Source organism: Streptomyces sp. NPDC006463, assembly GCF_042870715.1.
Classification (GTDB): domain Bacteria; phylum Actinomycetota; class Actinomycetes; order Streptomycetales; family Streptomycetaceae; genus Streptomyces.
Genome location: NZ_JBIAHP010000011.1, coordinates 168,283 through 225,693, shown reverse-complemented (window position 1 = coordinate 225,693; position 57,411 = coordinate 168,283). Strand labels below are relative to the sequence as shown.

The window sequence follows — 57,411 nt, the reverse complement described above, 5'->3', positions numbered from 1 at the left end:
CCACGGGGCTGCCCTTGAAGGTGATGCTCACCGTCTTCGGGCGCAGGATGGTGCCGACGTTCGCGTCCTGGCCGCCGCCGGGTGCCTTCGCGTCCTTCTCCGCCTTGCCGTCGCGCAGTCGCAGCACCGGCCAGTAGTAGCTGGACAGGTCGCCGTTGCTGCAGGTGGTGCCCGACTTGGCGAGGCTGTCGTTGGTGGAGAAGGCGTCGGTGGACTTGTTGCCCACGTAGTCGTGCATGTGGTGGGCGCCGTTGGAGACGCCGGGGGCGACGATCACGTTGTCGGGGTTGGAGTGGCCGTTCTCGTTGCGTCCGCAGCTCGAACTGAAGGAACCGGTCGAGGCCCCGGCCGCCGCACCGGGCGCGCGCACGTTCGGCCGGACCTTGGTGATGTCGGTGAAGTCGCTCCGCGCCGGGCCGCCCTTCCCGCCGATGCTCCGGGCTGCGGCGGCGCCCGCGTCCGTGGAGGCGGCGGCCGCCTCGCCGGCCGGGTCCTCCTGGGCGGAGGCCTGCTTCATCTGGCACTCGCTCATGGACTTGAGCTCCGCCGGCGGGGCCGCGGAGCGGGCTATCGCGTCGGACACGCGGGTGATGGTCCCCTCGCGCTGCTTCTTCAGTTCGCCGAGGAGGGCGTTGCCCTGCGCCTCTCCGGCGGCGAGGCGCCGGTAGGCGTCGGCCACCTGGACGTCCAGCTGGGCGAGGTTCTCGTCGACCTCGGGCCGGGCCTGCTCGGGTACGGCGGTGAGTTTGTCACCCACGTCGGGGCAGTCGATGGTGGCGACCACCTGCGCCGCGCGGTCGGCGTTCCGGTTCCCGTCCTGGCCGGCGTTGGCGTTGCCGGCCACCACGGCGACTCCGCCGCCGCCCAGGACCAGGGCGGAGACCACGGCGAGGAGCTTGTTCGAAATCCGGGGGCGTTTATGGCCCTTTTCACTCATGCGATCACTTCACTTCACTTCGTCGGTCGGACATCGGACGGAGCAGGGGTTTTGCTGTCGGTGACGTTCAGGGCGTCGAAATCGACCAGTCCGCTGTCCTCGAGGACCGTGATGTGGTCCAGGACCGTGGTGTTGGCGGACGTGGCGAGGGCACGGACCTTGGAGTTCTTGGTCTGCGCCCGGATCTGGGCGAGGAGCGCGAACACCTTTCCGTGCGCACGGCGCAGCAGCTGTACGAACAGTCGTTCGTACTCGTCACCCTGAGCGCGGGTCAGCTGGTCCAGCCACCCCCGCTGCTGCTCGGAGGGCTGGTTGGGCAGGTCGATCCCGAGGGCCTGACCGACCTGGATGACCTGCCGGTCCAGGTCGGTGTGGCCCATCACCAGGTGCTCGCCGGCGGTCCGTATCGCCGGCCGAGTTCCGCGCTGCTGGGCCTGTCGCCCGGCGGGCAGCTCCCACAGGCCGGCGAGCCGTACCTTGCGTACGAAGTCCCGGTCCGCGGGGGTCAGCGGCCCGTACGCCGTACTCAGGATCCCCAGGCCGTCGTCGTCACCGGCGGGCGCGCCCGACGCGGCCGCGGCCCGGCCGCCGAACTTGTCGACGGGGATGAGCAGCGCGACCAGCGTGAGGACGAGAGCGGTGATGACGAAGCCGGTTCCGACCGTGTATTTCGTGGCCGCCGACAAGCTGCTGTGGGGTCGCCGTCGGAATGACAGCACAGTGCCTCCTTGGTCCTAGGGCCGGGAGGGGTAGCGGGGCCGGAGGGTCCGCACGTTCCGTGCGGTGCACACCCGCATTCCCGGGGTGTCACGGGACGCTAGTGCCACGTGTGGTGCTCCGGCGGGAGGACCATCACTATTGGATAAACATCCGGGCAAGCCCCCGGAGGGCTGATATCTTGCCGCGTTCGCACGTGTCGTCACGCATTACCCTGCGCACCCGGGCTGACGGGCCGTCTGCGCCGAAATCGCTGAAAACGGCGCCCGGTTGAGTGGTCCCTGACAGGATCGGCGCACCGATCCAGGGGGGGTCCCATGCGTATCCGTGTGCTCTTGCACGCCGGTGTCACCGTTACCGCCGTCATCGCCGTGCTGCTCACCGGCTGCGGCTCGACCCCGGCCGAGGAACTGGAGGACTGGTACTCCTCCGGGGGCGAAGCCCAGATCAGAACGCTCGCCGACGACTCTGCCAGGGTCAACCAAGTGAGCATGCGCACGATCGACGTCCAAGGGACGGCGTGCCAGGAGCTCCTGACCCATGTGGCCAAGGCCGAAAAGCTCGACCCCGTGCCGGACGAGGTCGCCCGGAGTTCCTGGAAGAAGGCCCTCGCGGCCTTCAGGCACGGGTCCTCCGAATGCACCGTCGGAGCCGGCAAGCAGGACGGGATCCAGGTCGGCCGGGGCATCCGGGAGGTCCAGACCGATGGCATCCCCAGCCTCGCGGACACCGTCTCGCGGATCAAGGCCGCCCTCAAGGCCAAGTAGTACCGGAATCACCGCCGATGCCCCCGGATCGCCCTCCGGGGGCAAGCGTTCCCCAGAGCGTTCCTGTGAGTGAGCTGTACAGTTCCGCTGACCTGACGGCGGTAACCGGCCAGCCGTCCAGATGAGGGGCGGTCGAGGGATGAGCGCGCGCAGTTCCGACGGCGGGCCGCAGTTGAGCGGCCGGAGCCCCGGCGGCGATACCGGCGGACGACTGGCGGCCCTCGACGGCGTTCGGATCCTTGCCGCGCTCGCCGTGGTCTTCTACCACTACGTGGTGCTCGAAAGCGCCTGGGGCCGGCCGACCGAGGGCGTCTTCCCCGTCGCCCGGCCGCTCGCCGTCTACGGCTGGCTGGGCGTCGAAATCTTCTTCCTGTCAGTGGCTTCGTCATATGTATGAGCGCCTGGGGACGCACCGTGGGGGACTTCGCGGTGTCCCGCGTCTCCCGGCTGTTCCCGGCCTACTGGACGGGCATCGCCTTCACCACGCTCGTCCTGTTCACCTGGCCCGAGGTGAGACCGGCCCAAGCCCTCACCGACGTCGTGGTGAACCTCTCGATGCTCCAGGGCGGCGTCGGGGTCCCCCACGTCGACGAGGCGTACTGGACCCTCTTCGCGGAGCTCAAGTTCTACGTGCTCTTCTCGGCCGTCGTCATCCGCGGCGTGACCTACCGCAACTGCGTGCTCTTCTGCGGGCTCTGGACCGTGGCCGCCGTCGTGGCCCCCACCGTCGACAACGGTGTGCTGAACTTCTTCGCGATCACGAGCTGCTCCCCGTACTTCATCGCCGGGATCGCCTTCTACCTGATGCGCCGCTTCCGGCCGAGTGCCGTCACCTGGGGGATCGTCGGCGTCCAGTTCGTGCTCGCCCAGCACTACGTAAACGCGCGCATGCTGTCCAGCCTCGGCCGGGGCGTCACCGAGCGGACACCCGCCTGGCCCGCCCACCTGATCATCACGCTGGGCTTCCTCGTCATGGCGGCCATGGCGCTGGGCCTCCTCGACGGCGTCCGGTGGCGCTGGCTGCCCCACGCGGGAGCGGTCACCTATCCGTTCTACCTGATCCACATGATGGCCGGGCTGACGATCATCCATCACTTCCGGGACCGGCTGGCGCCCGTCCCGCTGGCCCTCGGCGTGACCGCCTTCATGCTGACGCTCGCGTGGATCATCCACCGGCTGGTCGAACGCCCGCTGAGCCGCGTGCTGCGCGACAGCCTGCGCCGCGGACTCCAGGACATCCGGCGGTCGGACACCCCGGTCCGGCCGGCCCTCTCCCGGCTCCCCGCGCAGCCCTCCGCGCCCGAAGCGGAACGCATCCCCTCCCTCCGGTAGCCCCGGTCCGCACCCGCGGGAGGGGCTCGGCCGCCCCTCCCGCGTGCACCGCACGGAGATCAGCCGACCGACGCCATCAGGGACGTACGGGCGCGGGCCACGCGCGAGCGGACGGTGCCGATCGGGCAGCCGATGGCCGTGGCCGCCTCGGCGTACGGAAGGCCGAGGAGCTGGGTGAGGACGAAGGCCTCCCGGCGTTCGGACGGAATGGCCTCCAGCAGCTCCGCCAGGGCGATGCCGTCCTCGAAGCCGGGGACGCCGTACGGCTGGGCCTGCTCGGCGGCCGTCTGCCAGTCGTGCCGGTCCGAGAGTCTGGGCCGGGCGGCGGCGTGGCGCAGGCTGTCCACGACGGTGCGCCGGGCGATGGACAGGAGCCAGGTGCGTGCCGAAGAACGGCCTTCGAACCGGTGGAGGCCGGCGAGCGCGCGGAGGAACACGTCCTGAGTGAGGTCGTCGGCGGCCTGGGTGTCGGCGCTGAGGTAGGCCACGTACCGCCAGACGTCGCGGTGGAGCGCGCGGACGAAGCGGTCGGCCTTCGCGGGGTCGCCGTCGCGGGCGGCGAGTGCCAGTCGGGTCACCGCCGCGTCCGAGCCGGGAGTGTGCCGGGACGGCCTTTCGCCGACGGGACGGTTCTGGGTGGTCAGGGCAGGAGTCATCGCCAAAGGTCCTTACGGGCAAGGGATGTCCGGCGCCGCCCGAAGCGGCGCCGATGAGGGGGATACGGCCTGCCGGAGGGCATGGCCGATGCCCGAGGCGCGAGGTGCGTGCGAGAGCGCAACCGCCGACGCGTGCTCGGGGAACCGGCTGTCAGAGGACAGCGGTTCCCGTCGGCGGACCTCGTGAGGTGATGGCGTGTACGAGGAACAGCCGCCGCGGCGCCAGGCGTCGGCGCGGGCGGCGTACCCGGACGCGCGGCCGGAGCGCAGCCGCGGGCGGGCACAGGAGCAGGCGCAGCGGAGTCCAGAGCCATCCGGCGACGGCGCGCACGACGCGGAAGACGGCCCGCTCTCCGTACGCGAGCCACAGACCGCACAGCACGGCGGCCAGCAGGTGGGCGGTCAGCATGCCGCCGGTCGACATGCCGGCCGCCCCGTGACCGACGTCCGCCAGAGGTCCGGCAGTTGGAACGTCCGGGACGGTGTGCGCCATCTCGTGCGCGGCGTGGTGTACGTGGGCAGCCGCCTTTGGTACGGCGGAAACGGGGGGCGGGGACGGAAGAGACGGCTGGACGACGGACTGGGCCAGGGAGAACCCGGCGTGCAGCGCGGCCTGGACGGCGACGGCCGCAGCGGTGACGGCGAGCAGGCCCCGCTCCCGGCCGGACAGCGCCCAGGCCGTCGCCGCCGTGGCGGCGAACGCGGCGGACAGCGCCCACCAGGGCACCGGCGTACCCGACATGAGGACGTGACCGGTGGCCGTGAGCAGCACGCACACGGCTGCGAACATCGCAGCCCGTAGGGCTCGGAACAGGTGGCCTGGCGTCATTGCGGGCTCATCCTCGCACCAGCTTTCCGAGCCGCGCACCAGGGTGCGCACTTCCGGACAACTTCCCGTGTGGTGCAGGGCACAACGGAGCCGGGGAACCGATCCGCGGCGTCTCCCGACTGCCTACCCGGCCCGTCGAAGGGTTCAACGTCCGGGGAACGGAGACTTCTGTGGCGGTGGAGAGGACGGCGACCGAGTCGCCTGCGGGGAGAGCTGACGGCGAGGCGGGCCGCCCGCTGACGGCGCTGCTCACCTGCGCCATGGCGTTCTCGATGCTGCAGTTGTTCCTGCTCGGCGCGCTGGGGCCGCGCCTGGTCGACGAATCGGTGGTGTCGCCCGCGGTGCTGGGGCTGACGACCACGGTCGGTTTCGGGACCGCCGCAGTACTGTCCCCGGCGGGCGGCCGGATCGTGGACCGCATCGGTCCGCGCCGCTCCCTGGCCGTCCTGCTGCTGGTCTCCGCCGCGGCGCTCGCCCTCATCGGCGCTGCGCCGGGCGCCGGTGTGCTGCTGGCCGCCGTCGCGCTGGGCGGCGTACCGCAGGCGTTGGCGAACCCCGCCACGAACAAGGCCGTCCTGCGCGCGGTCGCGCCCTCGCGGCGCGGCGCGGTGACGGGACTCAAGCAGTCCGGTGTCCAACTCGGCGCCTTCGCCGCAGGATTGCCGCTGGCCGCGCTCGCGGGCGGGATCGGCTGGCGGGGCGCCGTGTGGACGGGAGCCGGTGCGGCCGTGCTGGCCGGGCTGTGGGCGCTGCGCGCGCTGCCGGCCGACCCTCCGCCGCCCGCCGCGGGCCCCCGTACGTCGCTCGTGCCGCGGGGCATGGTGGCCTGGCTCGCGGTCTTCTCGCTGTTCCTCGGTGCCGGGATCGCCTCCGTCAACACCTACCTCGCCCTGTTCGGCGCGCAGCGCCTCGGTATGGGTCCGACAGCGGCGGGTGCTCTGGTCGCCGTACTGGGGGTGGCGGGGATCGCGGGCCGGGTGGGGTGGTCGAGGGCGGCCCGGCCCGGGCGCGCCGAGTGGCTGCCGGGATGGCTCGCGTGCGGCGCGCTGGGTGCGGTGGCCCTGCTGGGAGGTGCTCTCGTCGCGGGTCCGCTGGTGTGGGCCGGCGCGGTCGCGGTCGGCGTGTTCGCCGTGTCCGGCAACGCCGTCTCGATGGTGCTCGTCATGCAGCGGGCCGTGCCCGGCCGGGCCGGACAGGACTCGGCGCTGGTCGCGGCCGGTTTCTTCGCCGGATTCGCGGTGGGGCCGCCCCTGTTCGGCCTGCTGGCGCAGAGCGGACGGTACGGGCCGGGCTGGCTGCTGGTGGCGGCGGAGTTCGCGGCGGCGGGAACGGTCGCGTTCGTCTGGGCCGTACGGGACGGGCGAGATGCAGGGGACGCGCGAGATGTACGGGACGGGCGCGGTCGGCGGGAGAAGGAGTGAGCGCCACGAGGTCCGAGGACTGGGCCGGCCGCGCGCTGGCCGCCGTGATCGAGCGGGTCGCGGTGACCGCGGCGGAAGTGGGCACGCGCTTCCCCCTGTACGCCGCGCCCGCCGACGGGCGGTGGACGACCACTGGCCGTGGTTCGTGGACCGGCGGGTTCTGGGCCGGTCTGCTGTGGCTGCGCGCTCGGTACACCGGTGAAGCCGCCGACCGGCGCGCCGCCGCCGCGTGCACGGCCCGGCTCGGGCCGTGGGCGGACGCCGACACCGCCACCCGCGGGCTGATCCTCTGGTACGGGACCGCCCCCGCCGGGGACGACGCCGAAGCCGCCGCCCTGCGTGAGCGAGCGGCCCGGGCCTGCCTGTCGGCCTACGACCCCGGACTCGGACTGCTGCCCTGGGGGAACGCGCTGGGCGGGCCGCGCCTGCTGGCCCGCGTGGACGGCGTGCCCGGTACGGTGCCCCTCCTGGCCGGCGCCGGGCCGCACGGCGCGGCTGCGGCAGCTGCCCATCTCCACCGGCACCTGGAGCTGTGCCTCGGCGCGGGCGGGACGCGCCGGCCGTGGCTGCGGCCCGCCTGGCGCTTCGACGAGGGCGCGGGCTGGCAGCCCTGCGAGGATCCGCCGCCGGGCTGGAGCCGCGGGGCGGCCTGGCTGCTCCTCGCGGTCGCCGACGCCCTGCTGCTCCCGGACGTGGCGAGGACCGGTTCCGCCCGGCTCGACGGGGCGGCCCGGCAACTCCTCTCGCGCGGAGGGGGCCTGGCCGGACCGCTCGTCCCTCCCGCCGACGCGTCCCGGCCGGACGGACCCCTCGACACCTCGGCCGCCGCGATCACCGCGGTCGCCCTGCTGAAGCTCGCGCGGGTGCCCGGCCCGAGGTCGGCGGCGTACTCGGACCGGGCCGAGGCGATCCTGCGCCGCCTCGCGCGGGGCCATCTCACTGGGCCGGACCCCGGCCCCGGCTCCGGGCGCCCGGCCGGGATGCTGCTGGACGGCTGCTACGACGCCGGGAAGGAGCCGGCCGTCCGGCACGAACTCGTCTGGGGCGACTTCTTCCTGGCGCTCGGGCTGGCCGCGCTGGTCGGAGTCGTCGACATCACCCGCGTGTAGGACCTGGCCCGGACGGTTCCGGCCTTGCGTATCCGCGCAGGACGCGCTGGGCCACGGAAGTGATGTGGAGCTCGTCCGGGCCGTCGAGGATGCGGGCCGCCCGGCCGGTACGCAGGAGCGCCGGCAGCGGGGTGTCCGGACCGAGCCCGGCGGCGCCGTGCACCTGGATGGCGCAGTCCGCGACCTGCTGGAGCATGCGGGCGGCGGCGACCTTGGCCAGCCCCACCTCCGTGCGGGCGTCCTGCCCCGAGCCGACCAGGGCCACCGCCTCGTGGACCAGCGGCCGGGTGGTCCGCAGCGCGAGCAGGGCGTCGAAGACGTGCTGCTGGACCAGCTGGTGGTCGGCGAGCGGTCCCCGAGATCCGCGGCGGGTGGCGGCCCGTTCACACATGAGGTCGAAGGCGCGCTGGGCCTGGCCGAGCCAGCGCAGACACCGCAGCGTACGGCCGAGCTGGAGCCGCTCGCCCGCGATGGTGAGGGCGCTGCCGGGCTCGCCGAGCAGGTGGTCCGCGGGCACCGGTACCCGGTCGAGCGCGATCTCGTACTGGCCCGCCGCGCCGAACACGGGAAGCTCGCGGACCACCCGGAAGCCGGGGGAGCGGGTTGGCACGAGCAGCAGGGACAGCCCCCCGCGGTCTCCGACGGCCCCCTCCGTACGGGCCATGACGGTCACCAGGTCGGCGCCCGCGGCGCCCGAGGTGAACCATTTGCGGCCGCTGACGACCCAGCTGCCGTCCGGCCGGCGCTCTGCCCGGGTACCCGTCAGAAAGGGGTCGGTGCCCGGCACGTCCGGCTCGGTCATCGCGTAGCAGGTACGCAACTCCCCCGCGACCAGGGGCTTCAGGTACTCCTCGCGCACCCGCGTCCCCCCGTGCCGCGCCAGCATCGTCACATCGAGCAGGGGCGCGGACCCCAGCGCGGCGGGCCCGTGATCACTGGCGCCCTCGGCTTCGGCCAGCTCGGCGTACGCCTCGAAGGACAGCCCGCCACCGCCCAGTTCCACGGGGAGCGGCAGCGCCCAGAGCCCCTCTTCCCGGGCGTGGCGGCGCAGTCCGGCCAGCGCCGCGGCCGCCCCGGGGCCGCCCGCGTCCAGTACGGACTCCAGCGGGATCACCCGGGTACGGACGAACCGGTCGATCCTCGCTCTCAACTCGATTGCCCCGACGGCGCGTTGTGCGCAGGGGGAGTGCTGGGCCGGGTCCGGTGCTGTCACTGCTCTCTCCTCGTTCCCGCTCATTCCCGGGAACTCATGGGAACGGCTGTCCGACTGTCTGTCCGTGGAACTGGTCGGGTGCGGACGCTCCCGGGTTCCCCGCGTTCCGTAAGACCCGGGCGACGGCCACCGCCGCGCCAGGAGAGGAGAGGCATGGCGTCACCAGCAACCACGCAGACGGTCCGGCCGCTCGACACACTGCGCTTCGACACCTCGGGGCCGCCGCAGATCACGAGCGTCGCCGCCGACCACCTGCGCATGCTCGGCGCGCGAACGGACCATCCCGGCGGGGGAGACGGCGCCGCCGGCATCACGCTCACCGGCGGGGACTTCGCGCCGGCTCACGCGCTCGCCACCTGGGCACGTCCCGCGAGCGGACTCGCCGACGAGGCCATGGTGCAGGCCGCCACCGGCATCATGGCCGTGCACGGCCGCAAGGACGGCGGCCCGCGCGGCCTGGCCGTCGACTTCGCCGCCACGGCCACCGCCGTCCTGGCGGTGCAGGGGCTGCTCGCGGGCCTGGTGGGCCAGGCCCGGGGCGGCGCGGCCGCCCAGGTGACCACCAGCGCGGACCGGGCCGGGCTGCTCACGGTGTCCCAGTACCTCGCCGCCGCCGGAGCCGACGAAGGGGAAGCCTGCGAACTCGGGCCGGGAGGACCGCCGTTCACCTCCGCCGAGGGCCTTCTCTTCGAGCTGGAGACCCTCGACCCCGGTGCCTGGGCCGCGTTCTGGCGGGCCTTGAAGGCACCCGCCGATGCGATGCGGGCGGGCTGGCGGCCCTTCCAGTTCCGCTACGCCACCGCCTGCGCCCCCTTCCCGCAGGCCCTGCACGCGGTGACGCGGGCCCACGGCTGGGCACGCATCCGCCAGGCCGCAGCCCTCTCCGGTGCGGAGGTGTGCGTCCTCGGCACCCTCGCGGAACGGGCCGCCGAGCACGACGGCGCCGCCCCCTGGTCCCTGGCCCCGCTCGGTTCCGGGCCCCTGATCAGCAGACCGGGCCCGTTGTCCCCCGCCCGGCCGCTGGCCGGGCTCACCGTGCTGGAGGCCGGCCGCCGCATCCAGGCACCGCTCGCCGCCCACCTGCTCGGACTGCTCGGCGCCGAAGTGATCCGGATCGAGCCGCCGGGTGGGGATCCGCTGCGCGGCATGCCCCCGGCCTGCTCCGGAACCTCGGCCCGCTGGCTCGCCCTCAACCGCGGCAAGCAGGCCGTCGAGATCGACATCAAGGCGGAGGCGGACCGGGACCGGCTGCGGGAGCTCGCGGCGACGGCCGATGTGTTCCTGCACAACTGGGCGCCGGGCAAGGCCGCCGAACTCGGCCTCGACGCCGACGACCTCGCACGGGTCAATCCGGCGCTCGTGTACGCGTACACCAGTGGCTGGGCCGGCCGGCTCCAGGACGCCCCGATGGGCACCGACTTCATGGTCCAGGCCCGCACCGGCGTCGGCGAAGCCGTCCGCCCCCAGGGCGAGCCCGCGGCCCCTTCACTGATGACCCTGCTCGACGTACTCGGCGGGCTGCACGGTGCCGAGGCCGTACTCGCCGGGCTCCTGCTGCGCGAGCGCACCGGCCGCGGCGTACGGGTGGACTCCTCCCTGCTCGGCGCCGCCGACACGCTGACCGCCCCCGCCCTGCGCCGGGCGGCCCGGGGCGAGAACCCCCGTGGCCCGGCCGGATTCCGGCGGCCGCTGCCGACGGCTGACGGCTGGATAGCCCCCGCCGACGTCTGCGCCCCCGCGGCCGCCGCGTACGACCTGCGCGCGCTGGCGACCGACGAAGCCCTGCGGCAGCTGCGCGACCACGGACTGACGGCGACCGCCGTCACCACCGACCTGTCCGATCTGCACCACGACCCGCGTTTCGCCGGCTCGATCAGCCGCGACGCGCACGGTGCCCCCGCAGTTCCCGACCCCTGGAGCTTCGCGTGACTGTCGCACTGCACGACCTGTTGCCCGCCGCACTGCGCCGGTCCTGGGCGGTCGACGGCACCTGCCCGGACCTCGATCTCTACAGCCTCTTCCGGGCCCGCCAGATCGCCGACCTGCACCGGACCGCCGTCCTCGATGCCAAGGGCGCACTTTGCTACACCGCTCTGGACCGCAAGGTGCGATGTCTGGCCGCCGGCCTCGAAGACCTCGGCATCGGCCCGGGCGACGTGGTCGGCGTACAGCTCCCCAACGACCGCAGCGCCGTCATCGCCGATCTGGCGCTGGCCGCCCTCGGGGCGATCGCGCTCCCGTTCCCCGTCGGCCGCGGTGCCCTGGAGGCCGAGTGCCTGCTGCGCCGGGCCGAGGCGGTCGCCGTCATCGCCGCGACCGAGCACCGTGGGTCCCGGCACGCGGCGCAGCTGGCGGCCCTCGCGGGAGCACTGCCGGCGCTCCGCCACGTCATTGCCGCGGGCCCTGGCACCGCACCTGAAGGAACGATTCCGTTGGCGAGGCTGATGCGCTGCGACCCCAGCGGTTTCGTTCCCGCCCGGCCGGACCCCGACAGCGCGGCACGGATCCTCGTCTCGTCCGGCTCGGAGGCCGAGCCCAAGATGATCGCGTACTCGCACAATGCGCTGGCCGGCGGGCGGGGGAACTTCCTCGCCTCCCTCATCCCCGACCGGATCCCGCCGCGCTGCCTCTTCCTCGTACCGCTGGCCTCCGCCTTCGGTTCCAACGGCACCGCCGTCACGCTAGCCCGGCACGGCGGGACCCTCGTCCTGCTCGACCACTTCAGCGCGCAGGCGGCGATCGAGGCGGTGCGCGAACACGAGCCGACCCACGTCCTGGGCGTTCCCACCATGGTCCGCATGATGCTCGAACGCCTCGACGAGACGGGCGAGAAGCTGCCCGCGCCCACCGCGCTGATCCTCGGCGGGGCTCCGCTCGACGAGACCACTGCCGTCGCCGCGGCGCAGGCGTTCGGCTGTCCGGTCGTGAACCTCTACGGTTCCGCCGACGGGGTCAACTGCCATACGGGGCTCGGCCACATGGTCCCGCCCACGGACGGCTCGGGCGTGGTCGCGGGCCACCCCGACCCCCGGGTCGCCACGATCCGCATCGCCGACCCCGACACCCACGAGCCGCTGCCCGACGGAGACATCGGGGAGATCATCTCGCGCGGCCCGATGACCCCGCTCTGCTACGTGGGCGCCCCCGACCTGGACGCCCGGTACCGGACGCCCGACGGCTGGGTCCGTACCGGCGACCTCGGCTATCTCGACGCGGACAGCGTCCTGCACGTCGTCGGCCGGCTCAAGGACATCGTCATCCGCGGCGGCGCCAACATCAGCCCCGCCGAGGTGGAGCGCGGGCTCACCGCGCACCCCCAGGTCCGGGACGTGGTCTGCGTCGGCGTCCCCGACCCGCTGATGGGGGAGCGGCTGGCGGCCTGCGTGGTGGCGCGCGGCGGGAGGCCCCCCACCCTCGCCTCGCTCGGCGACCACCTGACGGGGCGCGGGCTGGAGCGGCGCAAACACCCCGAGCGGCTCCTCGTACTCGAAGAGCTGCCGCTGACGGCGGCAGGCAAACCGGACCGGGCGGCGCTGCGCGAGCGCCTGGCGGAGCGCCTGATCGAGGTCCCGCCCGAGCGCCTGACCGGGAGTCTGCCGCAGCCTCGGAAGGGCGCGGGCGCCGCGACCCCGCTCGCACAGGCGGGATGACAGCGGGGCCCGGCGGCTCCGTGCCGCCGGGCCCCTTCCCGCCCTGCCGTCCGCTCAGGAGCCGGCCATGGCCTTCTTCAGCTCGGCCGCCGCGTTGCGGTAGACCGGCAGCAGGTCGAGGTCCTCACCCGGATAGTTGACGATCTTCACCTGCCTGGCGCCCGCATCGGGCAGGACCGTGCCGGTGGACATGTGCGCGTTGTCCAGTACGAGCGTCGGCTTCTTCGCGGAGAGCTCGGCGAGCTGCGCCGGGGTCACGGCCTCGGGCCCGTACGTGCCCACCACGGTGGCGCCCGACAGCTTCGCCGACCACGCGGTGAAGACCTGGGCCACCACGGAGGGGCTCTTGCCGCCGGGCCAGGCGGCCTGGAGTTCCTGGTTCAGCTTCGCGTACTCGGCGTCGAAGCCCGACTTCCACGTGGCGGCCGCGCTCTCGGTGCCGAACAGCTTGCCCAGTTTGTCAACCTCGGCGTTCACCTTGCCGGGGTCGTTGTCGAGGTTCACCTCGACCAGCTTCGCCTTGGAACCGGCCGCCTCCTTGATCTTCGCGGCGTACGGCTCGAAGGGCGCGTACAGCACGAAGTCGGCCTCGGCCACGGCGGCGAGGTCGGAGGGCTTCGGGTCGTAGTCCGGCGCGTGATGCACGGACTGCGGCACGATGACCTTGATGTCCTCGGCGCCGGCCGCCTTCGCGAGGGCGCCCTCCCAGGTGGTGGTGACGACCACGACCGGCTTCCCGTCGTGCTGGTGCTTGCCGTTCCCGGACGAGGCGTCACTCCCGCAGCCGGCGGTCAGGAAGAGCGCCGCGCTCAGTGCGAGGAGGGAAGGGATACGGACGCGGGTGCGCGCCATGAGCTGATTCTCCGTTCGGGTATGAGATGGACGGCGAGGACCACTGCCCCCGCCGTCAGGACGAGGACGGGACCCGGCGGCCAGTCCAGCCACAGGGCCAGGAGGAACCCCGTCAGGTTCACCGCGACACCGATGCAGACCGCCCACAGGGTGATCGACCTCAGCGAGCTGCCCAGGCGGCGCGCGGCGAGTGCGGGCAGCAGGGTCAGGGCGTCGACGAGCAGAGCGCCGGTGAGCTTGATCGCCCCGGCGACCGCGACGGCGACCAGTACCAGGAGCGCCGCGGTCAGTGCCCGTACCGGGACCCCGGAGCACTGCGCGAGCTCACGGTCGTACAGCAGCAGGGCGATCTCGCGCCGGCGCCACCAGAAGAGGGCGGGTACGACGACGGCCAGTACGCCCAGCACCACGAGGTCGGCGGCGCCCACCGACAGGATCGAACCCCACAACAGGGCGAAGGCGCCGGAGGCGTTGACCCCCGACACGGCCAGGACGAGCAGCGCGGCGGCGATGGCCAGGCTCATCAGCAGGCCCATCGCCCCCGACAGCCCGTCCGGAGTGCGGGCGAGCGGCGCCACGCCCACACCGGCCAGGGCGCAGGCCGCCAGCGCGCACAGCGTGGGGTCGAGTCCGGTGAGCAGGCCGACGGCGATGCCCAGCAGCGCGACGTGCATCATCGCGAACCGGACCGGCATGATGTCGAGCCCGACGATGACCACCCCGATGACCGGCAGGCCGATCGCGGCCAGCAGCAGGGCCAGGCCGGCCCGCTGGACGGACAGCAGGTGGAGGAGCGTGCCGAGATCGGCGGTGGCGAGGGTCACCGGACCTCCCGCAGCCGGCCCGCGGCCATCTCCAGTACGCGGTCGCAGCGTTCGGCCAGCGCGCGGTCGTGCGTCACCACGACGAGCGTCACCGGCAAGGAGGCCAGGACGTCCGCGGCCTCCGACTGGCCGTCGAAGTCGAGGGCGGCCGTGGGCTCGTCGGCCAGGAGCACCTGGGCGCCGCCGGCCACGCAGCCGATCGCCCGGGCCAGGTACATGCGCTGCAACTGCCCGCCGGAGAGGGTGTGCAGGGGCCGCCCGGTCAGCGGACCCACCCCCAGCCGGTCCGCGGCCTCGGCCGCCTCCGCCGGAGCGCCGCCGGCGGCCAGCAGTTCGGCGCCGAGGAGGGGGAAGCGGCCGGCGGCGGGCTTCTGCGGGATCCAGGCGCAGGCCCGGCGCCGCCACGCCCACTCGGCGGGCGAGCGGGTGTCCCGGCCGCCGACCAGGATCGAGCCCGTCACCTGGCGGTGCAGGCCGAGGACGGCACGCAGCAGCGTGGTCTTGCCCGAGCCGTTGGTCCCGGTCAGTGCCACGCGTTCCCCGGCTGCGATCTCCAGATCCACGTCGGCGACGGCCTCCACCCGGCCGTGCCGGCAGGCGACCTCCCGCATGCGCACATCCAGCCCGCCCATCACACGCCCCTCGATCGTCCGCCGCCGTGTGGGAAGACGACGCTCCGTCTCCCACGTGGCAGGAGTCGGATGCCGGGGGGCTGGGGTTCCCGCCGAGCGGAAACCGTTTCCGTACGGGACAGCCCTTAGGCAGGCGCGACGACGGCACGTCCCGTGTCCGGGCCCCTTCGGACCCGCCGACGTCCAGCCGCGCGCCCTCCACGTCCACGTTCGGCAGCAGGCGCTCCAGCCACCCGGGCAGCCACACGCCGCCGGCTCCCGAGCCGTACGGCAACGTCCCGCCCGCACCGCCGGTCAATGCCGGGCTGGTCCGGTCATGGCGGCCGCTCTGGAACCCGGCGACGGCGACCGTGACCGCGACCCGGTCTTCGGCAGGCGCGCGCCCCACCTGGTCTCCGATCTTCTGCGATCCAGTGCCGACGCGGAGGGCTGCTGCTGCGGCGCGACACCCTCACCCTCGCCGTCGAGCGGGGCGCCGCCGAACGCGTCGGGTTCGCCGGCGAGGGCACCTGCCCGGTCGGGCTGCCGGTCCGGTTCCGACGCCGCGCCCGGGCGCTGCCGCCCGCGCTAGCGCTCCATCAGGCACACGTGAGGCGTGAGCGGTCTCGCTTCGGGGTGGTGGTTCTCGACCAGGCACGGCATCCCGGTGGTACTGCTCACCGACAAGCGGGGTTTCTGCCGTGCCATCCCGGACTGGAGTTCCCGGTAGATGTCCAGGGCGTTCAGATGGGCAGGCGCGTCGGGCACTCCTTCACGCAGAACCCTGACCAGGGTCTGGGTGAAGCCGCTGTGCAGGAACGCGGCATGACGAGGCCCGCAGGAGGAGATGACGGTGCAGTCTTCGAGCCTCGAAGCGCCGATCATCACCGCCCCTGCGTAGGAGCAGTCGAGGAAGAGGACCACATGTGCCGCGGTGCGCCTGAGGGACCCGAGCAGGTCGGAGATGTAGACCTGCGACCAGGGCTCCGACGCTATCGAGTCCCTGGCCGGGAAGTAGAGATCGTCGGTCTCGCTCAACTCGCCGTGACCCGAAAGGTGGACGAGGAGGAGATCCTCCGCCTCCGCTGCCGCCCTCACGACGGTCCGCATGATCTCGTCGCGGCCGGCGTTCTGCAGGGCGTACCGGTGCTCCTCCGCGAAACCCGCTCCTGACGGGTGTGCCAGGGCCTGGTCGAGTTCGGCGATGTAGCTGTCGTCCAGATCGTGAAAATCGGCGTCGTCGAAACGGAACGACTCCACGACGACGGCCCGGGACCGGGACATGTCCAGTCTCCGCGGATGGTCCGGAGAGCCGGTCCCCGATCCGTGCGCGACGTTCCTGACGATCACTGTCCGGTTGGCGCTGTGCGTGTTGTACTGCTCGGGCAGCGGCCAGTTGCTGCGGCGCATGCGCTGCCGGGTCTCCTGGTAGAGGGACTCCATGGAAAGTCCCGCGCCGGCTCCGGGAATCCCCTCGCAGATCACCTCCAGCAACGCCCCGGTGAAGGCCGTGTACCGGGCGCCGATCGGCGCCTTGGCCTTCTTCGTGCCGGAAGTCGCCGTGAGGACGTAGACCCCCTCCGCCTTCAACTGGTCCGAGATCTCCGAAGCCTCGTCGCCCATGAGGTCCTTCGCGCCGCGGCCGCTGAAGCAGCAGTCCAGAACGATGATCTTGACGGGCGCCGGAGCCGATTTGACGACATCGGCGACGTACGAGAACGGGAGGGTCGTCCAGGCCCTCCCCGGATCGCTGTCACGGAACGTCAGGTGCAGTTCGGACTGGCTTCCCACGAGCACGCCGTGGCCGGAGTAGTAGAAGAGGAGGACGTCCTCGGCGCCCTTCGCCGACTTCTCCAGGGTGGCCATTGCCTCGGCGGGCCGGGCGTCGGCGCCCACCACGTCCACACGGTCCGCGGGAAAACCGACCATCGTGCGATCCGAGAGGATCGACCGGAGGCGGTCGATGTTGTTCGCAGCGGCGGGCAGGTCCGGGAGCCTGTCGTGCTCGAACGAATCGATCCCTACGAGTACGGCGCCCGACTGCGACAGGTCCGGGAAGTCGTTCGGTATCACTTCTCCTGGATCTCCCGGAGGATCGACTCGGCGACCGCCTCGGGGTCGTCCACGTCGGCGCTGTCGATCTCCACCTCGGTGTCCCCTTGCCGCACTCGAATGCGCGTGCGTCGGCCACGGGACTCCAGCCAGACGCCCACGGCGGTCACGACCGCGACGAGCACCCCGTCCGGCTCAAGCAGGACCTGTACGGCGTCCGCCAAGGGGCCCATCTCGTCGGGCCGTTGCTCGGACTCCAGCACGGTGACGGTGGCCTTGGCCTCGCGTACGTCCGCGTCCCGGGCCAGCCAGTCGGCCAGGCTCCGGATGTCCGCCCCCGTCGGATCGGATTCCACCCGAACCTCGAACTCCATGACCGCTCCTCCCCGTTCGTTTCCGCACGTAGGCGCGACGGTACCGCCGCCGGAGCGAGGAGGCGGCCGGTTTTCCCGAAACCCGGTCCTCTTCTTTGATCTTGGAGGGCGGAGGCTCAGTGCTGCTCGCCCGCGACGAGGAGCTCGCCCACCGTGTCCGCGAGGACGGCGCGGGCCGCGGCGGGCATCGCGGCGTCGGTGACGAACCAGTCGGCCTGGTCCAGCGCCGCGAAACCGCTCAGCCCGACCACCCCCCACTTGCTGTGGTCGACCACCACGGCGACCCGCCGTGCCGAGGCGACCAGTGCCCGGTTGGTCTGTGCCTCCATGAGATTGGGGGTGGTCAGCCCGGCCTCCTCCGTCACCCCGTGCGCGCCGAGGACGAGCAGATCCACGTGGAGGGAACCGATCGCCAGGTCGGCGAGCGGACCGACCAGCGCGGCCGAGGGGGTGGGGGAGCCGCCGGTGAGCAGCAGGGCCGGCGCACCGGCCGCCGGATCCCGGCCGGCCTCCCGCACCAGCTCCGCCACCGGAAGGGAGTTGGTGACGATCGTGAGCCGCGGGACGCCGAGGAGCCGGGCGGCGACCGCGTGCGCGGTCGTGCCGCCCGAGACCGCGACCACGCTCCCCGGTTCCACCAGGGCCGCGGCCGTCTCCGCGATGGCGGCCTTGGCGGCGCCCTCCAGGTCGGCCTTGGCGTCGAATCCCGGCTCGTGGCCACTGGCCCCGGCCGCGGCGACGGCCCCGCCGTAGACCTTCTCCACGGCGCCGCGCCGGGCGAGGGCATCCAGGTCCCGGCGGATCGTCATGTCCGAGACGCCGAGCTGCCCGACCAGGTCCGCCACGCGTACCGCGCCGTCGCGGCGGACCGCGTCCAGGATGAGGGCACGTCGCTGGTGGGCCAGCTGAGCAGCCTGCTCGGCCACGGTCACTCCCGCGGTATCGGCGAATCCGGTCAGAAGGCAGCAAGATAGCACAGCGATGTTGTTGAAGTATGGGGGATTATGCGACAGCGCTGGATGCTTACTGGTGATTGATGTTGAGGTCTGTTTATTCTTACCGGGTGAAGAAAACACTCGCGAAACTCGCGGACGGTCGCGAACTGATCTACTTCGACACCGACGAGAGCGCCGTGCGCGAGGCGCCCGACCTGCGCCCCCTGGACCGCGTGCAGAGCCGCCCGGAACTGCGGCGGGACGAGGCGACCGGCGACTGGATCACGATCGCCTCCCACCGGCAGGGCCGCACCTACCACCCGCCGGCCGGTGAATGCCCGCTCTGCCCCTCCCGGGACGGCAGGCTCGGCGAGATCCCCGCCGCCGACTACGAGGTCGCCGTCTTCGAGAACCGCTTCCCCTCCCTCGCGGGCGCGGCCGGCCGCTGCGAGGTCGTGTGCTTCACCCCGGACCACGAGGCCCGCTTCGCCGACCTCACCCCGGCCGCCGCACGCCTGGTCCTGGACGCGTGGACCGACCGCACCGCGGAACTCTCCGCCCTCCCGGGCGTCGAGCAGGTGTACTGCTTCGAGAACCGGGGCGTCGAGATCGGGGTGACGCTCCCTCACCCGCACGGCCAGATCTACGCCTTCCCCTTCACCACGCCGCGCACGGTCAAGATGACCGCAGCCGCGGCCGCCCACCGCGCCGCCACCGGCCGCAACCTCTTCGAGGACCTGCTGGCGGGCGCCCGCGCCGCCACCGAGCGCGTGGTGACGGCCGGGGAGCACTGGACGGCCTTCGTGCCGTACGCCGCACGCTGGCCTTACGAGGTGCACCTCTACCCGCACCGCCGAGTTCCCGACCTGACCCGCCTCACCGAGGCCGAGCGGGCCGAGTTCCCCGGCATCTACCTGGACCTGCTGCGCCGCTTCGACCGGCTCTTCCCCGTCCCCGGGCAGCCGGAGGGCACGGCTCCCACGCCGTACGTCTCCGCCTGGCACCAGGCTCCGCGCACCGGGGGTGCTGACCTGGCCCTGCACCTGGAGCTGTTCACCATCCGCCGGACCGCCGACAAGCTGAAGTTCCTCGCCGGGACGGAGTCCGGGACGGAAGCCTTCATCAACGACGTGGCCCCCGAAGCGGCCGCGCAGCGACTTCGGGAGGCCCTGTCGTGAACCGTACGGACCAGTCGGACCAGTGGGACCAGTCGGACGACGACAGCCGTGCCGACCGGGTGGCGGACGCCTTCCGAGAGCTCTTCGGCGACACTCCGGACGGGATCTGGGCGGCGCCGGGCCGGGTCAACCTGATCGGCGAACACACCGACTACAACGACGGGTTCGCCCTCCCGATGGCCCTCCCCCAGAGCACCCTGCTCGCCGCCCGCGGCCGTACGGACGGCCGGCTGCGGCTGCACAGCGCTCAAGGTGACGGCCGGACCACGGAACTGGCGGTGGCCGCGCTGGCCCCCGGCACCGTGACCGGCTGGGCAGGCTACCCGGCCGGCGTGGTCTGGGCGCTCGCCGAGGCGGGACACCCGGTCGGGGGCGCGGACCTCCACTTCGACAGCACGGTGCCCACCGGGGCCGGACTGTCCTCCTCCGCCGCGCTGGAGTGCGCTGTCGCCGTCGCGTACGACGAGTTGTACGGGCTGGGCCTGTCCGGGCCCGAACTGGCCCGGATCGCCCAGCGCGCGGAGAACGCCTTCGTCGGGGTCCCCTGCGGAATCATGGACCAGATGGCCTCCGTCTGCTGCACCGCAGGGGCGGCCCTCCACCTCGACGCCCGGAGCCCGGAGAGCCGCCAGCACGTGCCCTTCGACCTGCGGGGCCAAGGGCTGCGGCTGCTGGTGATCGACACCAGGGTCAGCCACGACCTCGGCGACGGGGCGTACGCCGCCCTGCGGGCGGGCTGCGAACGCGCGGCCGCACTGCTCGGCCTGCCGGCCCTGCGCGACTTGTCCGCAGAGGAACTCCCGCGGGCCCTGGACGCCCTGCCGACGGAGCTCGTCCCCCTGGTGCGCCACGTGGTGACCGAGAACGCCCGGGTCGCCGAAGCGGTCTCCCGGCTGCGGGAGGGCAACGCGGCGGCGCTCGGCCCGATCCTCGTCCGAGGCCACGCCTCGCTCCGTGACGACTACCGCGTCTCCTGCCCGGAGACCGATCTCGCCGTGACCGCCGCGGTCGACGCCGGGGCGCTCGGCGCCCGGATGACGGGCGGCGGCTTCGGAGGCTCCGTCATCGCCCTGGTGCGGGCCGGCGAGGAGAGCGCGGTGGGCGGCTGCGTCACGGCCGCCTTCGCCGCCGCCGGCCACCGTACCCCGCGCGTCCTCGCCGCCACCCCCGCCGCGGGCGCCAGGCGCCTCAAGTCCGAAAGCCGTCAGCAGCCGCCGCAGTTGTAGTAGAGGACGTCCCAGTGGCTGCCTTCGTCGGCGTAGACGTTCCCCGAGCCGGACCGCCACATCGGCGCACCGTCGCCGCGTACGCCGATGTAGGTGAAGGTGTTCTTGATGTAGCTGGTGACGCACGTGCCCTTCGCGAAGTCGAGCTTGTACCCGTTCCAGTGCGAGTACGTGCCGCTCGCGTGTCCGGTCTCGGTCCCGCCGGTGATGTTGAGGGCGCACCCGGTGGCCCGCTTGAGGGTCTGGGCTCCTTGCGCGGTGGCGAGGTTGAGCTGCTCGAAGGACGTGCAGGTCGGGTTGTTCCGGTCGGAGCAGTTGCCGGACGACGACCATGTGATGCCGACCTGACGGAACATCGAGGTCGCGGTCGCATGGCTGATCTTGGTGACGGCGGCATGGGCGCCGGTCGTGGCGACCAGTGCCCCGAAGCCGGGTGCGAAGAGCGCGCCGAGGACGAGGACGAGAGAGGTGAGGACGGAACGGGTCTTCACTGGAGGCCTCCTGCGGGGTGACCGTCGGCTCGGTGGACCGGGATGGGACGGTGCAGGTGGTGCGTCGAGCGGATCGAGCACAGCGATGGTGCCCGACATCTACGCGGGAGGACCAGAGGGCCTCCGTCCGTCGTCGAGGACGCTCGTGTGACCCTCGGTCGACGACGAGCAGACGGGCACCCTCCTGGGTGCTCGACCGGTGCGGCTCCACGTCGTCCCCGACCTGGTGAGCAGCCGGACGCCGGAGAGGCTGTGGGCCTCTCCGGCGTCTGCTGTGTGGTGCGGCGGCTCACCGGGACGGAATCCCGGCGGCCGCGGGGCTGTCAGCGCGCTCACTTACCGAGCTTCGCCTTCAGGTCCTGCTTGATCTGGTTCTTGATGACCTGCTTGTTGACCTTGCTCACGGTGCCGCCGGTGCCCGTGCCGTCACCGCCCGTGGACGTGGCGTCGCCCAGGTTGGTGGCGTCGGCGCTGGCGTTGCCGCCCTGGGCCTTACCAGTGGTGATTTCGCACTTGCCCTTGCACTCGCCGACACCGGAGTTCGCGGCGCCGCCGGTGGCCTCACCACCGACCGTGGTGTTCTCGGCGTTGGAGTCGCCGCCGGTACCGACGCCGTCGGCGCTGTCGCTGGGGGCGAGGGTGACGGCCTGCTGCGGGGCGGCGGCCGGGGCGGCCATCGCGGTTGCCGGAAGGGCGATACCGCCACCCACCAGCGCCAGGGAAGCTCCGGCCAGAACGACACGACGGGTCGAGAAAAGCTCGAACATGGGAATTCTCCATTCGGTGTAAAAGAAGGGTTCTGTACCGCCCCGGGGAAACGGGCCGGGATAATATTTCGACCTCATTTCCTCCGGGGATTCCCCGGTGAGGGCGTACTTCAAATAAACCCTGCCGAGGGAAGTGCGTCACGCCACTTGAAAACGTGACTTGACGCCGAAAATCAATCTTGGTAAAAGCGGGGTGCCGTCGTACCGGATGGCGTGCTGAACGGGCACTCGGGTGGATCCTGGATAGACTTTCAGAGAAGGAAAGGCGGCCTGTCGCGTCGACCGCGTCCGAGTCGGCGCCATCGCGTCGAGCGGTTCCCCGTGCGGGGCCGGCCGCGGACCATCGAGGACGGGGTCGGCATGATCGGCAACCTTCGCCCAAGGGCACGGCAGCGGCGCCGAGGTGCCGCCGGGCCGGCCGGGTGAGGGGGTGCCTGATGGGCACGGCATCGAACCTGAGCGCGTACACGGGCCGGGCCTCCGGCCTGATCGGGCAGCAGATCGCCGGCTACCGCGTCGAGCGGCTGCTGGGCCGTGGTGGCATGGCCGTCGTCTACTGCGCGAAGGACCTGCGCCTGGACCGTACGGTCGCGCTGAAGCTGATCGCCCCCGAGCGCGCCCGCGACGACACCTTCCGACGCCGCTTCACCCACGAATCGCGGGTGGCCGCGTCGATCGACCACCCGCACATCGTGCCGATCTTCGAAGCGGGCGAGATCGAAGGCGTCCTGTACATCGCGATGCGCTACGTCCCCGGTCCGGACCTGCGGGTCCTGCTGGACCGGGAGGGCCCGCTCCCCGTTCCGACCGCCCTGCGCATCGCCGCCCAGGTGGCATCCGCACTCGACGCGGCCCATGAGCACGATCTGGTGCACCGGGACGTCAAGCCCGGCAACATCCTGGTCGCCGCGGGAACCGACAGCGAGCACCCCGAGCACGTCTATCTCACGGACTTCGGACTGACGAAGAAGTCGCTGTCGCTGACCGGGTTCACCACCGCGGGGGAATTCGTCGGCACGCTCGACTACATGGCGCCGGAGCAGATCTCCGGCAGGCCGGTGGACGGCAGGTGCGATCTCTACAGCCTCGCCTGCGTCGTGTACGAAACACTCGCCGGCGGGCCGCCCTTCGAGCGCGACGGGGACGCCGCGGCGCTGCTGTGGGCCCACCAGTACGACCCGCCGCCTCCCCTGACCGAGAAGCGGCCGGAGATCGAACCCGCCGCGGCCGAGGTCCTGGCGAAGGCGCTGGCGAAGGTCCCCGAGGACCGGTACGGCTCCTGCCTGGAATTCGTGGCGGCCCTGCGCGCCGCCACCGCGAGCGGCGTCGGCGCGCAGGTCGATCAGCCGGCCCGGGTGGTTCCCCGGTCTCCCGGGACATCGGGGACCCTCGTACCGCCGCCGGATCCTCCCGCCTGGGCCATGCCGGTCTTCCGCGGCCCGTCCGGCGGGTCTTAGGACACTCCGCTCACAGGCCCAGGGAGACGGCCAGCCGGGTCAGTTCGGCCGTGTTGTTGATGCCCAGCTTGGCCCGGATGCGGCGGAGGTAGGCGTCGACCGTGTGCTTGGAGAGCCCCATCTGGCGGGCCGTCTGCAGGTAGGTGCACCCGGCGGCGATGTGTCGCAGTGCCTCCTGCTCGCGCGGGGCGAGTGCGGGGGCGGGCGCAGGGGCTTCGGTGTGCGGCGCGGCGAGTGCGAGGCTCATGAGATCTCCTCCGACGGATCGGATCGGTCATCACTGCTCGCACCCTTGAAAGCAGGGGGGCTTGTACCTAAATGCCGGTTTTGCCCTTGTTGAAAAGCTTGGCCGCAGGACTTCATGACCGTGTCCGCCGACTGTCACAGGCGTGTCACAGGGACCGTCCTCCTGCAACCGGAGCCTCAGTAGCCGACGAGGGACTGCTCGGCCCAGATGGTCTTGCCGATGGGGGCGTGCCGGGTGCCCCAGCGCTGGGCGAGCTGGGCGACCAGCAGCAGCCCCCGCCCTCCCTCGTCGAAGATCCGCGCCCGCCGCATGTGCGGGGCGGAATTGCTCGCGTCGGAGACTTCGCAGATCAGGGTGCTGTTCTCGTGGATCAGCCGCAGCTGGATGGGCGGCTGGCCGTACCGGATGGCATTGGTGACCAGTTCGCTGACCAGGAGCTCGGTGACGAACGAGGCCTCTTCGAGCCCCCACGCCGTCAGCTGGTCGCTCGCGTGCCGACGGGCTTGGGCGACGACGGAGGGGTCGGAGGACAGGTCCAGGACGACGACCCGGTCGGCATGGAGGGCCCGCGTCCGGGCGACGAGCAGGGCGACGTCGTCATCGGGAGGATGGCTCAGCAGAGCTGTCAGCACGCGGTCGCAGACCGTCTCCAGCGTGGAGGCGGGCTGGCTGAGGGCTACGAACATGCTGTCCAGGGCGTCGTCGATGTCGTGGTCGCGGGGTTGAAGCAGACCATCGGTGTACAGGGTGAGGACGCTGCCCTCGGGAAGCTCGACATCGACGGTCTCGAAGGGCAGGCCCCCCAGGCCCAGGGGCGGGCCGGCCGGGACGTCGAGGAGGTAGACGGAACCTTCCGGGGAGACCACTGCGGGCGGGGGGTGGCCGGCCCGGGCGACGGTGCAGTGGCGGGTGACCGGGTCGTAGACCACGTACAGGCAGGTGGTGCCGATGCCCAGGGCGGCGGCTTCCCCGGCGGCCTCCTGGTCGGCGGCCTCGTCGGCGGACAGCCGGATGACGAGGTCGTCGAGGTGGGTGAGCAGCTCGTCGGGCGGCAGGTCGACGTCGGCCAGGGTACGGACCGCGGTGCGCAGCCGCCCCATGGTGGCGGCGGCACGGATGCCGTGGCCGACGACGTCGCCGACGACCAGGGCCACCCGCGCGCCGGACAGCGGGATCACGTCGAACCAGTCGCCGCCCACGCCGGCCTGGCCACCGGCGGGCAGGTAGCGGGAGGCGATCTCGAGTGCCGCGTGATCGGGCAGCGCCTGCGGGAGCAGGCTGCGCTGCAGCGTCATCGTGTTGGTGTGCTCCCGGTTGTACCGGTGCGCGGTGTGCATGCCGCCGGCTGCTCTGTCGGTGATCTCCTCGGCCAGCCGCAGGTCCTCCGGCTGGAAGGGCTCCGGGCGCCGGTGACGGCCGAAGACGGCCAGGCCGAGCGTGATGCCCCCGGCACGCAGCGGCACCACGGCCATCGAGTGGGTCCCGGTCTCACTGATCCAGGCTGCCCCGGGGTCCTCGGACAGCCATCGGGCGACGGCAGCGTCGGCCGTCCCGTACACGGCGCCACGGCCTGCGGCCAGACACTCGGCGGGAGGCGACAGCGGCGGATAGACAACCGTCGCTCCGACCTGCACCAGGGACTCCGCGCCTCCCTCGAGGACCGGCCGCACAGCGGTACGGCGCACGGTCACCGGCCCGGTCACCGGACCGGGGGACGGCTCGTCGCCGCGCGGGGGAGGTTCCAGCAGGTCCACGACCGCGAAGTCGGCGAGCCGGGGGACGGCGGCCTCCGCCAGCTCCTGCGCGGTGCGGGCGACGTCCAGGGTGGTGCCGATGGCGCCGACGGCGTTCGGAAGGAGCATCTGCTGCCGGTCGACCTCGATCCCGGTCCTGTCGTGCGCGGCCAGGCACACGGCGCGCACCCGGCCGTCCGGGTCCCGAAGAGGGGCCAGCGACGTCGTCCAGCTGCGCTCCGCGCTCGCACCCGTGGGGCGGACGAAGGCGTCCACGGACTGGGGCTCACCGGTCTCCAGCACCAGGCGCATCTTCCGCTCGGTCTCGTCGCTCGTGGGATCCGGCGCGATCTCCGGCAGGCGCAGCCCGCGCATCCCGGCCTCGGTGAGGGCCAGCGTGCGTTCCATGCCGGCATTCGCCCGCACCAGCCGCAGGTCCTCGTCGAAGACCGCCAGGAAGCAGGGGGACTGGGTGAACGCCCACTCGTTCAGCGGATCCCCCCAGGACGTGTGCGACTCCCCACCCGTCACGGCGGACACCACGAACCACTTGGTGCTCCCGCCGGCGGAGGTCCAGCGGTGCGCGAGCAGTCCCAGTTCCAGCCGCCGTCCGTCCCGGTGCCGCAGCGCCACGGTCCCGCTCCACCGTTCCTGCTCGGCCGGGATCCGACGCGCCGTATCGCCGACGTCATCGGCGAGCAGCTGGGCGGCGGACAGCCCCACGACCTCGGAGGATACGTAGCCGAGTAGTCGAAGGGCTCCCTCGCTCCACTCGGTCACGATGCCCTGCTCACTGATGGTGGCCGTGGCCGTGTACGCCGACTCATGGGAGGCGCTCGACTGCGCCGGCCCCTCACCAGGAGAGGTGGGAAGTCGCTCCATCGCCGCTCATCTCGCCCTCGCTAGTTCCTTGCCCGCTGTCCCACGGGACCTGTACGGCCAGGGGCTCCACTGACAAGCATCATCCGGCGGGGCAAGGAGCACCAACGCAGTCCGGTCATGGGGGCGCTCAGCCGTCCGGACCCGAGAAGGGGGCCGCCGGGAGGCCCGGTGGCGTGGCCGGATGCGCCAGGACAAGGGCGACGACCGCGTCCCCCGCCCGCCACACCATCGCGCGGCGTCGGCCACTGAGCGCGGGCGGTCGGAGGCCGAGGATCACGATGCGGCGCGGAGCGGCGCCGAAGATGCCGCTCCGGTCGGCCTTGACCGCGGCTTCCTTCAGGGCCCAGGCGCCGGCCATGGCCTCGGGCCGGTCCGTGCCGACGAGGGAGAGTTCCTCGGGGGAGAGGACGCGGTCCGCGACGCGGCGTACCACGGCGGCCGAGCCGGTCTCGCACAGGTCCACACCGGCCGGTTCCGGTGCGAGGGCCGCGGCGACATGGCGGGCGGTGTGGCTGACGGAGACGTGCAGGGCGGGCATCGGGCTGCCGCCGACGACGACGTACGGGCTGCCGTCGTCACGCGGAAGGACCTCCACTTCGTTCCCCGGCGCCCCGACGACCTCGCCGACCAGGCGCTTGGCGAGCAGACGGCCGGCCAGCCACTCGGCCTGCCGCCAGGCCGGCAGCGCGTGGACCACGCGCTGCTCGGCCCGCGAGAGGGGCGGAGCCCCATGGAGTTCCGAGCGCCGGGCCACGATGAGGCCGGCCCCGCCCCATCGGTGGATCCGACCCGGCGCGATCGACCGGAATACGGTGGGCATGGCGGCGGGGGTCAGGCGACAGCGGCCGTGGCCGGGTGCCGCAGCTCGTGCTCCAGCGCGGTCACGGCCTGACGGATCTGGTCGGGCGTGTGCTCGCAGGTGATGAAGAAGCGCAGCCGGGCCATCTCCTCGGGTACCGCCGGATAGAGGATCGGGTTGACGCTGATGCCCCGCTGGAACAGGGCCCGTGCCAGTCGAACGGTCCGCAGCGAGTCCCCGACGATGCACGGGACGATCGGCGTGTCGTGACTGTCGCCGATGTCCACGCCCGCGTCCCGCGCGAGGCGGACGAACAGCGCGGCGTTCTCCGAGAGACGGGCCGCGCGCTGCGGCTCGGCCCGCAGCAGTCGCAGGGCGGCCAGCGATGCCGCGGTGTCGGCCGGGGTCATGCCGGCGCTGTAGACGAAGCCCGGAACGGTGTAGCGCAGGTACTCGACGACCGAGCGCATCCCGGCGACGTAGCCACCGCAGCTCGCCAGCGCCTTGGACAGGGTGCCCGACCACAGGTCGACGGCTGACCGGTCGACGCCGAAGTACTCGCCGATCCCGCGCCCCGTCGCGCCGATCGTTCCGATGCTGTGCGCCTCGTCGATCATCAGCAGCGCGCCGTGCCGGCGCTTGACCTGTACGAGAGCGGGCAGATCGGCGATGTCGCCGTCCATGCTGTACACGCCTTCGATGACGACGAGCACGCGCCGGTACTGGTGGCGGACCTGCCCGAGGATGGCGTCGAGGGCGGCCGCGTCGTTGTGGGGGAACGGCCGCCGGGTCGCGCCGGAGAGCTTGCAGCCTTGCAGGATGCTGTCGTGGGCGAGGGAGTCGTGGATGACGAGGTCCCCCGCTCCGACGAGGTGCCCGATCACGGTGACGTTGGTGGCGTGCCCGTTGGCCAGAGTGATCGCGTCTTCGCATCCGAGCAGGCCGGCGAGTTCCGTCTCCAGTTCCAGGTGGAGCGGACGGCTACCGGACAGCAGCCGGCTGGCGGACACCGAGGTGCCGCAGCGTTCGATCGCCTCCTTGGCCGCGTCGCTCACCTGGGGGTGCGTGGCCATGCCCAGGTAGTTGTAGCTGGAGAAGGAGAGCAGCTCCCGGCCGTCGACGACCGTCGTGTCCGTCATGCCGCGCTCGTGGACGAGGAAGTACGGATTGGGCAGCCCCGTCCGGGCGAGCGCGGCGATGCGCTCGTCGTGGGCGGTGACCTCCGGGAAGCGGTCAATCCGCGTGTGCTCTTCGGGGAGCGGGGCGGTGGCGGAGGCTTCGGGCGCGGGCCGGTCCGTGGGCGGCCCGGCGGGCGGTGGGACGGCGGGCAGGTCGGCGGGCGGCGCCGGCGGGGCTTCGTCGCCGTGGACGGCGCGCTGTCCGGGGACCGCCGCCGGTGTCGTGTCCGCGTAGTCGTTCGCGATCATCGCGGCGATGCTCCCGACGGTCGGCCGGTCGGCGGCCCTGTCGTCGAACGTCCACCGCGGCCACTGCCGCGTGAGGGAGGTGAACAGGTCGGTCAGCATCAGTGAGTCGAAACCGAGATCGTCGATCAGCAGTTGGTCGTCGCGCAGATGACTCACGGGGAACGCGCTGATCCGGGCCACATGCGCGAGCACCGTGTCGGTGACCTCGTCGGTGACCTGGTCCGTGACCTCGCCCGTGACCCGGTCCGTGAGCTCGTCCGTGACCTCGTCGATGCCCCCGGTCGGCGAAGGTTCCTCGGCGGCCGGGGCCGGGGCCGGGGGAGCGGGCGGGCCGGCGGGGACAGCGGGGACAGCGGGGACAGCGGGGGCGGGAGGCTGTGCCGTGAGCGCCTTGCCGAGTTGGGTGAGCAGGCTGACCTGCTGCTGGACCAGCTGGAGCAGTTCGCTCATGGCGTCGTTCACCGGAGCGTCCGTCCGGTCGTACGTCGGGTTGTTCATCGGGGTCTCCTGATGCGGTGCGGGCTGGGGCGGGAGGGCGGCGGCGGGGGCGGCCTGCCTTGCGGGGCGCCCGGTCCGTACCCAGTAGGACTGGGCGTCGAGCCTCGCCACCGGCAGGTCGATCAGACGTCGGTCTTCCTCGGGAACCAGAGCGCGCGCGTCGACCGGGGCGCCCAGGACCGCGAGCCGTGCGAGGGCGCGGACGAAACCGTGTCCGCCGTCCGGCTCCACCCCCGCGACGGGGACGACGTGAACGTCGTCGTGACCGGTGAGGTTGCGGCGGACCGAGGTGAGGAGCGAGTTGCCGCCGGTCACCTGGAGGAAGACGCGGGCCCCCTCGTCGTAGGCGGTACGGACGGCACCGTCGAAGTGGACCGGCGCGGACGTGTGACGGGCCCACAGCAGGCGGAGCCGGTCGGGGTCGGTGCAGACCGCCGCGTCCACCGACGAGACGAACGGCAGGGCGGGGCTGGCGACGGGGTGGACGGCGAGGTCCGCGCGCATGGCCTCGTCGGCGGAGACCAGACGCGGCGAGTGGAAGGCGATCGACGCCTCCAGTGGCACCGTCACGATCCCCGCCTCGGCGCAGACCTGCCGCATGGCGGCGAGTCCTCCGGGCGTGCCGCTGACCACCACCTGCCGCGGCTGGTTGAAGCAGGCGAGCCACACGTCGTCGATGCCGTTGCTGAGCCGGCGGCAGGTCTCCTTGTCGCTCTGCACGGCGAGCATCCCGCCCCGCAGGCCGGGCTCGGCCCGTCGGAGGGCCGCGCCCCGGCGGACCAGCAGCCGGACGGTGTCCTCGGCGGTGAGCGCTCCGGCCGCCGCGGCCGCGGCGAACTCTCCCAGGCTGTGACCCAGGGTGAGGTCGGGAGTGACGCCGCAGTCGGCGAGGAGACGGGTGGCGGCCAGCTGGACGGTACCGAGCAGCGGCTGGCACACATCGGTGGCGGCGAGCCGCCGCCTGAGTTCCTCGGTGTCGCCACGGGTCGTCGCGGCCTCGCCGTACAGCAGATCGGTGAGGTCGAAGCCGGCCTCCCGCCGGGCCACGGCGCCCAGGGCGTCGACGGTTGCCCGGAAGCCGGCGAACCTCTCGTACAGGTCCCGCATCATGCCCGGCCGCTGACTGCCCTGACCGGGGAAGACGAAAGCGATGCGGCGCCGCGCGGCCGGCAGCGGGGCGTCGGCGGCGAAGGCGCCGTCACCGAGATCGCCCCTGGCGCCTTCGGCGAGCTGCCGGCGGGCCTGGCGCAGCCGCTGCACGAACTCGTCGGTGCCGGCGGCCACGATCGCGAGCCGGGTCGTCAACGGCACACGCGAGCCCAGCGTATGGGCCAGTGCCTCGATCGGCGGGCGGGGCGTGACGTCCACGGTGTCGAGTACGTCGCCTATGTACCGGTCCAGCAGCTCGGGGTTGCCGGCGGAGAGCAGGACGAGCTGAGGCCCGGCGCCTTCGGCGCGTACCGGGCTGTCGGCGGGAGCCGGGGCGGCGGGCCGCTCCTCCAGAACCACGTGGACGTTCGTGCCGCCGAACCCGAACGAGCTGACGGCGGCACGCCGCGGGGTGCCCCAGTCGGGCCAGGGCCGCGCGGTGTCGGCGAAGCGCAGGCCCGCGGCGGAGATGCCCAGGTCCGAATGAGGGGTCGTGTCCGGCTGCGGCACGATCGTGTCGTGGTGGACGACCAGGGCCGTCTTGATCAGGCCCGCGATGCCCGCCGCGGACAGGGAGTGCCCGATGAGGGCCTTGCCGGCGCCGAGGTAGCACAGGGACGGGTCGTCGTCGGGGTACTCGGTGCGCAGCCGGCGCAGCGCCTCCACCTCGGCGCGGTCGCCGACGGCGGTGCCGGTGCCGTGGGCCTCCAGGAAGGCCACGGAAGAAGGGGCGACACCGGCGTCGTCGTAGGCGCGGCGCATGGCGCGCAGCTGGCCTTCGGGAGTGGGGGCAAGCGGTCCGGGAGACGCGCCGTCGTTGGTCGAGCCGATGCCCTTGATCACCGCGTAGATGCGGTCGCCGTCGGTGAGCGCGTCGGCGAGCGGCCGTATGACGACGGCACCGGCGCCCTCGCCGAGGACGAAGCCGTCGGCCCCTTCGTCGAACGGACGGCACACCCCGGTGGCGGACAGCGCGCGGAGCCTGGAGAAGCCGACCAGGCTGTCGGGGGTGAGGTTGAGGTACACGCCGCCCACGACGGCGATCCGGCAGGTGCCTTGGCGCAACTGTGCGATCGCCTGGTCGAGGGCGACCAGTGAGCCGGAACAGGCGGCGTCGACCGCGAAGCTGGGGCCGCCGAGGTCGAACTGGCGGCTGACGGCACCGGACGCCATGTTGAGAAGGCTCCCGGGCAGGCTGAAGGCATGGAGGGTGCCGAACCGCTGCGCCTGCTCCTTGGCGGCGTCCAGGCCGCCGGGGTGGTCTGCGGCGTGCGACTCCTCGGCCAGGCTTATGGCCCGGAGGGGGACCGCCATGAGCTCCTTGTAGTCGGACACCGAAATCCCGAGGAAGACCCCGGTGTTCTCCCGGTCGAAGTCGCCGCGGCCCAGCCCCGCGTCGTCGAGGGCCTCGCGGGCGACGTCGAGCATCAGCCGGTGCTGCGGGTCCATGGCCTGGGCACGAGAGGGCGGAACCCCGTAGTGCACGGCGTCGAAGCGGTCCACGTCGTCCAGGAAGGCGACCTGATCGGTGTAGGAGGCATGGGGGGCCGAAGTGTTGCCGGGTTCGTGGAAGGGCTCGTGGTTCCAGCGTGCCGCCGGAACGGAGGAGAACTGCCGTTCTCCGCTCAGCAGGAGGTTCCAGTAGGCGCGGATGTCGGGGGCGCCGGGGAAGCGGCAGCCGAGTCCGGTGATGGCGATGTCGGTCATGATGATTCTTCCTTGGTCGTGATGCCCTGGACGGGAAGCAGCCGGGGCGCGGGGACGGGGACGGGGCAGGCGCCCTGGTGGTCAGCGGCGCGCGGGGTCGGGGGATGGAAATAGGTGGGGAGGGAGGGGTGCTTCCGGGGGGCTCCCCGGACGGAGTCCGGGGGGACGGCCGGGGGAGGGCGGGTCGCCGGGCGCGGCGCCTTGAGCCTCGGCAATCGCGGCGCCCACCAGTTCAGGCCACCCGCCAGGCGCATGAGCGCCGGTACGAGGACGCCCCGTACGAGCGTGGCGTCGAGGAGGACTCCGAGGCCTGCGCCGATCCCGAAGAACTGCAGGAGGGAGACCTGGGAGGTGCCGAAGCTCAGCAGGGTGAACGCGAGCAGGGCGCCGGCGGTCGTGACGATGCCGCCCGTGTGGGCGAGGCCCGAGACGATCGAGCGGGCGTTGTCCTGCCCGGCGTCGTGCGCTTCCTTGATCCGCGCGAGGACGAACACCTCGTAGTCCACCGAGAGCCCGAAGACGATGCAGAACAGCAGCACCGGCATCGTCGTACTGAGCGGTCCGGGCGTGAAATCGAGCAGGTGGTGCAGATGGCCCATCTGGAAGATCCACACCATGGCGCCGAGGACGGCCGCGAGGCCCAGGGCGTTCAGCGCGATCGCCTTCAGCGGCAGGAGCAGGCTGCGCGTGAAGCCGAACAGCAGCACGAACGTGGTGACGGTGATCAGGGTGAGCGCCAGCGGGATCCGGTCTGCCACCGTGTCCTTGGCGTCCACCAGTACCGCGCTCTGTCCGCCGACGAGGGCGTCGGTGCCCGCCGGGGCGGGAGTCGTCCGGATGTCGTGCACGAGCTGCTGGGCCGCGCGCGACCGGGGGTCGGCCAGCGGCACCACGGAGAGCGGGGCCTGGCCGGTGCCGGCGGGCCCGGCCGTGTCTCCGCCGCCGCCGGAGAGCACAGCCTTCTCGCCGTGCCGGAAGCTGCTGCCGGGCCCCACGACCTGGGCGACCTGCGGGAGCGCGGACAGCCGACGGGCGTAGTCCTCCTGCGCCGACGCGGACGCCGTACCCGTGGTGACGACCGTGAGCGCGCTGGAACCCTTCATCTCGAACGCGTCGCGCACCAGGTCGCCGGTCTGACGGCTGGACGAGCTCACCGGCAGCGCCCGGTCGTCGGGGGTGGCGAAACCGGCGTGCGCGAACGGCGCGGCGAGCACCAGCAGCAGGCCGATCACGGGCAGCGCCGCGATCAGCGGGCGGCGTACGACGATCCGCGCGAGCCCTTCCCACAGGCGCGACCGCGAGCCGGCGTGGGCCCGGCGGCGCCACGGCACGGGCCAGGCGTTCACCCGCTTGCCGAGGAGCGTGAGCAGGGCCGGCAGTACGGTCACGGCGCTCACCGCCGCGATCGCCACGACGGCGATGCCCGCGTAGGCGAAGGAGCGTAGGAAATATGGCGGGAAGACGAGCAGCGTCGCGAGCGCGGCGCAGACCGTCGCGGCACTGAAGGCGATCGTGTGGCCCGCGCTGCGAACGGTCCGGATGGCGGCGTTGCGCGGCCTGCATCCCTTGGCGAGCTCCTCACGGAACCGCGAGACGATCAGCAGACCGTAGTCGATGCCCAGCCCCAGGCCGAGGGCCGTCGTGAGGTTCAGCGCGAACACGGACACATCGGTGACGGCGCCGAGAACGCTCAGGACCAGCAGCGTACCGGCGACGGCCAGAACCCCGATCAGCAGGGGCAGCGCGGCGGCCACCACGCTGCCGAACACCAGGACCAGCAGGATCAGGGTTCCCGGCAGGACGACGGCCTCGGCCCGCTTCAGGTCTGACTCAGAGATGTCCTGGAGCTCGGCGTCGACGAGCGCCGTCCCTCCCACACGCACGGTCAGGTCCGTCGTGGAAGCCGTCGGGGCGGTCAGCTCCTTGCTCAGCTGCTTGACGCGCGTTCCGAGCTGCTCGCCCTCACCGTCCACGTGTGCGACCAGCATGGCCGCACGGCCGTCCCGGCTGCGCAGTTCCGCGGCGTCGGCGGTCCAGTACGAGGTCACGGCGCTCACGTGGGGCTCGGCGGCGAGGCGTCTGGTCAGGCCCTCGCCCGCATCCCGGGCCGCCGGGCCGTCGACGGAACCGCTGCGGGCCTGTGCGACGACGACCAGGTTGGGGGACGCTCCCAAGTGCTCGGCCGCCACGCGGGCGGCACGGCTGGACTCGGACCGCGGATCGTCGTATCCCTGCGTCTTCAGACGGCCGGTCGCGTCCGCACCGAACACGGCGGACAGCAGGAGGAAGGCGAGCGCGGCGAGTAGCACGAGGCGGGGACGGCCGGTGACGAAGCGTCCCCGTGGACGACGGGACATTCAGGGTCTCCGATGCGGATGGCGTATCGCTCCTGCTCTTGCGCAGGAAGGTCGATTGCCACCGTGGCCCCGAGGGGGGACGTAGCCCCAGTCCCGGCTACTCGTCACTTGACAGGAGCCGATGAGGCCGGCTCGGGGTGCAGGCAGGGGTGAATCGGCCTCCGCCGGTCGAATTGGCCCAGCTTTTACCAAGATTGATCTCAGGCGTCAAGTCACGTGTTGAAGTGGCGTGACGCACGTCTCCCGGCGGGGTTTATTTGAAGTGCGCCCTCACCGGGGAATCCCCGGAGGAAACGAGGTCGAAATATCATCCCGGCCCGTTTTCCCGGGGCGGTACAGAACCCTTCTTTTTACACCGAATGGAGAATTCCCATGTTCGAGCGTTTCTCGACCCGTCGTGTCGTTCTGGCCGGAGCTTCCCTGGCGCTGCTGGGTGGCGGTATCGCCCTGCCGGCGACCGCGATGGCCGCCCCGGCCGCCGTCCCGCAGCAGGCCGTAGCCCTCGCCCACGGCGACAGCGCCGACGGCATCGGTACCGGCGGTAACTCCAACGCGGAGAACACCACGGTCGGTGGTACGGCCACCGGTGGCGCCGCGAACTCGGGTGTCGGCGAGTGCGGGGGCAGGTGCGAAATCACCACCGGTAAGGCCCAGGGCGGCAACGCCAGCGCCGATGCCACCAACCTTGGCGACGCCACGTCCGTGGGCGGTGACGGCACCGGCACGGGCGGCACCGTGCGCAAGGTCGACACGCAGGACATCAAGAACCAGATCCTGCAGAACCTCAAGGTCAAGCTTGCCAATTGAGGGCACTGGCAGCCCCGCAGCCCCGGGAGCGCGTCCCGGCCGGCTCGTCCCCGCACGGCAGACGCCGGAGAGGCCCACGGCCCCTCCGGCGTCCGTCGCGTACGTGAGGTGATCCAGGATCAGGAGCCCGCGGCCGTCGACTCACCGCTCACGGCGATGGCGTCGCCGGTGTTGGTGGCGTCGGCGCTGGCACTGCCGCTCGTCGCGTCACCCGTGGTGATCGTGCACCGGCCGATGCAGGTGCCGACGCCGCCGGAGGTGGCGGAGCCGCTGGTGGCGGTTCCTCCGACGGTGGTGTTCTCGGCGTTGGCGTCGCCGCTGACGGCGCCGCCGCTGCCCCCACCCTTGGCGCCTCGGGCGCGCGCGCCTTGTCCGGCCGAGGTCACGGAGGCGGAGCGGCCACCGCTCACCACGTCACCGCTCAGAACCTCACCGCTCCAGGTGGTGTTGACGCTGTCGTGACACAGGCCGCTGCACGCGTTGGAGGCGCCGTCGCCCACTGAGGTGTTGGTGCTGGTGCCGCAGAGGCCCGTGCACTCGTTGAACGCCCTGGCCCCCACAGTGGTGTTGGTGCTGCCGCCACACAGGCCTTCGCACGCGCCGGAGGCGCCGTCGCCCACCGCGGTGTTGGTGCTGTCGTGGCACAGGCCCTTGCACACGCCGGAGGCGCCGTCGCCCGTGCCGGTGTTGGAGGTGCCGTGGCAGAGGCCCTCGCACACGCCGGGGGCGCCGTACGCTGCGGCGCTGTTGATGCTGCCGTAGCCGTACTGCGGGGCCGCCGGTGCGGCCATCGCGGTCGCCGGCAGCGCCATGCCGCCGGCCAGTGCCACGGATGCCGCGGCCAGCACGATACGACGGGTCCAGGAACGCTCGTTCATCGGAATTCTCCGGGATTGGTGTGTGAGGTCTCCGCCTGTGGCAAAGCGGGCGGCTATTCGAGGCCCGACGTTATCGTGCGGATCATGTCGCGAGCAGGATCCGGCGAAGTGCGGCGTGTTCACGGGCCCTTCCCGGTCTTCGCGGCTGCGGCGACAGCCGTCTACCAAGATCGGTTCTCGACGTCAAGTCACGTATTCAAGTGGCGTGACGTACGTTCCCGCACAGGGTTTATTTGAAGTACGCCCTCACCGGGGAACTCCCGGAGAACCCGAGGTCGAAGAAATTATTCCCGGCCTGTTCCGCGGGGCGGTTTGCAGGCTCTTTTGATATTGAATGGAGAATTCCCATGTTCGAGCGTTTCTCGACCCGTCGTGTCGTTCTGGCCGGAGCTTCCCTGGCACTGGTGGGTGGAGGTATAGCCCTCCCGGCGACCGCGATGGCCGCCCCGGCCGCCGTCCCGCAGCAGGCCGTAGCCCTCGCCCACGGCGACAGCGCCGACGGCGTCGGTACCGGCGGTGACTCCAACGCGGAGAACACCACGGCCGGTGGCACGGCCACCGGCGGCGCCGCGAACTCGGGTGTCGGCAGCTGCAAGGGCAAGTGCGTTATCACCACCGGCAGCGCCACCGGCGGCAGCGCCAGCGCCGACGCCACCAACCTGGGCGACGCCACGTCCGTCGGCGGTGACGGCACCGGCACCGGCGGCACCGTGCACAAGGTCAACAAGGGCCAGCTCAAGAAGCAGCTCAGGGAGGACGTGAAGGCGAAGCTCGGCAAGTGAGGGCTGACAGCCCCCTGCCCGCAGCCTCCGGGAGTCCGTCCCGGCGAGCCGCCGCCCCGCACCGCAGATGCCGGAGAGGCCCACAGCCTCTCCGGCATCTGCGTGCGGGGCGGCGCCCGGCCCGGGACAAGGCCAGGTCAGAGCGCTACGCGTGCCGTCGGTCCGGGGCGGTGCGACGCTGAGGGAGGATGCGGCCGAGGGGGAGCGGAGGGCGTGGCCGGGGTGAGCGGGCGTCCTGCGAACCGTGAGGAGACTCCATGAAGGGCACAATGCGAGGCTGCGTGGCCGGCGCCCCGACCTGTTGGCTCGTGGCGGGCGCCGTGACGTGCGGCCTGTTGCTGGCAGCCGGTCCGGGCGCTGCGGCGAAGGAGACGGCCGGGCAACGGGCGCCCGCCGCCCCCTGTGCGAGCAAGCAGCTCATCGCGGACAGCGCGCAACGGATCGGCGGCAGCAAGGTGCGGATCACCGTCATCAACGACGGCCCGAAGGCCTGCGCCCTGAAGGGGTTTCCCACCGTGGCCCTCGCCGGTCAGGGATCGCCGGACCGCAACAAACCCCTGAACGTCGTCCGTCAGGGCCGGGCGCGCGCCGTGCCGCTGGCCGTCGGCGGCCGGGCCTGGACGCAGCTCACCTTCACCCCCGTGCTCGGTGAGGCCGAGGGGTTCTGCGCGTCCGGCGTCGAGCCGACCGTCGCACCCTCGATCGTGCTGGGCGTGGGAGGGGGCGGACTCCAGGTGGCGCCCGACGACGGTGGGGAATTCGCACTCTGCGGCGACACCGTGCGCGCCACGGCTTTCCGCGGCGGCGGTTCCTGAGTGCCCGACCGGTTTCCCATATCCCGTACATCCGGCTCCCCGTGACATCGGGCCTCCGCCACCTCGGTCGTAGGTGGCGGAGGCCCGACGTTCGTGCTCAGGCTTCGCGCCCCGGCACCGGCGAGCGCAGCACCACGAGCGCACTCGCTCCTGTCAAGACACGAATTCCCGAGACATGACGCGCGGTCTTCCGATCATGCCTAGTGGAATCCGGTACCCCGCTCGGCCGACGTGAGGCCGACCGTCGGCCGGAAACGTTCTTGCGTCGAACTGCGGCACACCGACATGGGAGACGAGTGGCGATGACTTCCGAGAACAGCACGATTCCATGTCCCCGGGACGAATCACCTACGTCGACCCTTCGGGGGATCAAGCGCTGGGCGCCCGCCGATCAGGTGCCGGTGGAATCCGACGGAATCTCCCTGGCCCGGTCCCTCACCGCACACGTGCGGCGGACAGGAAAGCATTTCCTGCCGGAGCAAATGCTGGTCCGGCTGAGCGACGTCCGGAATCGGCACGTCGCAGACCGCCCGTTCCTCAACGCATTTCTCGACTGCATGCTCGACGAACACGAGGGGCGTTTCCGCACTCGCACCTACCTCGCGCTGCCGGTCCTGGAGCTCCTCGTGGACGAACGGCATTCCGGACTGAGCGCGGACCGGATGTCCATCATGCTCATGTCCGACGCCGTTCGTTTCGAGATCAAGGCGGCAGGCGGCTCCCGCGAAGGGCCCAGCCGGGGCCGGCCGGATCCGGCGACGCTGGGCACGAGGTTGCGGCATGCCCTGCGGTTCGTGACGCAGGGACTCGGCCGGCCGGACCCCGGCGACTTGCCGTCACGGGTGGCGCAGACACCCCCGTCCCGGCTGGAAGGTCTCGTCGAGCACCTTCCCCGGCCCCCGGCGACGGACGCCTGGCGGTGGTTCGACGTCACCGTGCAGCCCGTCTACGTACTGCACGACGAGTACTTCTTCATCCGCGTCCTGCAGACCCGCGAAATGCTCTTCGCCGCGACGGTGGCCGACATGAAAGCGGCCATCGGGGCACTGCGCGCAGGACGCCTCGACGACGGAGCGCAACGAATAGAGCATGCGGTCGCGATGTTCGAGCGCGCTGCTGCGCTGTTCCGCACGGTCGCCACGATGCGGGCGGAGCAATTCTCCGCCTTCCGGCAGTACACCCGGGGCGTCGGCGCCATTCAGTCCGAGCAGTACGAGCGGTTCGAGCGCCTGTGCGGTGTTCCTCCCGCCCGGAGCCTGCGTTCGGCCGCCTTCACGAGTGTCCCCGCCGTACGGGCCGAGGCGGAGGCTCCCGGCCACGACACCGTCACCCAGGCATATCTCGACCTCCGGCACGAGGGAGGCTTCGACCGGACCCAGTGGAACCCTCTCGACGCGGCGCTCAGCCGGCTGGAAGCCGGGCAGCAGCGGTGGAAGTCCGCCCACAGCGGCCTCGCCGTGCGCATGTTCGGCGATGTGTGAGCCGTGCCCGTCGCGGAGAGGCAGCCCAGCGGGGCCTCTGTCGCCTGTCAAGCCCCGAAAAATCGCGACGTGACGAGACATCGAGGTCAGAGGCTTACTCAAGACATGGGCTCACGCACAGCAAGTGGCCCCGCCCGCGTCGACTCGTGAAGGACGGCCTCGTCCGGCCACCTCTTCACCTTTTTTCGCGGGAGCGGAGTTTCCATGATTCACGCCTCCAGGACGCGGAGGCCATAATGGCTGTAAGGAGCGCGCAGATGCGAACAACCACCATTTTCCCGATGTCCTGCCTCAGGGGGAGAGTGTCGTGAGTTCCCTACCTCCTCCGGGCGAGCGCCCCACCGGCCCCCCGTCCGGCCCGCTGTCCGATCGGCCGACGAACGAGCATCCCCCGCCACCGCCGCCGGGGCCTCCGCCTTCAGGGCCTCCGCCCCCGCCGGGGCCTCCTGGCCCGCCGACCGTAGGCGGCGAGCCGGGTGAGCCGGGTGAGCCGGGTGAGCCGGACAAGCAGGGCGGGCGTCGCGGGTGGCGGTCGCGCAGGGCGGTGCTGAGTGCCAGCGGCGTGGTGGTCATGGCGACGGCGGTCGTCCTCGGCTTCACCGTCATGGGCGGGAACAAGGCAGCCGGGGGAGAGGTCTTCCTCCAAACCACCTCGGCGGCCGGCCCCGATCCGTTCACCCCGTCGACGGCCACGGAGTCCGAGACCGTCGAGGTCATGCCCGTAACCGCCGCCAAGTCGACGGACGACGCGCGCACGCTCGAGGTCAACGGTGCGTACCCGGGGTTGTACGGAGGTACACGGAACGTCGCGAGCTGCGACGTCGAGAAGCAGATCAAATTCCTGGGGCAGCACCCGGCCAAGGGGAAGGCCTTCGCCGCCCCGCTGCGCATCCAGCAGCCCGAGATCCCCGCCTATCTGCGGTCACTGACGCCCGTTCGGCTGGCCTGGGACACGCGGGTCACCAACCACGGGTACAAGAACGAGGCGCCCGTCGGTTATCAGGCGATCCTGCAGGCCGGCACGCCCGTCCTGGTCGACGACCGCGGTGTCCCGCGTGTGCGCTGTGCTTGCGGCAACCCGCTGGCCCCGCCCGTCGCCGTCAAGGGCAAGCAGACGTACAGCGGCAAGCAGTGGTCGTCGTTCCGGTCCTCCGGCCTCGTTGCGGTCAAACCCGCCGAGAAGCCGGTGAAGGCCGTCACGATGTTCGACCACGAGCGCAAGGGATGGTACGTGCGCCCGAGCGGAGACGTGCAGGGCAAGCATGACCACGAGGTGCCTCCTCCCAAGGGCCAGAAGCCCGACTCGCCGTACCCGGTCCTGCCCCTGCCCCGCGAGGACTCCGTGGAGAGGCCCCCGGGCCAGCACCCGGGGAAGGTCCCGGGCCAGGAGCCCGGAAAGGTGCCGCACACCAAGCCGAATGTGGTGCCCGACCAGGACTCGAACAAGGTGCCGGAGCAGAAGCCCGAGCAGAAGCCGCACACGAAGCCCGAGCAGAAGCCGGACACCAAGCCTGGGCAGAAGCCTGAAGAGAAGCCGGACACGAAGCCCGAGCAGAAGCCGGACACGAAGCCTGAGCAGAAGCCGGACACCAAGCCTGGGCAGAGGCCTGAAGAGAAGCCGGACACGAAGCCCGAACAGAAGCCGGACACGAAGCCTGAAGAGAAGCCGGACACGAAGCCCGAGCAGAAGCCCGAGGAGAAGCCGGACACAAAGCCCGAGCAGAAGCCCGAGCAGAAGCCCGAGCAGAAGCCCGAGGAGAAGCCGGCCACGAAGCCTGAGCAGAAGCCGGACACGAAGCCTGAGCAGAAGCCGGACACAAAGCCTGAAGAGAAGCCGGCCACGAAGCCCGAGGAGAAGCCGGACACAAAGCCTGAGCAGAAGCCCGAGGAGAAGCCGGCCACGAAGCCCGAGGAGAAGCCGGCCACGAAGCCCGAGGAGAAGCCGGCCACGAAGCCCGAGGAGAAGCCGGCCACGAAGCCCGAGCAGAAGCCGAACACGAAGCCTGAAGAGAAGCCGAACACAAAGCCTGAGCAGAAGCCTGAGGAGAAGCCGGCCACGAAGCCTGAGCAGAAGCCGGCCACGAAGCCCGAGCAGAAGCCGAACACGAAGCCCGAGGAGAAGCCGGCGCAGAAGCCCGACACGAAGCCGCAGAAGGTCCCGAACCAGAACCCCCAGAAGGTCCCGGACACGAAGCCGCAGAAGGTGCCGGACACGAGCCCGCAGAAGGTGCCGGAGCACAACCAGCAGAAGGTCCCGGACACGAGCCCGCAGAAGGTGCCGGAGCACAACCAGCAGAAGGTCCCGGACACGAGCCCGCAGGAGGTCCCGGACCAGAACCAGCAGAAGGTCCCGGACCAGAATACGGACACGGTCCCGAACCAAAACTCCGACCAGCAGTCGGGCAACGAGGAACAGTCCGGCTGATTCCGGCCTGACTGTTTGAGCCCCCGGGCCGCCCACCTCGCCGGCCCCCCGGAGCAGTACCGGACCGGCGCCCCGGGCAGGGTCGAGCGGCGGCGGCGCGGCGACGGCGATCACCCGGCCCCGTGTCGGCCCAGGACCATCCAGGCTCGGGCAGTGAGGGGGATCGACCCGTCGGCGGCAGCGGGTAGGGAGGTACGCAGAAGCTCCCGCAGCCTGGCCCGCCGATCCGGGGGCAGCGCGGAGGCGTACCCGGGGGCGGGTCCTTGGCCGCCCAGGAACGGTGACCAGTAGTCGTCGAAGTCGCGGAAGCGTGTCGGTACGTCGATCGCCGCGACGAGCACGGAGGTCAGGCCGGCATCGGCGAACAGCGCACGCAGCGGGCCCGGCCGGCACAGCGGGAAGCGTGTCCCCTCGTGCAGTTCGCCTGCCCGGTCGTCGAGTGACGCGGCGGCATCCCAGAAGCGGCGGATGATCTGCATGCCCTCGGCGTAGTCCCATACGTAGGCGCCCACGACGGCGCCCGGCAGCGCGACGCGCGCCATTTCGGACACGGCTCGCGCCGGATCGGACACGAAGTTCAGCGTCAGCCCGCTGACGACGGCCCCGGCCACGGCATCGCGGACCGGCAGGGCCATGGCGTCGCCGACGACGAAACGCGCGCGGGGAGCGGACACGAGGCTGCGGGCGTGGTGGACGTACCCCGCCGAGGAGTCCACGCCGACCACCTCACCGGCCGCGCCCACCTCCAGCGCTGCCCGGGAGACCGCACCCGTACCGCAGCCGATGTCCACCCAGCGCTCACCCGGGGCCACGCCGAGCCGGCCTGCGAACTCGGCGGCCACCGCCCGGCTCCACCGCCCGATGTACGGTTCGTACGCTGCGCCGACGGCCCACGAGTCGCGACCGTCGTCCTGCCGCGTCACAGCACCACATCCCTTGTCGCCCGGCCGGTCGGCCGTCTACGCGGACCTTACGCCGCCCATTCCCGGGCTGGCTCCCGGCAGGCGCACGACACACCGTCCGGTCGTTCGGTGCCCGGTCGCCGGGCGGACCCTCGGGAGCGATACTGAAGACACGCTGCGTGGAGGCGACATGCGCGAAACGGACCATGGCGGCCCGAGTCAGGCCTCGGCGTCCGTCAGTGACATGGCAGCGGTCGTACTGGACGACGAGGGCTTGGTCATTGCCTGTTCCCGGATGGCTGCGACGCTGCTGGATTGTTCACCGGGCCAGCTGTGTGCTCCTCTTCTGGCGCTGCTTCCGCCCAGCGGAACCGACGCCGGGCCGGGCGGACGCATGCTGACGGTGCCCGGAGGCGACCAAGCGGGTCAGCAGGCCGGTTCGGTGTTCCAGGTGGTCCGGCTGGGGGCGCGGTCCGCAGGCGAACCCACTTCCGGCGTGCGGTGGCTGGTGCTGGTCACGCAGGCCGAAACCGCGGCGGAAACGGCCGAACGGGACTCGGAGCGACGCCGGGCCGGGCTGTCCCGCGCCGCGGCCGCCACCATCGGGGCCTCCCTGGACATGACGGGCATGGCCGAGATCCTGGTGGATCTGCTCGTCCCTGATTTCGCCGACCTGGCGACCGTGGACCTCGCAGAGCCGGTGCTGGTGGGCGACGAGCCGCCGCACCTCGCCGCCAGCGGTGACGTCCGCCTGCGCCGGGCCGCTGCCGCGCAGAGCCCGGGGATATCCGCGGAGGACCTCCTGCCGGTCGGAGAGGCGCTGCCTCCCGTACCGGACAGTGACCTGATGCGTCCCCTCATGGAGGGGCGGCCCGTGCTGGTGTCCGACGTCTCCGCTCTGCGTGCGGCGCTCGGTGTGGATGCCGAGAGCATGCTGCTGTTCGTCCCGAGTGAGGCGCACTCGTCCGTGGCGGTGCCGCTCTACGCGCGAGGCCTCGTCCTCGGCTGCGTCACGGTCTGGCGCAGTCAGTTGCCTTCCGTGTTCAGCGAGGAGGACGCGGCCCTCCTGCAGGATGTCGTCTCCAGGGCCGCACTCGGTCTGGACAACGCCCGCCGCTACACCAGGGAGCACCGGTCGGCGGTGGCCTTGCAGCGAAGCCTGCTGCCGCACCCCGCCCTGAACACGCCTGCCGCGGACGCGGCGGGGATCTATCAGCCGGCGAGCGGCGGCGTGGGAGTCGGCGGGGACTGGTTCGACGTGATCCCCCTGCCATCGTTGCGCGTGGCGTTCGTCGTCGGAGACGTCGTCGGCCACGGACTCGACGCCACCGCGGCCATGGCGCGACTGCGGACCGCCGTGCAGACCCTGGCCGACCTCGACCTGGATCCGGGCGAGCTGCTCACGCACCTCGACGACCTGGTGCTCGGCTTCTCCAGCGAGCAGACGAGCGGCGATTCCCGCTCCGAGCCGGCGGTGCTCGGAGCGACGTGCCTGTACGCCGTCTACGACCCGGTGACCAGGCACTGCGCCGCCGCCACGGCGGGGCATCCGCCGCCGGCCCTGCTGTCGCCGGGCGAGGAGCCGGACTTCGTCGGCATGACGCCGGGACCGCCGCTGGGCGTGGGTGGAATGGCTTTCGAGGTGACCGAGTTCGGCGTGACGCCCGGCAGCATGCTGGCGTTCTTCACGGACGGACTCGTCGGGAGCCGCGGCGGCGACATCGAGGAGGGGATGGAGAGGCTGAGGACCTCGCTCGCCGGCGCAGACCCGAGCCGGCCCCTGGGCGACATCAGCCAGAGCATCGTCGACGGGGTGCTGCCCCGGGAGCCCGCCGCCGACGACGTTGCCCTGCTGCTCGCCCGCACCCGCGCGCTCTCGTCCGATCAGGTCGCCGAGTGGCAACTCGAAGCCGACCTGTCCCTCGTCGCGCACGCCCGTGAGCTGGTGCTGGGGCAACTGTCCGACTGGGAGCTGGACGAACTGGGCTTCGTGACGGAGCTCGTCGTCAGCGAGCTCGTCACGAACGCCATCCGGTACGCGGGCGGCCCGGTCGGCCTCCGGCTGATCCGAGACCGGGTGCTGGTCTGCGAGGTGTCCGACCCCAGCAGTACCCAGCCGCGCTTGCGTCGCGCGCGGGAGACGGACGAAGGCGGACGCGGCCTCTTCCTCATCGCCCAGGTCACCGACCGCTGGGGCAGCCGGTTCACCAGTACCGGGAAGACCATCTGGACGGAGCAGGCCATAGACGGCGCCTCGGCGGCGTGAGACGTGAAACGCCTGGATCCCGACGGCCTGAATCCCGACGACGGACGCACCCCGCCGGATTCAGGCGTCTGCCGACCGACGGGCCAGGAGCTTGCCCAGTTCCCACAGGAGCAGAAGTGCGAGGGCGGTCAGCAGCGCCCAGCCGAACTGCCGCGCGTTGATCTGGGTCGTCCCGAGGATGCGGCGGCGTTCGGGCCGTGCGCCGTCAGGAGCTCCGCGGCCCGTCCTGCGGAGAGACCGACCGCCGGATCGACACCGAACGCGGCTGCGACCTCCTCGGGAGCGTATGAGTACCAACCGTCCCCGGCGGCCCGAGGCTGTTCTCCCACGGCATTCGAACGCACCGTCATCGTCCTGCCTCCGATCCGCGGCCGCGGATGCGTCCGGGCCGGTCGCGCGCTGCTCCGACAGGTCCTAGCCCCGCTTCTTCTTCTTCTTCTTCGGCCGGTCTCTGCGCCCGGCGGCCCGCGCGGCCGACGGATGCCGGTCGGCGTACGGATCGGCCGGCGCCCCGGCTGGGGCCTCCCGCTCCAGGTCCCGTTTGGTGACGAGCAGCTCCTGGCGCGCCTCCTCCCCGACGTCGGGGTACTGAGGATCGATGTCCATCAGGGTGTGCGCGAGGATCGCCGCCGCGCAGATCCGCGCGAACCACTTCCGGTCCGCCGGCACGACGTACCACGGCGCCCACTTCGTACTCGTGGCCGACAGCATTTCGGAGAACGCGTACTGGTAGTCGTCCCACCGGCGCCGCTCCCGGACATCAGCTGCAGAGAACTTCCAGTTCTTCTCCGGCCGGTCGATCCGCTTCAGGAAACGGGTGCGCTGCTCCTCCTTGGACAGGTTCAGGAAGATCTTCACCACCTTGAACCCGTTGTCCGTGAGGTACCGCTCCCAACGGTTGATCTCCCGATAGCGCCGGTCCCACAGGTCCCTCCCACCTGCGTTCTCCGGCAGCTTCTGCCGGACGAGGTTCTCGGGGTGGACCCGTACGACGAGAACCTCCTCGTAGTGCGAGCGGTTGAAGATGGCGATCTCGCCGCGCGTGGGCAGCCGCTGTGCGTAGCGCCACAGGTAGTCGTGGTCGAGTTCCTCGGCGGAGGGCACCTTGAAGCTGCTGACCCGTACGCCCTGGGGATTGACGCCGCTCATCACGTGGCGGATCGTCCCGTCCTTGCCCCCGGCGTCGAGTGCCTGGAGGCAGAGCACGACGCCGTACGTGTCCTGGGCGGCCAGCCGCTCCTGGTACTCGGCCAGCAGCGACACCCCGGTCCTCAGCAGCTCGACCCCGTCCCGCTTCTTCAGACCGGCCTTGTAGCGAGGATCGAAGTCCCGCTCCAGGCGCACTTTCGACCCCGGCCTCACCCGAAGTGGCCCGATGAAATCCGCGATGCGTTCGGCTCTCTCGTCCGACATCACCTATCAGTCCTCCGCTGGTCCGGGGTGAATGCGGCAGGCGGCACGGTGCACGTTCCGGGACCGGCGTTCGACCAGGATCGGGACGCAGGCCCACACGTCCCGCCTCAGACACGACAGGATCCCTCGCGCTCATTGTCTGCTCGCTTGAACGAGATCGCCCCCTCAGGCGGGGCGGGAAGCTGCAGGGCCACTTGTCGAGGGAGCTCGGCAACGTTGTCCGCGGCGCGGCACGGCAATGCTCCGCCATCGGGGAGGTCCATGTGGGTGACCTCAGCCTGAGACGGCCTTGGCCCAGCCACGGTTGACGGTCTCTCTCGCCTTCGCCGTCTGGGCCTCGGTCGGAAACGTCGGCGTGCCCTCGACCGTCGGCAGTTTCTCCGCGGCGGCCTTGTCCAGGGTGCCGTCCTTCTCCATGGCGTCCATGAGGACGGGGCGTGCGTAGGCGCCGAGCCGGAGGTTCTGGCCCTCCGGGCTGAAGAGGTACTCCTGCCACAGACGTGCCGCCGCGGGGTGCGGGGCGTCCTTGTTCACCGCGCTCGCGTAATACTCGGCGAAGCTGCCGTCGAAGGGAATGGCTGTCCGCCAGTCGACGTCGGCGCCCTTCTTGCGGAACTCGTCGGCGTATCCGAGGTTGAGGAAGTCCCAGTCGATGCTGATCGGGGTCTGGCCCTTCTCGATCGTGGCCGGGGTGGATTCGACCGGGATGAGGTTGCCGTTCTTGCTGAGCTCGGCGAAGAAGTCGATACCGGGCTGGATGTCGCCGAAGGAACCCCCGTTCGCCAGGGCCGCCGCATACACGCCGGCGAAGGCGGAGCCGGACTTGGTGGGGTTGCCGTTGAGCGCGACCTGGCCCTTGTACTCGGGCTTGCGCAGATCGGCGAAGGTCGAGGGGCAGATCTTGACGCGGCCGGCGTCGCAGCCGATCGAGATGTAGCCGCCGTAGTTGTTTGCCCAGCGGGCCCGCGGGTCCTTCTGTTCCTTGGGGATGTCGTCGTACGCGGCGACCTTGTACGGAGCGAGCAGGCCCTGCCGGGCCGCGGACTGTGCGAACGAGCCCCCCACGTCGATCGTGTCGGGGGCGCGGCCTGCGCCCCTGTGCTCCTTCAGGGCGTTGATCTCGTCCTGGCTGGAACCCTCCGGGTTCTCCACCGCGACCTTGATCCCGTACTTCTTCTCGAAGCCGTCGATCAGTGCGCCGTAGTTGGCCCAGTCGCGCGGGAGCGCGATCGTGTTGAGCGAGCCCTCCTTCTTCGCCGCCGCGGTCAGTGCCGCCGTGCCGCCGGCGTCCGCGGCGGAGGTGGCCACCGAAGGCGCTCTGGGTGCGGTGGTGGGCGCGTTTCCGCAGGCGCCGAGGGGCGCCGCGGCGAAGGCCAGGCAGACGGCGACGGAGGCTTTCCGGAGACGGGGTGCGGGCACAAAGGCTCCATAACGGGCGGTCGCGTACTGATCGAGGCCAGCGTACGTTCGGCGGCCTCGGCGGCGCAGTCCCAGCCGGTGGTGTCCGCCGCCTTCCCTGCGGCTGCCGTACCGGCGCGTTCTCAGAGCGCCTCGTCGTCCCACCCGGCCAGGAGCGCCTCCCCCAGATCCGTCCCGGAAGGTGCGGCCCCGGCCTGGAGGGCCTGCTCGCTCCAGATGATCTTGCCGCGAGCCGTGTAGCGGGTGCCCCAGCGCTCGGCGAACTGCGCGACGAGGAACAGGCCGCGGCCGCCCTCGTCGGTGGCCTCGGCCCGGCGCAGGTGCGGTGAGGTGCTGGACCCGTCGGAGACCTCGCAGATCAGGCTGCGGTCGTACAGCAGCCTCACCCTGATGGGCTCGGAGCCGTAGCGGATGGCGTTGGTCATCAGCTCGCTGAGGATGAGTTCCGTGGTGAAGGCGATGTCCTCCAGGCCCCAGTCCGCCAGTCGGCGGGCGCAGGCGCCCCGCACCGGCGACACCGCCGCCGGGTCGGGGGACACGTCCCACTCGGCGATCCGCTCGGGGTCCAGTCGGCGGGTGCGGGCGACCAGCAGCGCGATGTCGTCGCCCGGCCTGGAGGGCAGCATCGCGTCGATCACCGCGGTGCAGGTCTCCTCCGGGGTCCGGGCGGGCCCTTCCAGGGCCGCGCGCAGCGCTGCCAGGCCCGCGTCCAGATCGCGGTTGCGGCTCTCGATCAGCCCGTCGGTGAAGAGCGCCATCCGGGAGCCTTCGGGCAGGGTGAGCGTCATGGTCTCCATCGGCATCCCGGCGCCCAGGCCCAGCGGCGGGGAGACCGGCACCTCGGGGAACGACACGGTTCCGTCGGGGCGGACCAGAGCGGGGCCCGGATGACCGGCGGTGGCGGCGGTCACCAGCCCGGAGACCGGATCGTAGATGGCGCACAGGCAGGTGGCTCCGGTGATCCCCTGCCACTCCTGCTCGTCGGCGTCGATGTGGGCGACCAGCTCGTCCAGGTGGCTCAGGAGCTCGTCCGGGGGCAGGTCGAGGGTGGAGAAGTTGTACACGGCGGTGCGCAGACGGCCCATCGTCGCGGCGGCGTGCAGACCGTGGCCGACGACGTCACCGACCACCAGGGCCACCCGGGTGCCGGGCAGCGGGATGACATCGAACCAGTCACCGCCCACCCCGGCCTGGGCGGCCAGATAGCGGTGGGCGACCTCGACCGCCGACTGCTCCGGTACGCCCCGGGGCAGCAGGCTGCGCTGCAGGGTGACGGCCATGGTGTGCTCGCGGGTGTAGCGGCGGGCGTTGTCGACGGACAGCGCCGCCCGGGCGGTCAGCTCCTCGGCGAAGGACACGTCCTCCTCGTCGAACGGCGCGGAGTCCTGCCCCCGCCAGTAGCCGGCCATCCCCAGCACCACGCCCCGGGCCCGCAGCGGCACGGCGATCATGGAGTGGATGCCGCGGTCCAGGATCAGCACGGCGTTGGCCGGGTCCTGGGCCCGCCAGCCGTGGGTGGCGCGCAGGTCCGCCTCCAGGACCGCGTGGCCGCCGGCCAGTCCGGTGGCCATGGGGCTCGTGGGAACGAACCGGATCAGCTTGCCGATGGGGTAGAGGGGGTGGTCGCCCTCAAGGCCGACGGAGGCGGTGCGGCGCATCTCGGTGCCTGCTTCGGGCGGCTCCTCGCCGCGCAGCACCGGGTCCAGCAGGTCGACCGTGACCACGTCGGCGAAGCGCGGGACCGCCACCTCCGCCAGTTCCTCCGCGGTGCGCTCCACGTTCAGCGTCGTTCCGACCTGCACTCCCGCGTCGTAGAGCAGCTTCAGCCGCTCGCGGGCCACCTCGGCCCTGCCGGAGAGTGCCCGCAGCTCGGTGGTGTCCCGCAGCGTGACGACGGTCCCGGCCTGCCCGTAGGGGGCGGTGGGGCGGATGTTCACCGCCAGCAGCCGGTCGGCGGCCATGTGCAGCTCGTCGGTCACGGAACGGCCCGATGCGATCGGCTCGGTGATTCCCTCCTCCAGGTCCAGGTCCGTGACGGGGCGTCCTTCCGCGTCCGCCGGCAGATCCAGCAGCCGCCGCGCCTCGTCATTGGCCAGCAGCAGCCGTCCGCCGTCGCCGACGATCAGCACGCCCTCTCGTACGGCGTGCAGCACGGCGTCGTGGTGCTCGTACATCCTCGTCATCTCGGCCGGTCCCAGGCCGTGGGTCCGGCGCAGCAGCCGGCGGCTCACCAGAGCGGTTCCGCCGGCGGACAGGAGGAGCACCAGGGCTGCGCTGCCGAGGACGACCGGCAGCTGCCGGTTCACCATGCCCTGGACGTTCTGGACCGTGACCGGGGAGGAGACGATGGCGATGACGCGGCCTGTTCCGTCCTTGACGGGGACCACCGAGACCACGGACTGCCCCAGGGACCCTTCGAACGTCTCGGTGAAGGACTTGCCGGCCGCCGCCTTGGAGAAGGGGCCGACGACGTGCCTCCCGATCTGTCGCGGGTCGCTGTGGGTGAGGGTGAGTCCGTCGAGTGTGTAGGTGTTGATGCCGTCGACCCCGGCGATCTTCCGGGCCGCCTGGGCGCTCGGCTGCAGCACCGCGCTCGGATGCGGACTGCGCAGGGCCGCGACGATCCCCGGGGATTCCGCGAACGTTCCGGCGGCGGCGAGCGTACGGTGCCGGGCGTCCAGCATGGCGTCGCTCCGGCCCTGCACCACGAGGGCCACAACCGCGGCGGTGACCAGAAGCACCACGACGGCCAGTTGCAGGAGGAACACCTCGCCGGCCACGCTCTGCACGCTCAGCAGGGAGGACAGACGCTGCGGCCGCGGCGTCCTGCCCTTGGGGGGCCGGGCCTGCTCCTGATGCTCCTGGTGACGTCCTGAGCGGGGGCGCCGAAGGGGAGAGGAAGAGCTCATGGTGGAGCGGAGCAGCCAACGCCGGAAGGGTTCCAGGAAGTCGCTCATAATCCATTTTCTAACCTCTGCGGGTCATCGGCAGCGGGGGAGCGAGAAGGCCGCCCGAGCAGGAGCGATCCGCGTGAGCGGTATCGGCCCTCGGCCGATGAGAGGAGTCGGCGGCGGGCCCGCCCGTGCGGGCGGGCCCGGCGGCGGGCACGCCGCGTGGCTTCAGGAGCGCCGCGTGATCGTTCGGTACGCTGAGTGACGAAACTGAGTACGCTGCGTCACCGGAGGAACGACCCACACCTTTCGAGAGGCGTCGGCATGCCCTTCTCCGCTCCCGGCCGGCCGGCGAGCTGCCCCCTGCGCCGCCCGACCGACGGGCCGGGTCGTCCGGGGGCGCCGCGCCCTGCGCAACGAGCACCCGGATCCGAACCGCGCCGGCAGGAACCGTACGCGCGAGGCCTTGGCTGAACGAGCCCATCTCCCCACTGGACAACGGAGACTCACGGTGATCGAACGGATCTGGCTCCACCCACCTCTCGCCTTCGCCCGGCTGGGCCCGTCCCCCACCCCGTGCGGCAATTACCACTACGGCGAAAGCGACCTGTCGCCCCGGGGAACGGGCAAAACCACCGTGGTGCCCGCGCCCACCCTCGAAGTCGCCGACGACGGCACCCTGTCAGAGCGGCAGCCCGATCCCGGGGAACGGGTCCGGTTCAAGGACGTCAACGGCTTCCGGCCGATCTGTCCCTTCTTCGAACTGCACGGCACCTGGACGTCGGCCGACGGACAGCGCCACACCGACGAGCCGGTCACCGTCGACGTCCTCACCGAATTCGGCATCGATCTGGCCGACGTGAAATGGACGGTGAAGGTCGCCAACCTCAAGGCGCACCAGTGCACCCGCTCGCCCGGCGACCGGATCGAGGCCGCCGTCGAACTGCGGGGCGACCACCACCTGCGCGAACCGCTGGAAGGCCAGTCGCCCGCCGGAGCGGACCGGCCCCTCGTGCCGCCGGGGCAGAGCGTTCCGCTCGGCTCCGTTCAGCTGCCCCGCCCGGGCGGTGGGTTTCCCGGGCTGCGGCTGCGCTTCACGCCCGGCACGGGGGCGGTGTACGGCCCGAGCAACCTGCTCGACCGGACCAGCCGGTACCTCCTGCCGGAGGAGCGGTTGATCCTGGCGCCGGACGCGGCCTGGTGCGAGTTCACCCTCTCCGGTGCCACCGACGCGCGGACCTTTCCCGGAGGGCTCTTCGCCGGATCGACGCCCGAGGACGGCGGAGTCAGCCTCGGTCTGGTCGACGACGTCTGCGACGGCCTGGTCGGCGTCACGCTCGGGGGCCTGACCGCCCGCGCGCGGATCGTCGTCACACCGCCGGACTTCGCGCCCGACCGCCGGCCCTTCACCTCCCTGGCCGACGGGCTGGCGGACCGGGTCAAGCGGGAGGAGGTGAGCGACCCCGTGTACATCGCCGGGAACCGTGACCTGACGGCGTTGGAAGTGCGCGACCTGTTCGAACGGGTTCTGGAGGCCATGGACGCGGTCAACGTGGACGCCCAGAACGACCGCGCGACCCTGGAGAACGTGCGCAGGGCCCGGCGCCTGGGCCTGCCCGAGGACGAGGCCCGGGAACGGACCTTCGGCCCGCCGGACCCACTGCCGGGGGTGACGCTCCCCCTCACCGAGCGCGGCCGCCGGCGGCATCGGCGGTTCGTGGCACTGGAGTTCCTGGAGGACCTGTTCCGCGAACGGCCCGAACTCCTCCGACAGGTCATCAGGACCCCGGTGGAGGAGCAGCGGTGGCACGACCGTCGCATGCCGGTCGCGGTACGCGGCTCCGACGCCTACCCGATGCACCTCACGCGCCGCCAGTACAACCTGCTGGCTGGCTGGGTCAGTTCGCTGCGGGAGAACGTGGAGGAGGGCACATGAGCGTCCTGTTGCAGATCGGTCGCCGCCCCCCGGAACCGGAACCGGAGACGGAGCCGGTATCCGGGCCGCGCGGCCTCGGCGCCGAGACCCGGGTCGTCCGCAGTGCCCACGGCACCCACCTGTTCCTCGCCGACGGCAGCCGGATCTACGACCTGCCGGAAGCCGCCGCCGCCCGGCTGGAGCGCTGGACGGCCACGACGCACACACCCGCGCAGGACGCCGCCCTCGCCGCCGACCTGGGCCTTCCGCTGTGGGGCGCCGCGCCCGGACTGCCCGCCCCGCGCATCGACGGCACCCCGGCCGGGGTACCGCCCCTGTCCTCGCTGTCGCTCAACGTGATGCAGGCCTGCAACCTCAGCTGCGGTCACTGCTATGCGGACGAGGGCCGCTTCGGCGGATCCGCCCGGGCCATGACCCGCGAGACCGCCTTCGCCGCCGTGGACCGGCTGCTCGCGGAGGCCGCGCCCGGAGCCGGGGTCGTGGTCGGCTTCATGGGCGGCGAACCCCTGCTTGCCCGCGACCTGGTCCACGAGGTGGTCCGGTATGCGGTCGGGGCCGGGGAGGACAGCGGGCACGCGGTCCGCTTCGCCCTCACCACCAACCTGACCACCGTCCGGCCCGCGGACGCCGAACTCTTCGCCGCCCACCCCTTCACGGTGGCCGTCAGCCTTGACGGCGACCGTGAAGGGCACGATGCCCTGCGCCGGGCACCGGGCGGCGGCAGCGCCTACGACCGACTGCGTAGCGGACTGGCAGTGCTGGCCCGGCACGGGCGACCCCGGCACCTGTCGGCGCGGGTCAGCGTGACGCCGTACACAGGGCGTCTGCTCGACGTCCTGGAGCACGGGATCGGCCTGGGCTTCGACGAGGTGGGATTCGCGGCGGTGGTGAGCGCGCCGGATCCGGCGTACGAGATCGACGCCGCGGCCTTCACCGGCTTCCTCGACGGGATGGTCGAGTGCGGTGAGAAGGCCCTGCGCGAGCTGTCGGCTGGTCGCCCCTACCCGTTCGGGAACTTCCAGACCGCGATGTACGAACTGCACACGGGCGGCCACCGCCCCTACCCGTGCGGCGCCGGCGCGGGTTACCTCAGTGCCTCCGCCGAAGGCGGCCTGTACGCCTGCCACCGCCTGGTCGACGACCCGGACTTCGCCATGGGCTCGCTGGCCGACGGACCCGACCGGGCCGCCCGGGAACGCCACCTGGCCGCCCGGCACGTGGACCGGGCCGAGCCGTGCCGCTCCTGCTGGGCCCGCTACCTGTGCGGCGGCGGCTGCTACCACGAGGTCAGCCGGCGCGGTCGGCCCGGCTGCGACTACATCCGAGGCTGGCTCGACTTCTGCCTGCGCGCCTACGTCGAACTCACCCAGACGGCACCGGGGTTCTTCGCACTGCCGCCCGTGTCCGACCTGCCGAGCGACCCGGCCGCCCTCGCCCGCTGACCTGAAGGAGCCGACCATGAACCGACCGACCCCCGGGAGCGCAGGCGTCTCCACGCCCGCGGGGAAGATCTTCCCCCGCAACCTCACCGCCCGCGCCGCGCACATGGTGGCGGGCAACCCGTCCGGCTCCCGCCCCGAGAGCGGTGTCGACAACTGCTTCCCCGGGCTGGAGTTCGACCAGCGCAACCTCGACAAGGCCTTCTTCCGCGGGCTCGTCTTCGACTTCCACCACGACACCGGAGCCCGCTTGCTCGCCGTCAAGGGCGGGGTCGCCGAGGAACAGGGCATCTCCGACGCCGACCTGGGGGACAGCGAAGGGGACGACGAACAGCGGCTGCACCTGTGGGCCGTGTGCGGGCGTACCACGGTGGACCAGGAAGAGACCGAGGCGCCGGTCTTCCATGCGGTCGACCTGGACGGCCCGGGGATGTGGCGGCTGGTGCACGACCTGCTGCCGGGGCCGATCTCCATCGTCGTGGGCCGGGGTTCCGGCAGCCGGTCGCCCGGCGCCTTCTGGGTACCCGGCGGCCTGGGCAGCTGGCGGACGCAAGGCCGCAGCGCGGTGCAGCGCGACGACGCCGGCGTGCTGGAAGTGGCCATCCTGACCGCCGCGCGGGCCGACTACCTGGACCAGGACGGAGTCATCGAACCGGACGTGTACGAGCCCGGCGACCTGACCCGCAGCCTGTGCGCGCCCTGGCAGTACGACTTCCGAGAGTGCGGCTGCTACTACTGGGCCGCCTCGAAACCCGACATCTCCGCCACCTCCGGCGGCGAGTACCGCAACCTCAACTTCCAGCGCAGCGACCGCACCACCGTGCCACCCGCCCCGGACCTGACCACCTACCTGGAGCGCGGGCCGCTCGAACTCGACCACCCCGAACTGATCATGAACTGGAACGTGCTCCCCGTCGTCCTCAACGGACGCGAGGACGACGCGCTGGGCGTGCCCGCTCCGCTCGACCTTCCCCTGATGGAGCCGCAGGACGTCATCAGGGAACTGACCCGGCTCGCCGTCGTCGAGCACGCGCTGTGCCTCGAATACCTCTACGCCCACTACTCGCTCGACGCTCCGATGACCCTGCCCGAGGACACCCCCGAGGACGTGCCGGTCCGGCGCGTCTTCGCGGCCGCGCAGGAGATCTTCGGGGTGGCCGAGGACGAGATGCGCCATCTGCGGTGGGTCAACGAGATCCTCGGCGTGCTGGGGCGCCCGCTCCAGCTCGACAGGCCCGCCGATGACTTCGTCATCCAGCAGCAGACCGGTCACCAGTTCCGGCTGGAGCGGCTCACGCCCGAGCAGCTGGAGTGGTTCATCGCAGTCGAGAAACCGAGCGCCCAGATCGACCCGGACGGCATCGACGGGATGTACGTACGGCTGCACCACACCATCGTCAAGAACCCGAGCGCCTTCCCCCAGGCCGAACGGCTGGCCCACCTGATCAAGCTCATCATCGACGAGGGCGATGACCACTACCACCGGTTCACGGCGATCCGTGGACATCTGGCCGGCCTGGACCCGGACAGCTACCTGCGCCGACTGACGCCCCCGAACGATACGCTGGACGTCGAGCTGCTCCGCCTCGCCGACCTCAACTACGCCATGGTGCTGGGCGCGTTGCGCGCCACGCTGGAGGCGGGCGACAGAGCAGGCGGACTCCTGAGGGCCCAAGCGGTGCGGTCCATGCAGAACCTGCACGAGCTCAACCACCGGCTCGCCGCACGCGGAGTGGCACCCCGGTTCGCCGCGCCTTCCCCGGCGCTGTCGGACGGGCAGGCGCCCCGGGCCGCCGCGCGGCTCGTCAACGAGGTGGTGCGTTCCATCCGTTCACTCGGGGACGACAGCCTGCAGGAGCAGATGGTCCGTCAAGAGGAGGGAGCGCGCGCCCTGGTAGCGGCGTGCAGTCTGCAATGACATCCCTGGCGCTGCGGACGCCCGCCGTTCCCGGCGCCTTCGCGACCGTCGAGATCGCCGGATCGGGACTGGCCGAACTGACTTGCGCCTGGTTGCTGCTCGCCCGTGGTCACCGGGTCCGTCTCCGGTCGCCCGAGCCGGCGGCAGGCCCCCGCCCGCTGCTGCTGGGCGGACCCACGCTGGACCTGCTGCACTCCCTGTGGGGCCGCGAGCTGCCGGCGCACTGCCATCAGCTGACACATCGCCAGGTGTGCTGGGGACCCGACGCCGGAGCGATGGGTCGGCGCACGCCCCAGCCGGCCACCGTCGTGGACGGCGCCCGACTCACCGAACACCTGCTCGGCCGCCTCGTTACCCGGCACCCCGACGTCCTCTCCGAGACGCCCGGCCCGCCGTGGTGGACCGTCACGGCCGCAGGATCAACCGGTCACTGGACGGCCGGGCGGCGCCACCTCCTGGCGGGCGAGGCCCCGCTGGCGCCAGGTACGGACGAGACCACCGCCCGGCTCGTCTGCACCGAACTCGCGTGGCTGCACCTCACCCCACTGGGCGACGGGCGCGCCCTGCTCCAAGCCATGGTCCCCGGTCCGGCCGCCCGCCCGACGGAGCTGCTGGAGACGCTGCTCGCGGGCTCGGCTCTGGCCCCCGCCCTGCGGCACGCCCCCCGGGCCGCCGTCGCCCTGCCCGCTGCCCCGCGCCTGCACCGCACCCCGGCGGTACCCGGCCGGATCCTGGTGGGCGCCGGCGCGATCCGCTACGACCCGCTCAGCGGCACCGGATCAGCCCAGGCCCTGCGCACCGCCATCCTTGCCGCGGCCTCCATCCACGCCATGGCGACCGGGGCACCGCGCGGACCCCTGTGCACCCACTACACGTCCCGCCTGCGCAGGGCCTTCCGCGGCCACCTCGCCACCTGCGCCCAGCTCTATCCGCAGGCGTTCGCCTCTCCTTCGTGGCAGTACGAGATCGACGCCTGCCGGCGGCAGCCTCCCCTGCTCCGGGGTGTTGGGGACCCTGCGAACTGAGGATTCTCGCGCGCGAATCCCTTTGATCTGCCGCGCCCCGGCACCCGCCGCCCGTGCGCTCAGATCGCCGCGGCGACTTCGTAGCCGGCCTCGACGATGGCGGCGCGGATCAGACGGTCGTCGAGCGGAGCACCGCTCACCGTGACGGCCTGCGCGTCGAGGTCGACGACGACGCCACTCACCCCGGGCACCTGATTGACCTCCTCGGTGATGTGGCCGGCACAGTGGCCGCAGGTCATGTCGGTCACGCGGTAGCGCTGCTCATCCATGGCGTTCTCTCCTCGACAGTGACGTACAGGGTGGAGGCCGCGGGCGGCCCCCGCCCGCGGAGCGCGGAGGCCGTCTGCCCCTCCCACGTAGTCGTACGCAGGGGCCTTCTGGTTTCAGCGACTTGGGAGCGGCCGGTAGCAGCCGAAGCGTTCAGCTGCCGGGCCGGACCACGACCGCGATCGTCTCGACCGGTCCGCTGTGGCGGAAGTGCAGGACGAAGGGAACCATCTGCCCCGCGCGCCAGCGTTCCTTCACCGTCACCATCACGTCCACCTCGAAGGGGGACATGCTGACGGTGCCCCCGGCCGGGACGGTGAGGGGGCCGGTCATGCTCATGGAATCGGCCCCTGTGCCCGCGCTCCGGTGCCGGCTCAGCATGGCCCGCTCCACGGCCGGGGAGGTGACGGCCACCAGCTGGTCGTCCGCGCCGCCCAGGTTCGAGATCCGGAAGAACGCCGCAGTGTTCTCCTTGTCGGCGTACGGGAGGAAGACGTGGCCGTCGTCGACCGCGACGCGGGGTGGGGTACCGGCAGCTCCGGAGCCGGCC

General features: G+C 71.9%; 46 protein-coding genes (2 of these 46 cut by a window edge). 20 read left to right on the top strand and 26 right to left on the bottom strand.

Annotated elements, in window-relative coordinates:
* Both ACFYOB_RS21780 and ACFYOB_RS21775 read right to left on the bottom strand, forming a co-directional pair.
* A protein-coding gene (locus tag ACFYOB_RS21780; protein ID WP_388561783.1) for a DUF1996 domain-containing protein crosses the window boundary here: on the bottom strand, window positions 1-937 show its 5' portion. The gene continues 461 nt to the left of window position 1, outside the view; 937 of the gene's 1,398 nt are visible here — the first part of the coding sequence; its start codon is at window positions 935-937; its stop codon lies beyond the left edge, outside the window.
* Window positions 938-951: 14 nt separating this feature from the next.
* The gene (locus ACFYOB_RS21775) at window positions 952-1,656 is read right to left on the bottom strand and encodes a DUF4142 domain-containing protein (RefSeq protein ID WP_388561781.1); all 705 of its coding nucleotides are present in this window, start codon (window positions 1,654-1,656) and stop codon (window positions 952-954) included.
* Window positions 1,657-1,971: 315 nt separating this feature from the next.
* On the opposite strand from ACFYOB_RS21775, the gene ACFYOB_RS21770 reads away from it, so the two are divergent.
* The 3 genes from ACFYOB_RS21770 to ACFYOB_RS21760 all read left to right on the top strand — a co-directional run bounded on the left by ACFYOB_RS21770 (window position 1,972) and on the right by ACFYOB_RS21760 (window position 3,753).
* A complete protein-coding gene (locus ACFYOB_RS21770; RefSeq protein WP_388561779.1) occupies window positions 1,972-2,421 on the top strand; it encodes a hypothetical protein in 450 nt (149 codons plus the stop codon).
* A 139-nt stretch (window positions 2,422-2,560) separates the two neighbouring features.
* Window positions 2,561-2,818, top strand: coding sequence for a hypothetical protein (locus tag ACFYOB_RS21765; protein WP_388561777.1), 258 nt, complete (start codon window positions 2,561-2,563; stop codon window positions 2,816-2,818).
* Entirely contained in the window at window positions 2,815-3,753 is a 939-nt protein-coding gene (locus ACFYOB_RS21760; RefSeq protein ID WP_388561775.1) for an acyltransferase family protein, read from the top strand. The genes ACFYOB_RS21765 and ACFYOB_RS21760 overlap by 4 nt, the downstream gene beginning before the upstream one ends.
* A 59-nt stretch (window positions 3,754-3,812) precedes the next feature.
* Here the strand turns inward: ACFYOB_RS21760 and ACFYOB_RS21755 are convergent, their stop codons facing one another.
* On the bottom strand, window positions 3,813-4,409 hold the full coding sequence (locus ACFYOB_RS21755) for a sigma-70 family RNA polymerase sigma factor (protein WP_328928896.1): 597 nt from the start codon (window positions 4,407-4,409) through the stop codon (window positions 3,813-3,815).
* Window positions 4,410-4,560: 151 nt separating this feature from the next.
* Window positions 4,561-5,238 carry a hypothetical protein gene (locus ACFYOB_RS21750; protein WP_388561773.1) on the bottom strand — a complete coding sequence of 226 codons (678 nt, stop codon included), beginning with the start codon at window positions 5,236-5,238 and terminating at the stop codon, window positions 4,561-4,563.
* 260 nt (window positions 5,239-5,498) lie between these two features.
* Between ACFYOB_RS21750 and ACFYOB_RS21745 the strand changes: the two genes are divergently transcribed.
* Both ACFYOB_RS21745 and ACFYOB_RS21740 read left to right on the top strand, forming a co-directional pair.
* The gene (locus ACFYOB_RS21745) at window positions 5,499-6,659 is read left to right on the top strand and encodes an MFS transporter (protein WP_388561976.1); all 1,161 of its coding nucleotides are present in this window, start codon (window positions 5,499-5,501) and stop codon (window positions 6,657-6,659) included.
* Complete coding sequence (locus tag ACFYOB_RS21740) at window positions 6,656-7,768, top strand: sugar ABC transporter permease (RefSeq protein WP_388561771.1); 1,113 nt, start codon at window positions 6,656-6,658, stop codon at window positions 7,766-7,768. The genes ACFYOB_RS21745 and ACFYOB_RS21740 overlap by 4 nt, the downstream gene beginning before the upstream one ends.
* On the opposite strand, the gene ACFYOB_RS21735 is transcribed toward ACFYOB_RS21740, so the two are convergent.
* Window positions 7,755-8,981 (bottom strand): acyl-CoA dehydrogenase family protein, encoded by a 1,227-nt coding sequence (locus ACFYOB_RS21735; RefSeq protein WP_388561769.1) that lies wholly within the window; start codon window positions 8,979-8,981, stop codon window positions 7,755-7,757. The two genes, ACFYOB_RS21740 and ACFYOB_RS21735, sit on opposite strands and share 14 nt — an antisense overlap.
* Window positions 8,982-9,134: 153 nt before the next feature.
* Here ACFYOB_RS21735 and ACFYOB_RS21730 point away from each other — a divergent pair, with 153 nt between their 5' ends.
* Both ACFYOB_RS21730 and ACFYOB_RS21725 read left to right on the top strand, forming a co-directional pair.
* Complete coding sequence (locus tag ACFYOB_RS21730) at window positions 9,135-10,910, top strand: CoA transferase (protein WP_388561767.1); 1,776 nt, start codon at window positions 9,135-9,137, stop codon at window positions 10,908-10,910.
* Window positions 10,907-12,631, top strand: a complete 1,725-nt coding sequence (locus tag ACFYOB_RS21725; RefSeq protein WP_388561765.1) for a class I adenylate-forming enzyme family protein — start codon at window positions 10,907-10,909, stop codon at window positions 12,629-12,631. The genes ACFYOB_RS21730 and ACFYOB_RS21725 overlap by 4 nt, the downstream gene beginning before the upstream one ends.
* 54 nt (window positions 12,632-12,685) lie before the next feature.
* Here the strand turns inward: ACFYOB_RS21725 and ACFYOB_RS21720 are convergent, their stop codons facing one another.
* From ACFYOB_RS21720 to ACFYOB_RS21695, 6 genes are all read right to left on the bottom strand, one after another.
* Window positions 12,686-13,483 carry an ABC transporter substrate-binding protein gene (locus tag ACFYOB_RS21720; RefSeq protein WP_388561763.1) on the bottom strand — a complete coding sequence of 266 codons (798 nt, stop codon included), beginning with the start codon at window positions 13,481-13,483 and terminating at the stop codon, window positions 12,686-12,688.
* On the bottom strand, window positions 13,441-14,307 hold the full coding sequence (locus tag ACFYOB_RS21715; RefSeq protein ID WP_388561761.1) for a metal ABC transporter permease: 867 nt from the start codon (window positions 14,305-14,307) through the stop codon (window positions 13,441-13,443). The genes ACFYOB_RS21720 and ACFYOB_RS21715 overlap by 43 nt, the downstream gene beginning before the upstream one ends.
* Window positions 14,304-14,939, bottom strand: a complete 636-nt coding sequence (locus ACFYOB_RS21710; RefSeq protein ID WP_388561759.1) for an ATP-binding cassette domain-containing protein — start codon at window positions 14,937-14,939, stop codon at window positions 14,304-14,306. The genes ACFYOB_RS21715 and ACFYOB_RS21710 overlap by 4 nt, the downstream gene beginning before the upstream one ends.
* A 567-nt stretch (window positions 14,940-15,506) precedes the next feature.
* Entirely contained in the window at window positions 15,507-16,991 is a 1,485-nt protein-coding gene (locus tag ACFYOB_RS21705; protein WP_388561757.1) for a caspase family protein, read from the bottom strand.
* A complete protein-coding gene (locus tag ACFYOB_RS21700; RefSeq protein WP_388561755.1) occupies window positions 16,988-17,344 on the bottom strand; it encodes a hypothetical protein in 357 nt (118 codons plus the stop codon). Before ACFYOB_RS21700 ends, ACFYOB_RS21705 begins: the two co-directional genes overlap by 4 nt.
* Before the next feature lie 116 nt (window positions 17,345-17,460).
* Window positions 17,461-18,270 carry a DeoR/GlpR family DNA-binding transcription regulator gene (locus tag ACFYOB_RS21695; protein ID WP_388561753.1) on the bottom strand — a complete coding sequence of 270 codons (810 nt, stop codon included), beginning with the start codon at window positions 18,268-18,270 and terminating at the stop codon, window positions 17,461-17,463.
* Between the two features lie 137 nt (window positions 18,271-18,407).
* On the opposite strand from ACFYOB_RS21695, the gene galT reads away from it, so the two are divergent.
* Complete coding sequence (gene galT, locus ACFYOB_RS21690) at window positions 18,408-19,457, top strand: galactose-1-phosphate uridylyltransferase (RefSeq protein ID WP_388561751.1); 1,050 nt, start codon at window positions 18,408-18,410, stop codon at window positions 19,455-19,457.
* Window positions 19,454-20,683, top strand: a complete 1,230-nt coding sequence (gene galK / locus ACFYOB_RS21685) for a galactokinase (RefSeq protein WP_388561749.1) — start codon at window positions 19,454-19,456, stop codon at window positions 20,681-20,683. Before galT ends, galK begins: the two co-directional genes overlap by 4 nt.
* On the opposite strand, the gene ACFYOB_RS21680 is transcribed toward galK, so the two are convergent.
* Together ACFYOB_RS21680 and ACFYOB_RS21675 are read right to left on the bottom strand one after the other, a co-directional pair.
* Entirely contained in the window at window positions 20,662-21,174 is a 513-nt protein-coding gene (locus ACFYOB_RS21680; RefSeq protein ID WP_388561747.1) for a hypothetical protein, read from the bottom strand. The two genes, galK and ACFYOB_RS21680, sit on opposite strands and share 22 nt — an antisense overlap.
* Window positions 21,175-21,506: 332 nt before the next feature.
* Window positions 21,507-21,941, bottom strand: coding sequence for a hypothetical protein (locus ACFYOB_RS21675; protein WP_388561745.1), 435 nt, complete (start codon window positions 21,939-21,941; stop codon window positions 21,507-21,509).
* A gap of 437 nt (window positions 21,942-22,378) precedes the next feature.
* Between ACFYOB_RS21675 and ACFYOB_RS21670 the strand changes: the two genes are divergently transcribed.
* Window positions 22,379-23,398, top strand: a complete 1,020-nt coding sequence (locus ACFYOB_RS21670; RefSeq protein WP_388561743.1) for a serine/threonine-protein kinase — start codon at window positions 22,379-22,381, stop codon at window positions 23,396-23,398.
* 10 nt (window positions 23,399-23,408) lie between these two features.
* On the opposite strand, the gene ACFYOB_RS21665 is transcribed toward ACFYOB_RS21670, so the two are convergent.
* From ACFYOB_RS21665 to ACFYOB_RS21645, 5 genes are all read right to left on the bottom strand, one after another.
* Window positions 23,409-23,645, bottom strand: coding sequence for a response regulator transcription factor (locus ACFYOB_RS21665; protein WP_376681750.1), 237 nt, complete (start codon window positions 23,643-23,645; stop codon window positions 23,409-23,411).
* 176 nt (window positions 23,646-23,821) lie between these two features.
* Complete coding sequence (locus tag ACFYOB_RS21660) at window positions 23,822-26,260, bottom strand: SpoIIE family protein phosphatase (RefSeq protein WP_388561741.1); 2,439 nt, start codon at window positions 26,258-26,260, stop codon at window positions 23,822-23,824.
* Window positions 26,261-26,387: 127 nt separating this feature from the next.
* Window positions 26,388-27,080, bottom strand: a complete 693-nt coding sequence (locus ACFYOB_RS21655) for a 4'-phosphopantetheinyl transferase family protein (protein ID WP_388561739.1) — start codon at window positions 27,078-27,080, stop codon at window positions 26,388-26,390.
* Window positions 27,081-27,091: 11 nt separating this feature from the next.
* The gene (locus tag ACFYOB_RS21650) at window positions 27,092-31,840 is read right to left on the bottom strand and encodes a type I polyketide synthase (RefSeq protein ID WP_388561737.1); all 4,749 of its coding nucleotides are present in this window, start codon (window positions 31,838-31,840) and stop codon (window positions 27,092-27,094) included.
* Window positions 31,837-34,197, bottom strand: coding sequence for an MMPL family transporter (locus tag ACFYOB_RS21645; protein WP_388561735.1), 2,361 nt, complete (start codon window positions 34,195-34,197; stop codon window positions 31,837-31,839). The genes ACFYOB_RS21650 and ACFYOB_RS21645 overlap by 4 nt, the downstream gene beginning before the upstream one ends.
* Before the next feature lie 372 nt (window positions 34,198-34,569).
* On the opposite strand from ACFYOB_RS21645, the gene ACFYOB_RS21640 reads away from it, so the two are divergent.
* Complete coding sequence (locus tag ACFYOB_RS21640; protein WP_388561733.1) at window positions 34,570-35,004, top strand: hypothetical protein; 435 nt, start codon at window positions 34,570-34,572, stop codon at window positions 35,002-35,004.
* 119 nt (window positions 35,005-35,123) lie between these two features.
* Here ACFYOB_RS21640 and ACFYOB_RS21635 read toward each other — a convergent pair whose 3' ends face one another.
* Entirely contained in the window at window positions 35,124-35,882 is a 759-nt protein-coding gene (locus ACFYOB_RS21635; protein WP_388561731.1) for a hypothetical protein, read from the bottom strand.
* Between the two features lie 347 nt (window positions 35,883-36,229).
* Between ACFYOB_RS21635 and ACFYOB_RS21630 the strand changes: the two genes are divergently transcribed.
* From ACFYOB_RS21630 to ACFYOB_RS21615, 4 genes are all read left to right on the top strand, one after another.
* Complete coding sequence (locus ACFYOB_RS21630) at window positions 36,230-36,664, top strand: hypothetical protein (protein WP_388561729.1); 435 nt, start codon at window positions 36,230-36,232, stop codon at window positions 36,662-36,664.
* A gap of 257 nt (window positions 36,665-36,921) precedes the next feature.
* On the top strand, window positions 36,922-37,479 hold the full coding sequence (locus ACFYOB_RS21625) for a DUF4232 domain-containing protein (protein WP_388561727.1): 558 nt from the start codon (window positions 36,922-36,924) through the stop codon (window positions 37,477-37,479).
* 401 nt (window positions 37,480-37,880) lie between these two features.
* The gene (locus ACFYOB_RS21620) at window positions 37,881-38,960 is read left to right on the top strand and encodes a tryptophan 2,3-dioxygenase family protein (protein WP_388561725.1); all 1,080 of its coding nucleotides are present in this window, start codon (window positions 37,881-37,883) and stop codon (window positions 38,958-38,960) included.
* A gap of 544 nt (window positions 38,961-39,504) precedes the next feature.
* On the top strand, window positions 39,505-41,385 hold the full coding sequence (locus ACFYOB_RS21615; protein WP_388561723.1) for a DUF6777 domain-containing protein: 1,881 nt from the start codon (window positions 39,505-39,507) through the stop codon (window positions 41,383-41,385).
* A 110-nt stretch (window positions 41,386-41,495) separates the two neighbouring features.
* Here the strand turns inward: ACFYOB_RS21615 and ACFYOB_RS21610 are convergent, their stop codons facing one another.
* The gene (locus ACFYOB_RS21610; RefSeq protein WP_388561721.1) at window positions 41,496-42,308 is read right to left on the bottom strand and encodes a class I SAM-dependent methyltransferase; all 813 of its coding nucleotides are present in this window, start codon (window positions 42,306-42,308) and stop codon (window positions 41,496-41,498) included.
* 373 nt (window positions 42,309-42,681) lie between these two features.
* On the opposite strand from ACFYOB_RS21610, the gene ACFYOB_RS21605 reads away from it, so the two are divergent.
* Window positions 42,682-44,553 carry a SpoIIE family protein phosphatase gene (locus tag ACFYOB_RS21605; RefSeq protein ID WP_388561719.1) on the top strand — a complete coding sequence of 624 codons (1,872 nt, stop codon included), beginning with the start codon at window positions 42,682-42,684 and terminating at the stop codon, window positions 44,551-44,553.
* A 128-nt stretch (window positions 44,554-44,681) separates the two neighbouring features.
* On the opposite strand, the gene ACFYOB_RS21600 is transcribed toward ACFYOB_RS21605, so the two are convergent.
* The 4 genes from ACFYOB_RS21600 to ACFYOB_RS21585 all read right to left on the bottom strand — a co-directional run bounded on the left by ACFYOB_RS21600 (window position 44,682) and on the right by ACFYOB_RS21585 (window position 50,294).
* Complete coding sequence (locus tag ACFYOB_RS21600) at window positions 44,682-44,903, bottom strand: cation-transporting P-type ATPase (protein WP_388561717.1); 222 nt, start codon at window positions 44,901-44,903, stop codon at window positions 44,682-44,684.
* A 64-nt stretch (window positions 44,904-44,967) separates the two neighbouring features.
* Window positions 44,968-45,966 (bottom strand): polyphosphate kinase 2 family protein, encoded by a 999-nt coding sequence (locus ACFYOB_RS21595; protein WP_388561715.1) that lies wholly within the window; start codon window positions 45,964-45,966, stop codon window positions 44,968-44,970.
* Window positions 45,967-46,239: 273 nt separating this feature from the next.
* Window positions 46,240-47,385, bottom strand: a complete 1,146-nt coding sequence (locus ACFYOB_RS21590) for an ABC transporter substrate-binding protein (RefSeq protein WP_388561713.1) — start codon at window positions 47,383-47,385, stop codon at window positions 46,240-46,242.
* 122 nt (window positions 47,386-47,507) lie between these two features.
* Entirely contained in the window at window positions 47,508-50,294 is a 2,787-nt protein-coding gene (locus ACFYOB_RS21585; RefSeq protein WP_388561974.1) for a SpoIIE family protein phosphatase, read from the bottom strand.
* A 493-nt stretch (window positions 50,295-50,787) separates the two neighbouring features.
* On the opposite strand from ACFYOB_RS21585, the gene ACFYOB_RS21580 reads away from it, so the two are divergent.
* From ACFYOB_RS21580 to ACFYOB_RS21565, 4 genes are read left to right on the top strand one after another with little or no spacing between them, the layout of a single operon-like run.
* Window positions 50,788-52,212: a hypothetical protein gene (locus tag ACFYOB_RS21580; protein ID WP_388561711.1), complete on the top strand. Its 1,425-nt coding sequence runs from the start codon at window positions 50,788-50,790 to the stop codon at window positions 52,210-52,212.
* On the top strand, window positions 52,209-53,654 hold the full coding sequence (locus ACFYOB_RS21575) for a radical SAM protein (protein ID WP_388561709.1): 1,446 nt from the start codon (window positions 52,209-52,211) through the stop codon (window positions 53,652-53,654). The genes ACFYOB_RS21580 and ACFYOB_RS21575 overlap by 4 nt, the downstream gene beginning before the upstream one ends.
* A 16-nt stretch (window positions 53,655-53,670) precedes the next feature.
* Window positions 53,671-55,569 (top strand): ferritin-like domain-containing protein, encoded by a 1,899-nt coding sequence (locus tag ACFYOB_RS21570; RefSeq protein WP_388561707.1) that lies wholly within the window; start codon window positions 53,671-53,673, stop codon window positions 55,567-55,569.
* Window positions 55,566-56,594, top strand: coding sequence for an NAD(P)/FAD-dependent oxidoreductase (locus ACFYOB_RS21565; RefSeq protein ID WP_388561705.1), 1,029 nt, complete (start codon window positions 55,566-55,568; stop codon window positions 56,592-56,594). Before ACFYOB_RS21570 ends, ACFYOB_RS21565 begins: the two co-directional genes overlap by 4 nt.
* A 59-nt stretch (window positions 56,595-56,653) precedes the next feature.
* Here the strand turns inward: ACFYOB_RS21565 and ACFYOB_RS21560 are convergent, their stop codons facing one another.
* Window positions 56,654-56,863 carry a heavy-metal-associated domain-containing protein gene (locus ACFYOB_RS21560; protein ID WP_388561703.1) on the bottom strand — a complete coding sequence of 70 codons (210 nt, stop codon included), beginning with the start codon at window positions 56,861-56,863 and terminating at the stop codon, window positions 56,654-56,656.
* Window positions 56,864-57,014: 151 nt separating this feature from the next.
* A protein-coding gene (locus ACFYOB_RS21555) for a copper chaperone PCu(A)C (RefSeq protein ID WP_388561701.1) crosses the window boundary here: on the bottom strand, window positions 57,015-57,411 show its 3' portion. It continues 131 nt past the right edge of the window; 397 of the gene's 528 nt are visible here — the last part of the coding sequence; the start codon falls outside the window, past its right edge; its stop codon occupies window positions 57,015-57,017.

What these genes read in the sequence shown, in the direction of transcription:
- ACFYOB_RS21710 (WP_388561759.1), bottom strand. Translation starts at nt 14,939, where the DNA reads ATGGGCGGGCTGGATGTGCGCATGCGGGAGGTCGCCTGCCGGCACGGC.
- ACFYOB_RS21730 (WP_388561767.1), top strand. Translation starts at nt 9,135, where the DNA reads ATGGCGTCACCAGCAACCACGCAGACGGTCCGGCCGCTCGACACACTG.
- ACFYOB_RS21630 (WP_388561729.1), top strand. Translation starts at nt 36,230, where the DNA reads ATGTTCGAGCGTTTCTCGACCCGTCGTGTCGTTCTGGCCGGAGCTTCC.
- ACFYOB_RS21605 (WP_388561719.1), top strand. Translation starts at nt 42,682, where the DNA reads ATGCTGACGGTGCCCGGAGGCGACCAAGCGGGTCAGCAGGCCGGTTCG.
- ACFYOB_RS21750 (WP_388561773.1), bottom strand. Translation starts at nt 5,238, where the DNA reads ATGACGCCAGGCCACCTGTTCCGAGCCCTACGGGCTGCGATGTTCGCA.
- ACFYOB_RS21770 (WP_388561779.1), top strand. Translation starts at nt 1,972, where the DNA reads ATGCGTATCCGTGTGCTCTTGCACGCCGGTGTCACCGTTACCGCCGTC.
- ACFYOB_RS21765 (WP_388561777.1), top strand. Translation starts at nt 2,561, where the DNA reads ATGAGCGCGCGCAGTTCCGACGGCGGGCCGCAGTTGAGCGGCCGGAGC.
- ACFYOB_RS21755 (WP_328928896.1), bottom strand. Translation starts at nt 4,409, where the DNA reads ATGACTCCTGCCCTGACCACCCAGAACCGTCCCGTCGGCGAAAGGCCG.
- ACFYOB_RS21595 (WP_388561715.1), bottom strand. Translation starts at nt 45,966, where the DNA reads ATGTCGGACGAGAGAGCCGAACGCATCGCGGATTTCATCGGGCCACTT.
- ACFYOB_RS21635 (WP_388561731.1), bottom strand. Translation starts at nt 35,882, where the DNA reads ATGAACGAGCGTTCCTGGACCCGTCGTATCGTGCTGGCCGCGGCATCC.
- ACFYOB_RS21560 (WP_388561703.1), bottom strand. Translation starts at nt 56,863, where the DNA reads ATGGATGAGCAGCGCTACCGCGTGACCGACATGACCTGCGGCCACTGT.
- ACFYOB_RS21660 (WP_388561741.1), bottom strand. Translation starts at nt 26,260, where the DNA reads ATGGAGCGACTTCCCACCTCTCCTGGTGAGGGGCCGGCGCAGTCGAGC.
- ACFYOB_RS21575 (WP_388561709.1), top strand. Translation starts at nt 52,209, where the DNA reads ATGAGCGTCCTGTTGCAGATCGGTCGCCGCCCCCCGGAACCGGAACCG.
- ACFYOB_RS21645 (WP_388561735.1), bottom strand. Translation starts at nt 34,197, where the DNA reads ATGTCCCGTCGTCCACGGGGACGCTTCGTCACCGGCCGTCCCCGCCTC.
- ACFYOB_RS21745 (WP_388561976.1), top strand. Translation starts at nt 5,499, where the DNA reads ATGGCGTTCTCGATGCTGCAGTTGTTCCTGCTCGGCGCGCTGGGGCCG.
- ACFYOB_RS21675 (WP_388561745.1), bottom strand. Translation starts at nt 21,941, where the DNA reads ATGTTCGAGCTTTTCTCGACCCGTCGTGTCGTTCTGGCCGGAGCTTCC.
- ACFYOB_RS21640 (WP_388561733.1), top strand. Translation starts at nt 34,570, where the DNA reads ATGTTCGAGCGTTTCTCGACCCGTCGTGTCGTTCTGGCCGGAGCTTCC.
- ACFYOB_RS21570 (WP_388561707.1), top strand. Translation starts at nt 53,671, where the DNA reads ATGAACCGACCGACCCCCGGGAGCGCAGGCGTCTCCACGCCCGCGGGG.
- ACFYOB_RS21720 (WP_388561763.1), bottom strand. Translation starts at nt 13,483, where the DNA reads ATGGCGCGCACCCGCGTCCGTATCCCTTCCCTCCTCGCACTGAGCGCG.
- ACFYOB_RS21600 (WP_388561717.1), bottom strand. Translation starts at nt 44,903, where the DNA reads ATGACGGTGCGTTCGAATGCCGTGGGAGAACAGCCTCGGGCCGCCGGG.
- ACFYOB_RS21650 (WP_388561737.1), bottom strand. Translation starts at nt 31,840, where the DNA reads ATGACCGACATCGCCATCACCGGACTCGGCTGCCGCTTCCCCGGCGCC.
- ACFYOB_RS21670 (WP_388561743.1), top strand. Translation starts at nt 22,379, where the DNA reads ATGGGCACGGCATCGAACCTGAGCGCGTACACGGGCCGGGCCTCCGGC.
- ACFYOB_RS21700 (WP_388561755.1), bottom strand. Translation starts at nt 17,344, where the DNA reads ATGGAGTTCGAGGTTCGGGTGGAATCCGATCCGACGGGGGCGGACATC.
- ACFYOB_RS21625 (WP_388561727.1), top strand. Translation starts at nt 36,922, where the DNA reads ATGAAGGGCACAATGCGAGGCTGCGTGGCCGGCGCCCCGACCTGTTGG.
- ACFYOB_RS21665 (WP_376681750.1), bottom strand. Translation starts at nt 23,645, where the DNA reads ATGAGCCTCGCACTCGCCGCGCCGCACACCGAAGCCCCTGCGCCCGCC.
- ACFYOB_RS21655 (WP_388561739.1), bottom strand. Translation starts at nt 27,080, where the DNA reads ATGCCCACCGTATTCCGGTCGATCGCGCCGGGTCGGATCCACCGATGG.
- ACFYOB_RS21565 (WP_388561705.1), top strand. Translation starts at nt 55,566, where the DNA reads ATGACATCCCTGGCGCTGCGGACGCCCGCCGTTCCCGGCGCCTTCGCG.
- ACFYOB_RS21760 (WP_388561775.1), top strand. Translation starts at nt 2,815, where the DNA reads ATGAGCGCCTGGGGACGCACCGTGGGGGACTTCGCGGTGTCCCGCGTC.
- ACFYOB_RS21585 (WP_388561974.1), bottom strand. Translation starts at nt 50,294, where the DNA reads ATGAGCTCTTCCTCTCCCCTTCGGCGCCCCCGCTCAGGACGTCACCAG.